Origin of the sequence: Eubacterium barkeri (genome assembly GCF_900107125.1) — a bacterium.
GTDB lineage: Bacteria > Bacillota > Clostridia > Eubacteriales > Eubacteriaceae > Eubacterium_O > Eubacterium_O barkeri.
In genome coordinates this window covers 230,687-280,339 of sequence record NZ_FNOU01000001.1, presented here as the reverse complement: position 1 = coordinate 280,339, position 49,653 = coordinate 230,687, and the positions used below count along the sequence as shown (strand labels likewise).

Below are 49,653 nucleotides of genomic sequence, written 5' to 3'. Positions count from 1 at the left end.
GCCTTTTTCTTGGCTTCTGCTGCTGCCTTCGCTTTGGCTTCCTCATCGGCCTTTTTCTTAGCGTCTGCGTCTGCCTTCGCCTTAGTTTCTGCTTCCGCTTTTTTCCGTGTGTCTTCCGCAGCTTCTTTCAGAATGGCTGCATTGTCTTGTTCCTTCGGTGTCACTGCTTCTTTTACCTTTTTCTTTAAATCATCCACCAAACCCACAGTTTCTTCCCCCATCTTCTTGGTTTCTTCTTCAGCAATGACCTTCGATGCAATTTCATTTTTTTCTTTAATGGTGCTGTTGTGATTCTTTAGTTCTGATTTAAGTTTACTTTTCCGTGCCATTAAAATCCCCCTTTTGCTTCAATCTCTTTGAATAATCGTTGATAATCCTCAGCTCCCCTTGCTCTGGGCTTATATTCAAAAATAGATTGTTTGAATATGGGCGATTCCACCAGAGAAATATTCTTTCGAATGGTGCTATCCATAAACCGCTCCCCAAAGGCGACTTTCAAATTATCGTACTGCAAATTATTTATATTATTCCGTGTGTCATGGAGGGTTGCAAAGAGTAAGGAAATGCTTTTGCTGACTCCAAGGGATTTACTGACATATTCCAGCGTTTCCTCCAAAAGATGGACTCCATCCACGGCATAATATTCCGTTTGAACCGGAATGAAAATATCATCCGTGATGATCAGCGCATTGGTGGTTACAATACTAAACGATGGTGAACAATCGATAATACAGTAGGCATAATCATCCTGGATTTCTTCAAGCTTTCGTTTCAAGACGAACTCCCGACCATACATGCTCGCCAGACGCGGTTCAATGGTGGCCATTAAAAGACTCGACGGTATGATATCGATGTTATCCCGTACCGGATAAATAACCTCATGCACATCATTTTCGTCCGTGAAGAGATGATAGATACACGGGCGATCTAAATCATACTCCATTAGAGAGTTCGTCAGATTACTCTGCATATCACAATCAATATATAACAGTTTCTTTCCCTGTGCTTTGAGCTTTTCCCCTAGAAGGAAGCCCAGATTCACCGCAGAGGTCGTTTTACCGCAGCCTCCCTTTAGATTAAAAAAACTGATCGTCTTCACGTGGTCCACCTTTCTTGATGGTTTTGTTTTTTATAAGGGCTCTTTTACGAAAGCCTTTGTAAAAAACAAGTCCGAATCGATTTAGGCAGGGCCGAAGCCCCGCCTAAACACATTTGTGTTCTAGAAGATAACCTGCTTGATATCCTTATGAGGTGAAGGAATAACGGAATAACTTGTAATAACACCGTATTCTTCCATTTCAACCTGAGCAGCCTTAACAGCTGTTTTAACAGATGATACTTCCCCAGTCAGTAATACGTATCCTTTACCACCTAAGCCACGGGCGATTCTGATCTCAATTAAGTCAACATTTGAAGACTTCACTGCTGCATCAGCCACCACAATTGAGGATATCGCATTAATTGTTTCAATAATACCAAGTGATTTGACCTCTTCGACTTCCCCCGCACCCAATAAAGCGGGCAGCACATCCTTATGGATGTTCGGAATAACGTGGGATTCGAGAACATAGATTCCACCGACATGTTCTCCGTTCTTGATTGAAGATCTTACGGCCCCGACATCGCCGGAAATAAGGGTAACATATTTCCCTGGGCAAAGCGGTGTAGCCGAAATTAAATCAACATTACCGGATTTCAACATCTGATCAGTGGCTTCGATACCGATAGGAATACTTTTAAATTCAATAAAACCTATTGCTTTTTTCAAAATACCACTTCTTTCTTTACTGTGAATAGTTAATCCTAGAGATTAAAGGCTTTGTCTTAATGATTATGCAGCAAACACGCCAGCTGCTGGGAACATCATTGCCAGCAGGCAGAAGTTAACTAACTGCCATACCCAGATGGTGCAGGCAGGAGGGTCAATGTGAGAATCTGCATAGCTATTGAAGGTCATGCCCATTACTTCACCCCATACGGAAGTGATGACACCCATCACAGCACCGCCGATAACGGCGACGAAGGGATTAAGGGTAGCCATGAACAGGAGCATTGCGGTTGTACCGGCAGGCAGGATAACATGGTGGTATCCTTCGAGAGGAAGACCCATGCACAGGAATGCCAAGGACACAGCAGCGATACCGAAACCGATAACGCCAATGTTGCTGAAGAGAGCCAATGCAGCAGCATCGCCATCAGCAGCTAAAAGACCTAAGCTGGCAGCAGCACCACCAATGGCAACACCGATACCTAAACCAACGACGATTAAGAAGGAAAGACGTTGCCCAGATGGGAAGAATTTCCGCGGTTCTGCACCGTCATATTTGCCGATAACACCGGATTTTGTGAAGATAAGGCGAACGAGGATGCCGGAGATAACAACTGTTAAAGCAACAGTATCTGTCCAGCCAACCAGGCCAAAGACCATTCCGCCAAGAACTGCACTAAGCAGCCACTGAATAACAAAACCAATAATACCAAAGACACCACCCATTACTAAAACCATAGGATCCTGGGTCTGGAATAACGGAGTTACGATATCTTGACCATTGTCCAGAACGCCTTTTTGTTTAGCGTAGGCAGCAGCAGCGACAGCACCACCAAAGGCCACGTGAGGCCCAAAGAAGGAACCGAAGCTGATAAAGGATACGATGGGTGCACCAGCTTCACCACCGAAAACGGCAGCTAAAACGGTTAACCCTGTAAATACGAATGACGGAACCCCGCCGATTGCAGCAGCCAGAAGGCCGCCGCCAAATGCGGTAATTAACATTGTGAAGTCCATAATTATCCCCCTTGTTTAAATATTTAGGACTCGATGGTAATAACACCATCTTTGATGGCCGTTACCCTGCCATCAATACTTGCGAACAAGCGTGCGCTGAGTTTGCCTTCTGGAATCTCTCCAATCAGCTGCCCCCGCTTCACTTCATCGCCAACACTTACGACCGGTTCTGCTGGTGCACCAATATGCTGGCTCAACTGTAAATTGACCGCAGTGAAGGTCTTTTTACACTCTACCATTGGAGCCGGTTTATCATAAGCATCTAACCCCAGACGCGTAATCAGACGATGGACATCGTACTTCTTGTCGTCTTTAAAGGGATCTGCTTTGTCAGGATGGTTGTGGTGCGGGTTTTTAATGCCCTTTGCACCCAGTTCGCGTTTGAGTACCTGGTTGAACTTCCAAGGTTGGAGGTCCATAACACAGGCATATTGACATAAGCCACATTCACAGCATAAGAAAGCGTTGGTGGCTTGGGTGGTCATATCGCAGGTCGAACCATAGGCTGCAATTCGCATCAATTTATGCGGTTCCAGATTATGGCCGAGTGCATGGCGCGGACACAGCTCCGTACACAATGAGCATTGCATACAAGCCATTGCCGCTAATTTGATTGTATCCTGGACACTTTTGGTCTTAGATATAATCAAAGAGTGGTCTTTCGGTAAAACGATCAACCCCTTCGTCCCCTTCGTAATAAAGGAGTCAATATCAACAATTTTCCCCATCATGGGTCCGCCATTGATAATAACGAAATCAGAAATAGTGGGTCCCCCCGCCAATTCCAAGGCTTCACGCACCGTAATCCCCAGAGGTACCTGGGTGGTAATTTCCTTTTGGACGCATCCCGTCACAGTTATATATTTGTCAATGACCGGCTTTTCGTCTACCATCATATCATAAATATTTAAAAGTGTCTCTACATTAATGACTAAAGTTCCAACATTTAATGGAATACCACCTTCAGGGACGATTCTACCCGTCGCATCATACACGAGGGTTTGTTCGTCTCCTGCCGGATAGAAATTGTTCATGATATGGAGCTTAATGCCAGGAAATTGTGGAAGTTCCTTATTCAGAGCCCCAATGGCCGGCGTGTATTTCTTTTTTAAACCGACGATTCCTTGCTTTGCGCCGGTTTGATCCATTACGGCTTTGAGAGCCACCAGCATGTGGTGGGCTCTCAAATCCATAAGTTGTTGATCAACCCTTAACAAAGGCTCACACTCAGCACCATTCACGATCACAATTTCAACTTCAGCATCAATTTTCACATGGGTCGGGAAAGTCGCCCCACCAGCACCGACGATGCCGGCACTTTTGACAATTTCAACTAAATTTGAGCTCATGAATAACACTCCTGTTATTTAATATCAAATCCTCCGACCAAGACACATCTTCTTCTTCTGGCAAAGGATTTTGCAGATGTCAGACCTTCACCGGTCGGTCCAGCGATCGTGAATGTGGTATAACCTTCTCCACCTACCCCAATACCGGCATAGGACGGACCATTCTTTACAAAGATAGTCGTCTGGATACGCTTGGACATTTCCGTCAGCTTATCCACATTTTTGGAGTGCATAATTGCAGTATGGCGATTACCATGTTCCAGTTCACAGGCCAAATCGATTCCTTCGTCAACATTTGCGACACGGACGATGGGCAGGATCGGCATCATTAATTCTTCAACGACCAGGAGATGATCAGCCGGTGCTTCCATAATCAGCACACGCGTATCTTCCGGCACATCAATGCCCGCAGCTGCCGCAATATGTTTTGCACTCTTACCAACGAAATCACGATTCAGTTTTCCACCAGGGCAAACTAAATCTGCCAAAGCATCGATAACCTTACGGTCCGTAATTTCGAAAGCACCGTGTTTCTTCATATTGAAAATCAGATAATCGGCGACTTGATCGACAACGACAACTTCTTTTTCTGCAATACAAGGCAGGTTATTGTCGAAGCAGCAGCCATCGACAATATCTTTTCCGGCCTTTTCGATATCAGCGGTTTCATCCACTAATGCTGGTGGGTTACCAGCGCCAGCGCCAATGGCTTTCTTACCACTGGACAGAACGGATTTAACAACCCCTGGACCACCGGTAGCACAAAGCATTCTGATCTTTGGATGTGCCATCATAACCTGAGAACTTTCAAGTGTCGGTTCTGCAGTTGAAACAATCAAATTAGCGGGACCACCCACTGACTTAATCGCTTCGTTGATGAGCTTCACACAATAGTTACTGGTTTTAACCGCTCTCGGATGGGGAGCAAAGACAACCGCATTCCCCGCAGCCAACATCCCGATGGAGTTATTAATAATGGTTTCACTGGGGTTGGTCGTCGGTGCGATTGAACCGATAACGCCGAAGGGAGAGAGCTCTAATAAGGTTAGACCATCATCTCCAGTCCAGGCTTCTGCCATTAAATCTTCCATACCCGGTGTTTTGTCAGCGGCTAAGTACTGTTTTAAGAGCTTATCTTCAAAATTACCCATGCCCGTTTCTTCCACTGCCATCTGGCAAATCGTTTCTGCATGGTCTTTTTTCTTCATGGTTTCCCGAATGGCTGCGATCATTTTGGAACGCATTGCCAAGGGGAGTTTCATGTATTCTCTTTGAGCTGCAAAAGCAGCATCAATAGCATTGTTCATGTCCTGGAAAATACCACATTCGCCATCAACAACAGGGACGTTGTTTTCTTCTGCGAAGTCAATGCTTTCCATTACTTTTTTGACAATCTGTTCAATGCCAGTTGTATCAATATTCATACTGTCAGTCCTCCTTATAAGTTGTTACTTTGACTCTAAAATCGCCAGACCCGCTTCTGCAATGGCCATATCTTCATCAACGGTCCCACCGCTAACGCCGATTGCACCAATCTGTTTTCCATCCACCATAAGGGGATAACCGCCACCAAAGGTCACGATACGCCCATTGTTTGTGAATTGAATCCCGAAAAGTGGGCTGTCTTCTTTTGCAAGATCATGAGCTACGCTCGTCGGGCATTTTAAAGCGTTCGCTGTAAAAGCCTTATTTTGCGAAATATCGATACTTGCTAAAAGGGAATCTTCCATTCGTTCATAATAAGCAAGGTTTCCACCAGTGTCCACACAGGAGAAAACAATGGGAACCCCCATAGCTTCAGCCTTTACTCGAGAGGCGGCAGCTATACGCTTTGCAATGGTGAGCAATTTCTTTGGATCTTCCTGGGGTACACCTGATGTTTCAGTACCTCCGCCTAAATCGATTTTGTCTCCCATTCCCTTTACAACTTCCCTTATCGTTTCTTCAAACTCTTCTGTCCGAGCCAAAACGAAGAGCAAGTCGGATAGACGATTAGCAAACTTGACCATTTCCGGACGAACATCCGGCTCCTGGCTGCGATAAGTCACAATCCGTCGTTCCCCACGCCTAACCACTGTACGTGCATAGTGCAATGCAGCAGAGGCTGGGTTTTTACCTGGAATGATAAAGGCTTTTTGCTGTCCAATGATGGCCAGATAGTGCTCCATGGTACTTTCCATGAAATCAATATCAGACTGCTCAATGCGGTCTGTTAATAGTGCACGCCCCTTTTCATCACTAGCGAGTTCAGCGCCTAGAACAAAAATTCTTTCCTGTACATGGTGGAGGATTTCTCGGATATCATCGTCTTTCGACAATGCGTAAGCCATACCGATGGCTGAATTAGCTTCATCCATGGTCCCATAAGCTTCTACGCGAATGTCGTCTTTGGGTGTGCGGTTACCACCGAATAAGCCGGTTTCACCTTTATCGCCACCACGTGTATAGACGTTCGGCATTCACTATCCCCCCTTAGTTTACTTTTTTATCGAAATCAGCCGTTTGAATTTCATCAACGATCCCGACAATGGTCATATCCAAAGGCGTGTGTTTATCGCCATAAACATAGCGGGCAGTACTCCCTGTCGTCACGATGACGGTCTCCCCAATCCCTGCGCCAACGGTATCAACCGCAATGGCTGTGGACTGGCTTGAATACTTTTCAAATTCGCTGGTTTCATTAATCTTCTTGATAATCATCAGTTTACAACCCACCAGATGTGGATCCTTTTGGGTTGAAACGATGGTTCCTACGACCTTTGCTAAATGCATGTTGTCACCTAAACCCTTTCAATACAGATGCCAAGTTCTTTCGCTGCATCCTTGGCGTACTCTGTAATAATGGCATTGGCGGACACCTTTACGGCTTGTTTACCACGATTTTTAATAATATCAACGCGGCTAATGATGCGTTTAGTGGTCAAAGGATCCTCAGCGAAAGGATCCGGGTTCATCACTGGTGCTGGTGCTTCCAGCGCCTTTTCCGGTACAGCACAGGCTGTCGGCTTTGGCGCTTCTTTTTTTGTCACCTTCCCAGCCGGTGTTCCCACACAGGCATCATATAAATCCTCGGCTGCTACCAGCCGCATTCCGTAATTTTTAAGAGCACGCAAATTGTTTTTGAGCAATTCACGATATCCATCAGAGGCGTTACCCATCCCAAGCTGGGCACGGGTTGCATTATCCGGACAGGCCCCATCAACTGCACAAATAAAGGGGGTTCCTGCCATTAACCCATGGTTGATGAGGGTCAGCATTTCATTATCACATACACCTGTGGCAATTTTTGCCGCGGTGTTGACGGTTGTCGATGCAATGATAATTTGATCCACATCTGCATAAAGTTCTCTCTGTGGCGTTTTGGTCTGGCTCGTATGGATTTTATCCACACCTAGTGTTTTTCGGATATAGTCCTCTGTTAATACACAGAGTGCCGCATCTGAAAGGAACACTTTCAACTGCCAGCCATCATTCTTTAGCTTTACCAGAGAATCCATCGCCTGTTTAAAACCGATGGCAGCACCGGAAAAGCATACCAGCGCCGTCTTTGGCCTGTTTTTTATTCTTCTGATGACTTCATCAACAACCTTTTGGATAAAAAGGTCCATAAAGGCTTCGCTGTTAATCAGTTCATTCATGTCCAACTTAATCACCACATTTCTACCCTTGACAATTAAAGGCTATTCCTAATGGCGTTACCAACAAAGGTTCAACCGGTTTGACCGTTTTGATTCCAATTTCCTTTTCGAAGACCTCTTCGAATTTATCAAAGACGCAGGCACCGCCTACGACATAAATGGTATCAACGTCATAACCCTGAATAAAACGATGGACGATGGATGCCATTTTTTCAACCACCGGCTTAATAACCGGGAAAACCTGCCGCTGATCATCATGTTTTTTCATCTCTTCAGCCTCTTCAAAGCTGATGTGGTAAGTACCGGCCAGAACCAGACTCATATGAGTCCCGCCAGTAGCCTCATCTGCCGTAAAGATGACCTCCCCATCCTTTAAGATGGAAATCCCTGTTGTGCCGCCCCCAACATCAACCACTGCCCCATTCTGGATTCCCAGAACAGTGGCTGCAGCCGTCGGTTCGTCAACTACATTCGTAACGACGAAATCGGATGAATCCACAACATTTGCAATGATTTTTGTATTACCTGACATGATTCCTGGTGGAATAGCTGTTGCCGCATTGGCATAGCTCAGGTCGATCCCCAAAATTTCTTCAACCTGGGCTTTCAGTTTTTTGACGATGGTGACCGCACCGATATAATCGACAACAATACCATCCTTCACCACTGAAGCTCCCTGGGTTGCGCCTGCAATGGGGCGGTTGTTTTCATCCACGACGGCAACAACGATATTTGCAGTTCCGAGGTCGACGCCCACCTTCAAATTACCTTGATATGGGTTAGATTTCTTTGATCTGATTAGTTCATTGAACTCCAATATAGTGTCGTTACCGCTCTTCCAGTCCATTATTTCTCCTGTTTCTTCAGTACTTTCAGCAGGTCTCCATTGCTTAAGCCTGCGGCATTCGCTTCATCCGTATCAAGATGCATTTCATAGGCAAAATCCGGAGATACCCGCACTAATACATCTCTAAACAGAAGCGGACGCAGGCCGGATGTTTCAACACCGACACAGTCCTTGTCCTTTAGACCAAGGGCATCTGCGATTTCCGGTGTCATATGGATATGACGCAGGGCAATCATTACCCCATTTTCAAGCGCCACCTCACCACAAGGACCAACAAGCTTTACACCCGGAGTTCCGTCAAGCTGACCGGATTCCCGGATGGGTGCTTTAATCCCTAAGCTTCTTGCATCGGTCAGAGACATTTCGATCTGAGTCTTTGGACGTGCTGGCCCTAGGACACGAACCTTTGGAAATTCTCCTTTAGGTCCAACAATCTTTACAGTCTCTTCACAGGCAAATTGACCTGGCTGTTTGACATCCTTTAAGTTGGTAAGCTGATGACCTTTGCCAAAGAGTGTTTCCACATCTTCTTGAGTTAAATGGAGATGCTTATTAGAAATCCCTAAAGGGACTCGATTAGGAGCATCCTTTTCTGCCATCAACCGTTTAACGGTGTTAATGACAATCTGCTCAATAATTTGTCTTTCCATTTCGTTCATTGCTTACACCTTTTCTATTACGCTATTCGCTAACAGATTATTCTTCGTTTTCTTCCTCTGTCGCTTCTTCCCTGATTTCTTCTGCGCACGTCACCTTCACAGGTTCTTTGGTGGCCCGTGTTGGTTTTAATTGGTCATACTTACTGAATGCCCAATAATAATCCGTATCACAGGTGTCCTCCGGGTTAAAGCCAAGGGTTTGATTGTTATAAATCATCGGAGCCAGTCCATCGGCCGGTCTGGGGATCACTTTTACAGAAAACACTCCCCGTCCGCGGTCACAGGCGGCACTTGCCGCTTCGCAGGCTGCCTTAACGGCTCCCACATCACCGAGTACCTTAATGGTCTGCATCCCGTCACCTTTGCATGCTTCCATGCCCAGGAGTTCAACATTCGCTGACTTAACCGCAGCATCTGCCGCTTCAATGGCTGTCGCTAAACCGATGGCCTCAATTAAGCCCAGTGCTTGTTTCATGTCTTTCCTCCTTACTGTTCCGGGTTCCCGACATCTTTAAAAGGCATCCTTTTGACGAGTCGTGCCGCATTTGCACCAATATTTCGTAATGTAGTCTCGTCGCTTCCAGTAGAAACAATGAACAAAGGTTCATCTTCCTTTAACTTAATGTACTGTAAAACGATTTGATCGCTGATGCCAATGCCAACTCCCAAATGGGATGCCTCTGCGGCCTTATAGGCCAATTCCACAGCGGCCTTTTTATCCTTTTCTTCTAAAGAAAAAGGAAGGCCTTCCTCTTCAATTCCCAAAAGAACTTCAACAAGGATGTCTTTAGGAACGGTATTCTTTACATAGTATACTTTAATCTCAGGTTTTGGAGCCTCAAAATTAACGTTCATTTCATTCACCTTCGCCGTAAGATAAGACAAGTCCCGTGGCGACGGCATTTCTTGGCCCTTCACAGGCACGGATATTTGCACGCCCAGCTACAATTGAGTAACGTGACAGCGCATCTGTAACCATTTGTGGGACCTCGAAATCGAGTGCTGAACCACCAACCAAGGTGACGAATTCCATGTCTCTTACGTTGCCCGTCGGGCTGACCCTCTCCAGTGATCGGATCGCGTTGACGACAAAGACTTTTTCCTTAGCATCCCGGCGCACCTGCTTGATGCGTTCCAGGGAGTGGTTTCCAGGAACCGGAACCATACCATTAGGCGTTAAGATAACTACCCGGGCAAATGTCCTCGGGTCCAATGGTGTGTCAAAAAACTGAACGGTTCCGTCTTCATGACGAATATGGAAAAGACTTTCAACCTTTGCAAGCGGATACTTCTTGATGTCCTCCGGTAGACCCATATCATCAAAACCCAGCTCAGAGCCAATCAACATGGTTACCATGTTGCCGGCACCAGCCAAGTGGATGGATTTGATCTCACCAGCCCTGTTAATAATTGCCGCATCCGTTGATCCTGCCCCCATATCGATAATCGCCATCGGCTTGTTAGAACCCGGAGTCGTCAGCGCACCGCGGATAGCCATATCAGCTTCCACACCACCAACTTCAACTTTAACTCCCAGCTCTTTTTCAAGCTCTTCAGCGATCATGCTCATTTGCAGGCGATCTGCTTTAACCATGGCCGCGATACCAACAGCGTTTTCCATGGAAAACTCTTCAGCAACGCCCCCCCGTACACTTTGAGGTACAAAGGTGTCCACAGCCAGCAAATCCTGAATCTTGATGTTTACGGGTGATTGTCCAGTAAGGTTTGACATAACCTGCCGCACCTTTTCCAACATTCCCCCGGCATTTGTTCCGGGTTCTCCCTTAATGTCTTCGACGGGAGCCACACTTCTAATGGCCTCCATGATGACTTCTGCGCCTTCATCCACATTCACAGTTGCCTTTTTATTGGCACCCTGAATAATGATTTGACCAGCGGGGATTTTACGTTCCTTAACATCCCCTGCTGGTGTCTTGATGACAACAGCGGAGCGATTACCGATCAGCGCCCGGGATACAGGCACGACCTGCTTGGTTTCTTCCGGAGATAAATCAAACACTGTAGCAATCCCATAGGGATTGGAAAGCTGTTCGACAACGGCGCCAGGTGAAGCTACTTCAACGGCAGCCCGCATGCCTAGCGGCACCTTCTCGATTAGAGCCACTTCATCAACAATGGGGATTGGCTTTTTCAAACGGTTATTAATTAAAACGCCATCATCTCTTTGGACAATGGCACCATTTACGTAAATGCCGTTTGCGACGGCCTCATTAATCATACGGGATGAGTTTTCAAAGTCGATTTCACGCGGTATAATCGCGATAACCGAATCCCCCTTCTTCGCATTCTTAATGTCCCTTATGTTTACAGTCACCCCAACACCGGTTCCCAGGCCACCAGGAGTGGATGGGTTATGCCCGATCATTGTGGATTCTGTGATTATTGTTTCAGTAATGGTTTCCATTGCCACATCCCCAATAACAGGAGCGGCTTCGTTAAGGCGAATCAAATCAACGTCTTCTACAGCTAAGTTGACTTTATCGAGGGCTTGTTTTAAAGAGGAGAAGACACCATGGATATTCTGTCTCGTTCCCTTGATTCCTGTTGTCGGTACGATACCGCTGGAAAGGAATTCAGGTGAACCGGAGGTAATTCTTGCCAAGGCAGTTTCTGTACTGGCATTACCAATGTCTATCCCTGCTACTATCATATATCTTCCTCCAAACAGTCTCTTTATGATGAGACCTACAGACAGGGAAAGTCCTGCCTGTAGGTTTTAAGCGAATAATCCGCTTATTTAAATTCTTTCGTTCTCTTACGAGCGTATCCAACTTCAGCAGCTTCAGCAACTAATGCAGCAGAAATCGGAGCATTGTACTGTCCCTTTAATTCTTCTGCGATAGCTAAAAGTTCTTCTTTAGTGGACTTGTAAGGTCTCAGTGCGTTGTAGATTTCCAGTAAGCGAGCATCAGGAACTGCGATAAGTTCAGCTGCTCTTCTTAAGTTACCAGCGAAAGCGTCACGTTTAACGGATTCAGCAACCTGAGCCTGGAGTTCCAGGGTTTCAGGACGGATTCTTAAGTCTTCAGGGCTTAACTGGCCAGCTAACAATTTGTCAATGGTCAGGTCTTTATATGCCTTGCCGGTTGCGGAAACGATGAGTTCAGGTCTCTTGTCCCCGATTGGGTAATCAGCAGCGGATACAGCGCCTGCTGCTGCAGCGGCAGGTGCAGCGGCTGACATAGAAGACATAACTTGTTTAACGATTTGTTCTAACATTTGTTCTTGAGTCATTCTCTCCACCTCCTATTTGAATGTTACTTGCATTTCAACGGCTTTTTTACCGTTGACAACATGTTCAACTTCCTTCAGATAAAGGAGAGCTGCACGTGCCTGGTATGCCGGACGAGCCATCTGGTCATTCCGTACAGGAACAGGATTCGGGCTTTCGCCTTTGGCATACTTAGCAGCATTCTTACCGATTGCACGGTAGGTGTCTAAGTCGATCAGAGGACACTGGGAGAACAGTTCCAGGTTAGACAGCTGGGGTAAATCTTTCTGGTGGATGAGGCAGGTACCACGAGATTGAATCCCGATAGCAACGCCAGAACCGGAAAGTTCAGCACAGTCATGTCCAACAACAGCAACGTCGCCAGAACGATAAACCTTAACCACGCGGTATTTCATACCTTCTTCTTCGATACCAGCGATCATTTCCTTTAAGATCTTAGCGTGTGGTACGCCAATGATGTTAACGGTCTGAGCGTCTGCAAAAGCAGCGGAGATACCGATGACGACTTCGTCAGCAGCGGTTCCTACGGAAGCTTCGCCAACAGCGGTGAGTTCGACACCTTCTGCGGCAGCAGCCACAGGAGCAGCAGCCGGAGCTGCAGCGGGGGCGCCACTCATTTCTTTTAATACATCTTCGATGATACTTTTAAGCATTTGTTCGTTAATAGCCATTCTATACACCCCTTTCCACTAAATTGTTGCCGGGTCATCTGCCCATGGAATATTCTGGATTTCCTGCCATCTTTCATCACTGATCTGGTAGCCAGTTGCAACACCATGGTAGGTGTTCGGGTAGTTGACAGCGGAAATAACTTCGAAGTCAGATGATAACTTGGAAGCGGTGTGTAAGTAGTCGCCAGCGCACTTCTGTAACTGAATGTTAAAGATAGATTCAGCAACATCACGCATGCCGCCGCGATCCAGAGCTTTAATGAAGTCAACAGCAGTTGCTCCACGGCCCAGAAGATCATCAACAGCTTTAAGGTCAGCAACGACATCACGGTCAGGCATATCCTGAGAACCATTAGCATAGGTTGCAGCTTCGACTTCAGCATCGGTGATTTCGGTCAGGCCTAATTCTTTAAAGATAACCTGCATTGCACGAGCAGCTTTAGCACGAGCAGCAACAACGGTATCTTCATCAGCAGGCTGTAAACCGGCATCGATCTTAAGGTCACGCTGGATAACGTTCCAGTCATCATAGTCTTCTGCATCCCAGTTGGAACCAGCGAACATATTGTCGTAGTTTGGAGTTGCGGAGTAACCAGAACAGATATAGTCAGTACCAGGTACCATCTGCATCAGGGAACGGGCACATCTTCTCAGATCAGAGTGTGTAAATGTCTGGTCATTGGAAGAAGCACATTCGAGGTCTAAGCAGGCTGCCAAGAGGTTTTCTGCCAGGACTTCGCGGATACCACCGGGGACACCAGCGGGAACACCGATACAGGAAACGGAACCATTCTGAGTCCCCTGGACGCCAGCACCCTTGGTAACATACAGGCAGCGGGCTTCAAGGTACAGCATAGATTTACCTTCGGCATAACCCATCTGAACTTCAGAACCGGAACCGGAGGTAAAGCGCATCTTCAGACCACGGGAAGCGTAGCAGGATGCTAAGAATGCTTTCGAGTAAGGCGTATCATCACCATCCATGAAAACAGGTTCTGTACCATAGACAGAAATGGTTTCAGCGTAAGCGGTGTAGCCTCTCATCCCTAAGTCAAGTTCAGTTGCTTCTTCAACAGCACACTGGGTTAAGATACCAGGGCGGCCAACATTGGCGCCAATCATGATAGCCAGGGCGTTGAATGGTGCGTAACGAGCGATACCAACAGTTGTTTCCATTTCGTCGAAACCACGGATAGCGGCTTCAGCAGCATCAGCTGCGATCTGGATCATGTTATCTTTAACGTTAGTAACGTGGCACTGGTTGGAAGGCATGATACGGGCACGCATTTTGTTCTGTGCCATCATCATTTCCAAAACAGTCATTTTGTTGAGTACATCAACGATTTTAGCAGGAGTGATGGAAGTCGTAATATCGACAACTTCAGCTCTGGGTACGTGGATGTCAACTAATTTGTTGGCGATTTCCAGGGAATCCATTGCCATATATTCTTCTGCTTTGTCCAGACGGATACCATAGTTTGCGATGAAGGTATCCAGCATATCGAATTCAGCTCTGCATTTGCCGTCCATTTCGACGATGATGCCGTTTTCGACCTTAATGCTCGGAGTAGGATCCCCAGCACTGTTCATCGCGATCAGACCAACTTCAGGCCATTCTTTAACGAAACCGTCCTTTTTAACTGGACGTGCATCTAAAGCTTCAAATCTTTTTGATCTCATTGTCATTCCTCCTTGATTTATCTTCAACTAATCCAATTTCAACTTAGATGTAAGGAGTAGTCGTAGACGGGCAAGGTCCACCTAAGGCTTCGAGGGCTTGTTTACCAATTTCACGTGCAGCATAAACAGCCTGACGCACAGCACCAGCATCCCCACATACGAAGATAATTGCTTCGTTGGAGTATTTGGTACCACCATTGTCAGGTGATGCAAAACCAATGAGTTCAACGTTAGCAGCTTTCAGGGCACCATCGCTCATGAGAACGCCGATACCAGCAGGAGCACCAACGATAATAGCGAAAGCTTTACCGATAGGAGCGCCGAATACCATATTACATGCGAAGGAAGCACGAGCGGTGTACTGGAATTCCAGATGGCCAGCGTCATTGCCATAGACATCGCCGAAGGTTCTGTTTAAGTCATTTAAAGCGACTTCGACAGCACGTTTTGCATCGGAAACATCTTCTGCACCGAAGATACACAGGGAACCATGACCAGCGCCACCCTTGGTGTCACGGGCAAATTCACAGATAACCAGTTCGGTGTTTGTTGCTTTAACAGCTTCATCAGCTGCGAAAACCTGAGGACCAGCACCAGTACGAGCGGAGAGGATACCGATAGAACGATACTTAGGATCGATCTTCATTGCTTCATGCAGGTTAGAGTCTACATTAGCGATAACGAAACCGATTGTGTCGCCAATAGCGGTTCCAACGAATTCAGTTAAACCACAAACACCAGTAGCAGCTGCACAGGTACCTGTTTCTTCAACTTCGTCCATTTTCTTCATGACTTCTTCCATCAATTTGTTCATTAAATCATCTTTCATTAATTCACACCTCCATTAATTTTTTAGAAACTGGGCAACATTTTTTCCACATCTTGATGTGGTCTTGGAATCACATGTACTGAAACGACCTGACCGACCTTGTCTGCAGCTGCAGCACCTGCGTCAACGGCTGCCTTAACCGCTCCCACATCGCCACGTACCATTACGGTTACGAGACCGGATCCGATTTTTTCGTATCCTGTGAGCTCGACATTAGCAGATTTGACCATGGCATCTGCGGCTTCAATACAGCCGACGAGACCTTTGGTTTCAATCATGCCTAAAGCTTCATTAGTCATAAGCTTCGTCCTCCTTGGTTTGAATATTATTGTTACTGTCATTATTTTAAACCATAACCCCGGGTAATTACTTGCACTATTATTATAAAAAATCCTTGAACACCCCATTTTCAGGGCATTTACACGTATTTACATAAACTTGCAAAACATTCTTTTTTTCACTCTTTACAAAATCATGATGTCTTCATAAAACCTCAAAAAGAGAAGGCGTTTTTTTGTGTTCATCTTATACAATTTTGTCCTTTTAAAAAAGGGATGCCTTCCTGACGGATGGCATCCCAGTTCTTTTATTCTTCCGCAGCAGCAGCTGCCGCTAATTTTTTCTTTTCCCGCCGGAATTCCGTAGGGGTAAGCCCCGTACTTTTTTTAAACACCTTACTGAAATAATTGGGCTCGTGGTAAGATAAATCCAAGGCGATATTGATAATCGGCACATCCGTATTAATGAGCATATCCTTGGCAATTTCAATCTTACGTTCCGTTAAGTAGGTCACAAAATTGACCCCGGTTTCTTTTTTAAAAATCTTACTTAGATAATAGGAGCTCATATTCGCATATTCCCCAACCTGATCCAGGGAAATATCTTTATGGCAGTTTCGATCGATATAATTTAAGATATCCTCAATGCTATTCTTCCGGTTATCCCGGATATCCATGAGCTTATCAAAAATCTTATCAATAGATTTCATAATTTCAACCTTCAGGTCGTAGCGATTTTGATAGCTGTTGACAAAATGCTGATGGTTATTGCGGTTGCGGAGGGTGCTCTTAATATCATAATTGCAGGTATCTACGCTGACCACATTCAGCTCTTCCATGAAATGCTGGATTTCATGCTGGATGGATATCAGATCGTAGCCGTAATAATCGTACAAAATATCCAAATATTCCGTTAACGCCACCCGGGAATCATTGTACTTCTTCTGTACCACTGCAAAAATAACCTCATTCATCTTCTCATCGAATTTATTTTTAGCATTCACCTTAAGAGAGGTGATGGCTTGGTTCACGGCTTCGATAAGCTGGGCAGGCCGAATGGGTTTTAATAGAAAATCATCCACCTTGGCTTTAATGGCCTGATGGGCAAAATCAAATTCATTAAAGGCCGTAATCAGGATGACCTTGGTATTCGGATCATCCTTTTTAATCTGTCTGAGCACCTCAATGCCGTTCATCTCCGGAATATTAATATCCATGATGACGATATCCGGGGTCGTCTTCCGTATGTTTTCCAGGGCAACGGTTCCCGAGGCTGCGGTCCCCACCACATCCACATCATCAGCCTGTTGGGTCAATATCAGTTCAAGGGCTTCGATTTCCAGATGCTCATCCTCTACGATAAAAACTTTATACATTGAGTCCCCTTCCTGGCACGACTTTAAACGGCAGATGAATGACCACTTCCGTGCCGATCTCTACCGTTTCATTGAAACGCACCCCATAATCCTCTCCAAAATAATATTTTAAACGCCTATTGGTGTTGTCAATTCCAATGCCGGTTCCGGTTCCTCCTTCCCCGGCTTCATAAGTCCCTTCCATCAATTGGGCTTCCAGGGCCTCATTGATGCCAGGTCCATTATCGATGACACGGATAGACACATAATCCTCCTTCATATGAGCTGAAATCGTAATTTTTCCTCCAGTCACACTGGGTTCAATGGCATGATTAATGGCATTTTCCACAAAGGGCTGGATGGTCATGAAGGGACAAAGCACATCACTGCAGTCCTCATCCAGATCGATGGTATAATCCAAACGGTTGCCCAACCGCATTTTCTGGATGGAGAGGTAATTTCCCACATGTTCCATCTCTTCACCCAAGGTTACAAAATCATTATTTTCCTTTTTAAGGGTATAGCGCATCATATCTGAGAAGGAGTAAATCATTTCCTGGGTCTTGTCCGCATTCTCCAACAGGGCTAACCGCCCGATGGTATTGAGCACATTAAAAAGGAAATGGGGATTGATCTGTGCCTGAAGCGCCTTTAAATCCGCCTCTTTCAGCGCTGCCTCAATCTCACTGCGATGCTTGACCTCCTCCATCAGCTCCAGGTTTTTGCTGTGGAGCTCCTCCTGCATGATGTGGATCATTTGCTTTTCCACCAAATAGTTGGCAATGGTGTATAATAAATCGGCTGAGGCCCGCACCTGGTTCAGCGTCGTCACCAGGGTCTCATCGTGAAGCTTCTGCACCTCAGGATGATCTGAAAAATCTGTTAGCTCCATGGAAGAGCCCATGGGGAGCTTATCCATTTCTTCCTTGGGTATCCGTACCTGTCCCGATAAAATGGCCCCCAGATAATTCCCCTTCACCATGATGGGGACTGCCAGATCCACTAATCCACCATGGCAGATATAAATGGACGGCTTTCCAGAACGTGCCGACTCAATCCCACCATGGGCATCAGAGCGATAGCAGCATTCCAGACAATGGGCATCTTCACGGACTTTCAGGCAATACTTCGAAAAATTGCTGTATTTGGTGATGGGGTTCCCCTTGTAATCTACCGTAATGGTGGCAAATCCCGTTGCCTCCGAAAAGGAGTCCTGGATTCGCTGGAGAACATCCACGTCAAACACATCAGTTATTTTTAGCAAGACTCTCATACACACCCCACCAATTTCTGTTCCTTGTTTAAATAGATACTTTTCCGATTTTTACTCTATTATAGCACAGGACTCGAATTTTTATCAGTCTCTTTTCATTTTTCAAGATTTTTTTGTCATCCTCCAGCACTTAATTGACTAAAACCTTAAGTTTCCTTAGTTTTTTATCCCTTACCACGTGTTGACGCTCCCTCACCATTCTTATATAATGGAGGAAATCATGGAGGAATTATGCAATCATACCAAGAAGTACTAAAGCTTTTACAAGAAAATCAGGGGAATTATCTATCTGGCGAGGAAATGGGCGCACGCCTCGGGATCAGCCGTGGTGCCATTTGGAAAGCCATCGAAACCCTTCGCCGGCAGGGCATCCGCATTGATTCGAAAAATCGGTGCGGATACGCCATCCTTGAGGCCGATGGCCGCTTAACCCCATCTGCCATCGCCCTGGAGCTGGGAGACGCCCAGGCTGCCGAGCACATCGCCGTGTACGATTCGCTGCCATCCACCAACACCTTCCTTCGGGAGGAGGCTCTGGCAGGGGCCCCGGCTGGTCGAACCATCATCGCCGACACCCAAACCGGAGGCCGGGGACGGATGGGCCGCCACTTCTTCTCTCCCCCAGGCTCTGGTATTTATCTCAGTGTCCTTTATCGCCCTACCCCCGACAGTACCTTGCCCCAAACCATCACCATGGCGGCCAGTGTGGTCATTGCCCAGGCGATTGAAGCCGTCACCGGGCAGTCCCCAGGCATCAAATGGGTGAACGACCTCTACCTGGATGGGCTAAAGATTGCCGGCATTCTCACCGAGGCCTCCGTCAATATTGAAGCTGGCGGCGTGGACCACATGGTCCTGGGCGTTGGCATTAATCTTTACGCCCCAGAAGGTGGCTTTCCAGAGGATATAAAAGCCATTGCCGGTTCCCTCTATCCCAGTGAAAAGCCCACCGATCCCACCCTCCGTCTACGCCTTACCGCCGCACTCATTAAAGGGCTGTGGCAGCTGGGCCATTCCCGGGGCATTGGGGATTATATTGAGGATTACCGGGCCCGCTCCATCCTCATCGGTGAAGAGGTCATCATCACGGCAGGGAACCATCAACACCGTGGCCAGGTCATCGGCTTTGACGATTCCGGTCACCTCCTCCTAAGCGATAATGACGGTCCCATCAAAAATATCAGCTCCGGGGAAATTACCCTGCGCATCGCCGCCACTAGAAAGGACACACCATGCATTTAAGACCCAAACCCTGGGCGAGGCCAGAACTTCTCGCCTGCGGTTTTTTCATTGAAGAACCCTGGACCTTAAAGGGCCACTGGGCAGAGGCCTTTCCCAAGTCCCAGCCCCTGCACCTAGAGCTGGGCTGCGGCAAGGGCCAGTTCATCGCAGAGTTGGCCCAGCGCAACCCAGACATCAACTACCTTGCCATCGACATGATTGACACCGTGCTGGGTCTGGCCCAGCGTAACGTCCGGGCCGCCTACGACGGTGCCCCGGTGGACAACCTGCGCCTGACCGCCTGGGATATCGCCCGGATCGATACCATCCTTGACGCCAGCGATACCACCGAACGCATCTATATCAACTTCTGCAACCCCTGGCCCCGGCGCCGACACCATAAAAAAAGGCTGACGCATCCGCGTCAGCTCGAAAAATACCAGGCTTTTTTAATCCCCGGTGGAGAAATCCATTTTAAAACCGATGATGACGCCCTTTACGATGCCTCCCTGGGCTATTTTGAAGAAGCCGGATTCACCCTCACCCAGGAAATCCGGGACCTCCACGCCGCCCAGGACCCCCTCAATATTGAAACCGAGCACGAAGCCCTGTTCTTAAAGCAGGGGATTTTAATTAAAAAGGCCGTGGCCCGGTTAGAATAGCACACTGGACAACAAACCAATCCGCTGAAATCACACGACAACCCGCGGACAGCCGTCACTTCTCTACACACTCTCCAATCCGGTCCATTTCATCCATCCACAGCCGCACCTTAGCATCCGAGGGCATCCGCCAATCCCCTCTGGGGGACAGAGCCACCGAGCCCACCTTGGGGCCGTCGGGCAGACAGGAGCGCTTAAACTGCTGGCTGAAGAACCGCCAGTAGAAATTTCGCAGCCACTTGTAAATCACCGTCTCCCCATAGACCCCATCAAAGGCCTGGCAGGCCATAAAGAAAATCTTCTCCGGAGCAAAGCCATTGCGCATCACATGATATAAAAAGAAATCATGAAGGGCATAGGGCCCCACCAAATCCTCTGTCTTCTGGGCAATTTTCCCCGTCTCATCCGGGGGCAGCAGCTCCGGAGACACCGGAGTATCCAGGACATCGTACAAGATCTCTTGGATCGCCCCATCCCCATTCATATCCGCCACATAGCTCACCAAATAGCGCACCAGGGTCTTGGGAATGCCGGCATTCACCCCATACATGGACATATGGTCTCCATTATAGGTTGCCCAGCCCAGGGCCAGCTCCGATAAATCTCCGGTTCCTACGACAATCCCACCCAGGTCATTGGCCACATCCATTAAAATTTGGGTCCGTTCCCGGGCCTGGGCATTCTCATAGGTGACATCATGAACCCTCAAATCATGGCCAATGGCCTCCAGATGTTTAACACAAGCATCCTTAATACTGATTTCGTGAAAAGTGGCCCCCAGCCCTTTAATGAGAGACACAGCATTGTCATAGGTGCGATCCGTGGTCCCGAAGCCCGGCATCGTAATGGCATGGATGCGGTCCCGGGAAATCCCCATGCGATCACAGGCATTCACACACACTAAAAGGGCCAGGGTTGAGTCTAATCCCCCGGAAATTCCCAGAACCATGGGAGGCTCACCGATATGCTTTAAGCGACTCACCAGACCCATAGACTGGATGTTGAAAATTTCTCCACAGCGTACCCGCCGGCGCTCAGCGTCCGCAGGCACAAAGGGAGATGGGTTAAAGGACCGCTCCACCTTGTAGCCATGGCGAATGGTAAAAAACACATCCCGCAGGGGGGCATCCCCATAAAAAGCCACCCCATCCATAAAGGAGGACTGGGTTCTCCGGTCATGGAGGAGAGCCTCCACATCCACATCCGCCACAACGAGCTGGTCCTCAAAAGCGAATCGGGTGCTCTTAGCCAGTAAGGTACCCTTCTCATACACCAGGGCATCCCCACCAAAAACCAAATCCGTGGTGGATTCTCCGGTTCCGCTGGAGCAGTACAGATAGCCCGCATTACAGCGAGCGGATTGCTGTTTCACCAGCTCCTGGCGGTACTCCCCCTTACCAATGAGCTCATTGCTGGCCGAAGGATTGGCAATGAGCACCGCCCCGGCCACCGACAGCTTTCCACTGGGTGGAATGGGCGCCCACAAATCCTCGCATACCTCGATTCCCAGAGCCAGCTCCGGCCAATCCTCACTGCGAAACAGTAAATCCGTCCCCACTGGAAAATCAAATCCCGCAAAGCTGGCCCATTCGCGCTTTAGAGACGCCCCCGAGGAAAACCACCGCTTCTCATAAAATTCATGGGAATTAGGAACATAAACCTTGGGTACCATCCCCAGCAGCTCCCCCTGGTTAAAGGCCACCGCCCCATTGTACACTGCCCCATCCACAGGAATGGGTGCGCCCAGGATAATCAGTATGTCCTTATTCTGGGACCAGGCACCAATACGCCCAAGGCCCTCGGCCACCCCATCCATTAGGAGGGACTGGGCAAATAAATCACCGCAGGTGTAGCCCGTCAAACACAGCTCCGGGAAAATAACAATTCCTACACCCCCATTCCAAGCCTGCTGGCACAGCTCCAGAATTTTATCCGTATTGGCTACCGTATCCGCCACCACCACCTGGGGAACGGCACAGGCCGTCTTAACAAATCCAAATCGTTTCATCGCAACCTCTTTTTCCATCAAAATGGTCATTTTTCATGTAAATTCTTTGAAATCCCCATATCTAGTATGGGATATTTTCAATTATAACCGCAAAATAATCTGCCTGCAAGGGTGTCCTTTTTAATCCCCATTATCCACAGGATTGTGGATAACTTTTTCCATTAATAATACACAGCCGCCCCTTAATTATTTTGGCTTAATACCGACATTTTCGACACTTTCCACTGAGTTATCCACATTATCCACTGTTATATTCCACATTTTCCACAAAACTGTGGATAACTTACCCCAAATCCTGTAAATAATTTCAATTTATCCACACAAAAATCCTCCAACCTATATTTTGTGTCAAGGATTTTTTGAGAAAAAATAAGGCCGCAGATCTGTGGTTATCCACAGCTCTGCGGCGGGTCATTTTACTTCTGATGTTTTCTGGATTCCTGGAACTTAAGCCCCGCTTTTACCAAGTAGGCAAATAAGGGGTGGGCTTTATTGGGCCGGGATTTAAACTCAGGATGGGCCTGGGTGGCAATAAAGCAGGGATGGTTTTTAAGCTCTACCATCTCTACCAGCACCCCGTCTGGCGACATTCCTGAGAACACCAATCCCTTTTCCATCAGCTGAGGAATAAAAGCATCATTCACCTCATAGCGGTGACGATGGCGCTCTTCAATCTCATCCGTCCGATAAATCTTATGGGCCAAGGTCCCCTCGGTCAGCTTACAGGGGTAAGCCCCCAAACGCATGGTTCCTCCCATATTCTGAATCTTCTTCTGTTCTTCCATCAGGCTGATAACCGGGTAAGGGGTTTCCTCATCCAGCTCAATGCTATTGGCCCCGGCCATCCCCGCCACATTGCGGGCGTATTCGATGACCGTCAGCTGAAGGCCCAGGCACAGGCCCAGGAAAGGCACCTTATGCTCCCTGGCGTAGCGGATAGCTTCAATCTTACCCTCGATCCCCCGGTTTCCGAAGCCCCCAGGCACGATAATCGCATCCACATCTCCTAAGTAACGATCCACATTTTGCTCATTGAGATCCTCAGAGTGAATCCACTTGATATCCACCACGGTATTATTGGCAATCCCACCATGGCGCAGGGCCTCTGCCACCGACAGATAGGCATCGTGGAGCTCCACATACTTACCCACCAGCGCCACACTCATTTTATTCTCTAAGCTCTTCGCCTTGGAGACCAGCTCCTTCCATTCCTTCAGATCCGGCTTACACTCCGGCAGGTGCAGCTTTTCGCACACCAGGTTGGCCAGACCTTCCTTTTCCAGCAGCAAGGGCACCTCGTATAATTCAGAGGCATCCAGATTGCTCACCACAGCCTCCTTATCCACATTACAGAAGAGGCTAATTTTATCCTTCATGCCCTCTTCCACGTCCTTTTCTGAGCGCATGACAATAATATCCGGCTGAATCCCGATGCTGCGCAGCTCCTTAACGGAATGCTGGGTGGGCTTGGTCTTCAGCTCCCCGGCCATCCCCAGGTAGGGCAAGAGGGTCACATGGATGTAAATCACATTATCCGCCCCCAGGTCCCCCTTGCATTGGCGAATGGCTTCCAGGAAGGGCAGGCTTTCGATATCCCCTACGGTTCCCCCAATTTCCGTAATGACCACATCTGGATTGGCCGGACTATCCGCCACCCGCTGGATGCTCTCCTTAATCTCGTTGGTAATGTGGGGAATGACCTGTACCGTCCCCCCGAGGTAATCCCCCCGGCGTTCCTTGGAAATCACGTTCCAATACACCTTCCCGGTGGTCACGTTACTGTACTTGCCCAGGCTTTCATCGGTAAACCGTTCGTAATGGCCCAAATCCAAATCCGTCTCAGCCCCATCATCCGTCACAAAGACCTCACCGTGCTGGTAAGGGCTCATGGTGCCCGGATCATAATTCAAATAAGGGTCAAATTTTTGGATGGAAACCTTCATCCCCCGGGCCTTCAGCAGCCGCCCCAGGGATGCGCTGGTAATCCCCTTGCCCAGCGAGGATACCACGCCGCCCGTTACGAAAATATACTTTGTCTTCATCTTGCCTCCCGATTAAAATAAAAAAATCACTGCAAAAGTGGTTTTTTTTTTGCAGTGATGCGTGCAACAATATTCTATTCTTATTGTACCGGATTTTTTGAAAAAGGCAAGGGGTAAATTATTTAAATTTGGTGCTTGATGATTTCGGTTTTGTCACACTACTGCCAGGCAGTCCCAATCTTTTTCTGGACGACGGTTTCTGATGCCCCGCCTTTTTGATCATTCACCTTGATATTAATGCGATACTTTCCGGTTTGGTCTACATAGCTCACAAGACGCACCTTAACCTGTTCCCCAATCTGGGTTTCCCCCGCCCCACCGATTAAAACCAGACAACACCCCTTTTTCTGAGGAAGATAGGTTTCATCCGTAAAGGGATACTTAAAATTTCCATTATCCAAACTGACATCTAACACATTGCTATTCGCATTGCCTTTTAAGCTCCCGAAGGAAAAGGGTATATCACCTTTGACATATGCCTTAATTTTAGCGCCTAAGTCTTTTCGGAGCTGTGTGTAAGCACCATCGTTCGTATTGTCATTGACCGGCACCTTATCCAATGTCCCAATGAGCTCTGTCGCCGCCCCCTGTGCCGCCACATACACCTCCCGGGCTTCTGCAATGGCCGCCTTCCCCCGGGCATCCTCCACGAAGCCCAGCATAGCCGGTATGGTGAAGGCGGCGATGACGGCCAGGATCACCAGGACGACGATGATTTCAACGAGGGTGAAGCCCCGAGTTTTCATTAATTTTTTCATCCCCTACGCCTCTTCTCCGACTTTTAAAGTTTTAACGTCAGCACAATCCAAATACATTCATCACATCGATTGTCTGTATTAACGGCCTTGACCATGCACGTATACTCGTACCCGCTCTGTAAAAGAACGCTGACCCCCTCACAATAATAGCGTGGCAAATATCCAATACGGTTTCCATCACTATCTAGAATTTGAATTGCATTGTGGTCTTTGGGATTTTTCGGCTCGCTTTTCAGATAAAGGGAATCTCCGGGGGCTAAATGCAGGGCCTTCTCGCAATTCTCTCCATCACAGCCTAAATAGTACCTAGGTCCAGCAACATAGAAACATCGCTGAATCTCCCCATCCTTTTCCTGTTCTGCAAAGATAGGATCAATGAATTGAAATTGATCGATTGGCAGTTTTGCTCCACTTCGCTTCAAAAGCTCATACTCATCATAGCTGTCTAATTTATACTTCTTTAAAATCCCTTCAATTCCAACCCGTTTCCGGTCAGGTAATCGACTGGAAAAAGCAGGAAACAGAAAAGCACTGTGATACGTCTTTTTAACATCATCAAAGGGGAGCATCAGATCAAATCCTGCTTCTATAGCCGCTTCCACCTCCAGACCATAATTAAAGGTATATCCCCCATTATGGATAAGCTGACCAACCACGAACTGCCGACGGGTTACATCATCCTTCCATACCAGATAAAGAAAATCTTTATTCTGAATCTTTGTCATTCTGTATCCTCCTTCCCAAACACTTTTTTAAATATACCACTTTTGTATTTAAAAATCGACATAATAATTCTTTTCGTTTTTCACTAACCTCTGATTTTTCAAAGGTTGAAACAATCTTATTAATCTTCTGGGGAGAAAGAACCATGACACTTTCCTCAACCCATTGCATCAACCAATCCGAAACATAGTGCTGTCGGATATGTTCCAACATCTCCAAATGGGTTGGTTCCTTCTTTTTGTTAGAATCAATCCGTATCCGACTCCTTGACTTAGAATCGACCAGAGAAATAAAACGCACCCGATCATTTCCCAAATACGAATCGATTTGTTCTTCCGTGACATAAGCACATAATGATGAACCATTATCATAAATCGGGCAAAAGCGGCGTGCCTTTTCACGGTTAATCAATAACGCCCAGTTACTTTGATGCCGATCACTATTTCCAATCAGAAAATCAAAGATCACCATTCTCAAAGCCTCCCTTTGGAGGAACTTATCTTCAAGCACCTCCAAAATCATCCCTAACGAATAATAGCTTTGAGTATCCTTATCAAATAACTGATCCGCTCTAAAAGAGGGATATTTTTGGCCAATCAGACGGATTCCTTCGATAAGCTCTTCATCCCCTTTATTAATGAGGTAGCTCATGCAGCCTTCGCGCCCATCGCGTCTTCCCAAATCGATATCTGCACAAGGCAGCTTAACGGCTGTAGCTAATTCCTGAGCTAGTTTTTCTGAGACATGTTCCTTTGTCAATTCTGACTTTCTAAACTTAAACAGCCCGATTCTTCCACTCTCTGTTTGGGTGAGCCAGATTTTTTCACTCCGACCGCTCCCTTCATTGGCCCCTTCATATTCTCCCCAATTGTCAAAACACTTCATTTTCTTAATCCTTTTCACTCTGCATCCGTTAAAGTAAGCGTTGCTGTATTCAGATAGGTGAAATTCGAGCTTTTCGCTGCGGTAATCTGACCGGTTCTATACCCCGCCTGTTTGGTATCATAAACCATCACTTTGTAGCTTTTGCCGGATTGGATGGCCTTGCTTCCGGTCAGACCATTGGTTTCACACCAGATAATGGTGTAGCCATAGTCATCTGCGTTGGATGTCGTGCCATTGGGCTCATATCCCCCATCCCTAGAATTGGGGACCACAGCCCAGACGTATTGACTATTGATATCCGAAATGTCCGCGGCACTTGCCAATATTGAGTTGGTGTTGCCATAAACGCATTTATCAGAGAACCAACCACTGGACGATCCTTGTTTCGAATTGATTACCGCACCAGTATTACGATTGTTGCCGTGAAATAATCCATTATAAAATGTACAAGCATTCCAATATACAGGACCATAGTTTTCACCATACAGCATATTCGCAAGCTTTTGAATACACTTCTTTGCACTATCATCCTCTGGCGGTGCCTCCTGGACGATAATCGAATAGGTCGTCGTGACGCCCTTATAGGTAACCACCACCGTCTGCGCCCCTGCCTTGGATAAATCATACCCCGAGCAGCTGGCTGCGCTGAGGTCAATATCATATGTTTTACCATCACTATAGGTCGCCGTCAGCTTTCCTTCGTCGGTGGAGAAATCCTCCCCAGTTTTATACACGGTTTTGGGGTAAAGATATTTACTACCATCACTTTTAAACGCAATGGACTTAATACTATTGGCCCATTTGATATTCGTCCCTTCTGCAACACCGTACAACCCTTCGGTATCAGCCGTAAAGCATCCCTCAGGAACGGTCGTACTCGTTGTCTTCAGTGTCCCAAATTGCTGGCCATTACTCATTCGGTCCTCCGCTGTGACACCGATTTTTGCGCTGGTACCAAGATCAGCGGTGACGTTCAGATATTTTGTGCCCTTTAGAAATACATTACTGGCATTTTTTGAACCCTCTGCACCACTGGTGTTTTTAGTAATTTGGACGTTGTCCGTTACATTAAGGGTTGATTTTTCATTGACATAAATGCCGCCAGCACCTTGGGTTACTTGATTTCCTTTGATTTCCACATTGCCCGAAACCGTAATAATCTGCGGCGTGGTTCCCCCACCAACGATACCGGTGGTCTCACTGCCAGCAATGATGTTGTTTTGGATTTTAACATTGTCTCCAATATTGATTGTGGCGTTTTCTTTTGCTTTTTCCTGGCCAGAATGAGTAAGGATGGCCCATGTTTGGTCATTATTATTCCCGCTAATGGTCAGATTATCCTGTAGGGTCAGGGTCCCGCTGTCGCAGTCTAATACACCATACTGACCATGGCACCCTGTAATATTGGCTTTCTCTGCATCCGACCCACCGATTGTAATCGTGGAACCGCGACCACTGATGGCACCACCGTAGAGCGCGAAACAATTCGAAATTTTTGAGTTCTCGATTTTGGCCTGAGTCACCGTCGCAATTCGTATTGCACCACCGCCTGTGTAATTACCACTGCTGGATGTCGTAGCCGTACAGGCACAATTGTCAATGATGCTTTCTGTTATCGTCAGTGGAGTTTGAAAAGTTGTGATGCCCCCACCGAATTGGACCGCACTACAACCAGATATGGTCGAATCGCTAATGGTGAGCGAACCTACAGCATCCTTAGAATATACAGCCCCGCCGGAGCCACCGCTTCCAGAAGCCGTGCATCCCTCAATCCTTGATTCCCTAAGGGTTGCCTTGGTCTTTTCCAGATAAATGGCACCGCCTGCCGCTTTGTCCGAATTATCCTCACAATTTTTAATCGCGCTTTTTTCAATCGTTAGTGTACTGTTTTTCGAATAGATGGCACCGCCTTTATTAACGTTACTTTGATTCCCAAATCCATCCATGATTACATTCTCGAAAATAACTGTACCACTCGTTTGAAAGAGTGCCCGGCTGTCTTTGTTTTGGGGATTTCCCTTAAGGGTGAGGTCCTTAATCGTAATTGTCTTACCTGTGGTATATACTTTGAAAAGGGCTTCTGTTCCTGTTATACCATTCGTTAATGTCACTGAATCTAATGATTCAACCTTCGTCAAGGTGATATTTTTTGTAAAAGATACCTGGGCTTTCACTGTATATTCTGGTACCAGCATTTCAATACGATCACCGTCCACTGCCTGTGTGAGGGCATCCTGTATGGCCGTATCACCATCAAAGGGGATAACATCTTCTCCATGACGCAGCTGGCAAACGGCAACATAAGCCGCATTACGCCAGACAATACGCTTATTATTAACCTCAAAACCATAGTATTGATCTTTCGCCTCTTTTTGTACATTCGTGTCGGCATAAAGCGTATTAACATTTTGGGCCTTTTCTTCCGCAGCCGTGGCAAATTGTTGACCATTGGCCTCTCGGGTCTTATTCTCCATGGTCACTCCGATACTGGCCGTCTCTGTCAGACCGCCTTCTGCAATGGTCAGGTTCTTATTCCCTGGCAGGTAGAGGTTGCAGGGACTGGGGTCCTCGCCCTCTACCGGTTGACTGTTTTCTGTAATCTGCACAGTACCGCCAAGGGTCGTACTTGCGCCTCCGGCATAGACGGCACCAGTGGGGGAGGAACAGCTGGTGATGGATGTACCCGTTATGTTTAGGGAACTATTACTAATCAAGTTGATGGCACCACCTTGATTGACAGCGGTACAGTTTTCAATCTTAGCCCCATCTAAGGTAACAGGCGTTGTCGATGATTTATTGGTTTCTGTGACAACCGATAAGGCTCCGCCATATTGGGCGCTGCACCCTCTAATAACCGTTCCTTCACCCAGTGTCACCAAGGCGGTGCCACCTGCTGCAATGGCACCACCATTGCTTATTATTTCCCCCGTTCCACCAGCGGAATTAATGGTGCAGTTCTCTATGGTGCTTCCCTTGATACTCAATTCCCCTTCCGTTTTTAAAGCAAAAGCGCCGCCATAAAAAAGGTTTGTTTTAGAAAGCGTAAAGTTTTTTATTGTTGCCCCTGTCACAACCACCTTTCCCTTAGACACATAAGCCACGCGACAGGTCGCCCCTGACGAATTTTCGCCAGTATTTCCACCATCAAGCACAATATTATCCAAGGTCAATGTCGCATTAGAATCTTTAACCTGGAACAGATTACTGGCAGTCTGGCTATTCGTATAAATTCGGGACGGACCCCCGACGATATCCTGGGCGGTCGTAATCGTCACATTCTTACTGATGCTAATCCCTTCATCGCCACCCCCTGCCGGATTAACTTGAACATCGGGATTCAGCCGATAATCCGCTACCACAATCTGGATAGTCTGATTATCCTTAACGTCCTTCACCGCTTGCTTAAGGGCTGTGCTGTCCCCCGATACAGTATCCGTATATTCTTTGACCATACCACCATTGGCATCAACGATGCGAACCTGAACCAGCTTAACCGTAATTGACTGCCATGTCGCCGTTTTGGTTATATTCCCTTCGGTATAGCTGACGCCAATATCTTTTGTTCCTGTACTCTGCATTGCGTTTTTATCTGGTGTCGTGATGGTATAATCCGTCACAGGTTTTTGGCTTCCATCGGAGTAGGTCGCCGTCACCACCATTCCTGCCGGATTGAAACTTTCTCCAACATAATAGGTGGTTTTCGTTGGTGGTGTTATAATGCTGAGTGCAGTCAGTTGAATATTTTCTTTGACATCGATGGTAAAACTGGCCGTTTTCCCGCCATAGCTCACCGTTACACTCTGGTTATCCCCCACCTGCTGCATATCTGGCTTTGAGCACATGGCATTGGTCATCGTGATGGTTTTGGTGGTCTGCTTGCCATCCTTATCCTTGAAGGTCACCTCGATTTCTCCACCAGCCGCAGTAAATTCTTCACCTTTATTATAAATTGTTTTTGTGGGTGTCTTCGTGATTCGGATACTAACCACACTTAATGCGTCTGCACCCTGACACACATCAACAACACCATGCTTACTGCACTCCAAATAAAAAACGACCTGGCCCCCAGCCGCAGCTGGCTTTGTCTTGATGGCGTAAACACCGCCATCAGGACAAAGGCCTGTATATTGTCCATAGGTGATGACCCCGGCATCATCCGACTGGGTGTCCAAAGCTGCGGTTTCAATGCCATCCCCCCCTACTGCGCCTTTGGCTTGGAGGACGGTTTCCATATTCGTGATGTCAATGGTACTGCCCGGGTTAGCCACCCCATCATCCACCAGCTGGGTGGTGTAGGCCTTGGCTAAATCTGTCCGCTTCGCCTGACAGTCCCGGGCGTGGGCATCCTCAATAAAGCCCCCCAGGGCTGGCACGGTAAAGGCCGCCACAATGGCCAGAATGACAAGGGTGACGATGATTTCGACCAGGGTGAATCCAGCGTTATTGTCTCTATTTTTTTTATTCATACCGCTCCCCTTTTCCCTTATTCAAAAATCTTCCAGCCCGTACCTTTAAGTTCTTCCAAAGTTTTAACCCATTCCTGATTCACCACAAAAGCATTGCCTGCGATTTTTCCACTCGAAACTTTTGTTGATGCATACATGGTACCGCTTTGACAATCAATGATAAAATATATATCGGCCCACCCTGTCGCCGCATTATTTGGACTTACAAAAACAAAGGTGTTTTTCCCCGCTAATGCTGCATCCGTTGTACTCATCACACCACAATATGGCCGCATATATAATGATTTTGTTACTGTTGGATAGTAAAAATTCTTTATTTCTGGATATTTTTCAAGCTTATTATCCTGTGGTTGTGGGAATTTTGGCCATTCGCTGTGATATTTATACTGAAATAAATATTTCAAAATATTATCATTGTTCGGATTTGTCTTAAAATAAACCGATAAGTCTTTTGTCAGTTCTTTCCATCCCGGATATTTTGCTTCAATTTGGTCCACTGTGGAACTTTCAACAATGCAGGTGTACAAATTAATATATTCCGTCCTCAGCTGGTTGGCGATGGCCATGGCGGGATCGATTTCCTGTTGTGCCGTATCATTATAGACAATCAAGGGGTTCGTATGGGCCATCCCACGCTCTCCTTCTACAGTCAGATTGCAATTCAGGTTTTTAATCCGCCCCTCAGTTTGATACACTTCCTGGCCTTGCTGGTCGTAGACCATGACGGTCAGGTCCAGGAGATTTTCCACCGCTGTATTCTCATCTCCCTCTTTGGTGGCCTTTGGCAGGGTCACCTGATACTTTATGGTATAGCTGCCATAGAATTTTTCGCCCAGGACGTTTTCCTGGGTACCCTGATCATAATCCCCAAAATAGAGATACCCGGTACCCGAATCCTCCACCCGGGTATTGTCCTTGATATTTGCCATATACTTTTGATAGCTTTTATCGTCGGTGCGGTTAGGGCGGACTTCCAGCTTGGTGGCATAGGTGATTTTTTGCTGCATGTATTTATAGACATTATCCCCGACGTACTTCTCGGTATTCTTAACCTCAGTCTGGGTGTACATCCGCACACCGTAAAGGTAGGTCGTTCCCGCAACGGTGAGAACCAGGGATAAAATCACCAGGGTGACGATGATTTCCACCAGGGTAAAGCCGTCCTGAGATTTATGGGTCTGCTTGTAGGGTTTCCTCATGGCGTATCACTCCCATTGGTATAGGACTGCACCGTCCATTGGCTGGCTTTTAATCCTGTTTCATTTCCAGTCGCCAGCACACCGGCATAGGCGTACCCACTGATGGGCAGCCGGGCAGGTACCTGATCCTTTTCCTTATTAAAGTCCACAGTGTTGCTACCCGCATTGTGGATGCCATAGACCAGGGTCTTACTGCTCCCCTCTGGTCCGGTGACCCCTGCGGTGGTTGCCCCCGAGCCTGAAACATACAGCGGATAGGGGATATCCTTACCGGTGGTACTCAGATTTTTACTGAAAGCAAGGGTCGCATTTTGGGTTTCGGTTCCCTGTAAGAAGATAAAGATATCCGGACCGTAGTAGGTGTTCCAATCGCTAGTGTCTCCACCATCAAACCAGGCCTCCACCGAGTTATACGACTTTGATGCCACACCCACCGGATTGCTCACGGTGATATTATTTATGGTCAGGGTTACCCCGGGCTGGACGTAGATAAAAATGGCTTTTTTTTCAGTTTTAACGTCCTTGGTGATCTCCAGAGTTCCCGTTTGATTGGTGGTCACCTTATAAATGGCCACATCCTTCACCACGTTATCTTCGTCCTTAAAATTGGGGTCATCCCCACCGACGGTGAATTTATCATTACTAACCGGCAGCTCCACCGCCCAGCGGGCATTGGGCCAGTATAAGTTTTTATCATCCACTTTGCGATAGGCGGTGAGACTGACCTTCCCTTCGCTGGCGGTGCCAGTCACTGCATTCAGGGTGATGATTCCCTTGCTGTAGTTCCCATCTACTGTACATTTTCCCATATTCTTAATCTGAGGTTTCGTCGCCCCCGCCGTTCCAAAGAAATCGGTAATGACGATTTTTTTATTGCCGTTCACCAGATTCGCATTCAAGTATGCGTTAAAAGAGTTATTGTAGCTTTGATCCTCCGCCAATCCATTCAGCTCATTCATACAGGTATCCAGCGCCGACCGGGAGGTGAAATAATCCTGCCGGAGCACATAATTGGTCACGCTGCGCTTGTTCATGGAGAGGGCCACCCAGGCGATGGCAGTGCCCAGAATGGCGAAGATGATACAGAGGACGAGAACCCAGATGAGGGCGGAACCCGCAGTACTGTTTAGCTTTTGTTTCATCGTACGTCCCCCTCCTATTGTAAATCACTGGGGTTAATCCAGGCATTGCTGTCATTGGCGTTTTCAAGCTTGATATCACGATTGATTAACTCTGTTTTTAATTGAGCTAAACATTCAGAATCTTGCAAATCATAGTAATATCCACCTTCTGTAACCTTTTTTGAGAAATTCGGTTTTACCGTCTCATCTGATAAAATACTGAAAAGATTAAAGCCGTCTTTTTCTGGTGCAGGAAGGAGATAATATCCTTGTTTTATGCTTCCTGATAATTCGCCCTTATTATTTGTTGAAGTAAGTTTGATGGTTATGTCTTTGCTAAAATAAACTAAAGCCTTTTCTTGATTATTCGTGCCTTTCGACGAAATTATAAAAGTTGTTGAGTTATCCGAATTTCCTGCGTTCGTTCCGTATAAATCCCCTGAAATATATAAAAAATTCGCACTGATATCTACTTTTTTGTTTTGAGCCAAATTAATGGCTGGAGATCCTGTCAAAAATAGCTGCGGCACACTGCCATTAATATTTCCAGTGACCGAATCGGTAATAACAATCCGATCATAAGCTGTTGATGTTAATTTATCGCCTAAATGATTATAGGTATCTGTGTTACTCTTCAAACTCTCTGCATTTTCTGGTTTTGGCACATAGGGCGGCCACCCATTCCCCGGTGCCGCCGGGTTAGGCATAACCGATGGCAATGGCGGTGTACTCCGCGGTGTCCCTGGCTGAAACAGAGTTAAGGACAAATCCGTCTGATCATTGGATTTCTTCGTCGTGGCCACCTTAAAAGTCCCTGCAATGGCCTTTCCATCAATGGTCAGTTTATCCCCAAGATTGGTCAAGGTTGCCCCTTCAGCTTCCAGAGAGGACCCTAAGCTCTCCAGCTTGCTCACATTACTCTGGGTGGCATTATTAATGGCCTGGGCATTCCCCATCACCTTCAGCGCCGAGTTAATCCCATAAAGCAAAATCAAAAACACCATTGAAAACAAAAGAAGCGCGACAATGACCTCCACCAGCGTCATCCCATTATTTCTAGCCATGAGTTTTCGTAAGTGTGTTCCCATTGTCGCGCTCCTTTCACATTATTCTAAAGTTGTCCTTAATCCAACATTTTCCATTTTCCGGATTAGAGCCTTCCTTATTCAAGTGAAACCGTTTGTTGCTTGAATAAGAAATTTCTTAATCAAGGAAATGGCGTTTTCCTTGATTAAGGCTTTCTCATTTTACGTTTATCCAAAGATCATCAAATAATCCTTTAAAACAAAAATACGATTCCGTTTATTTCCGGTAACTTCTTGAAGGATTCCATCATCGCGGAGTGTTTTTACTGTTGTATTAATGGTTTGAGCACTTAACTGGGTCCAGGTACATAAATCACTAACGGATGCTACTGGATTTTTGTAGAGAGCTTCTAATATTTTACGCTGGGATTCCACGGATGTACGCTTCGATAGCAAGTAGTTTTGATAGATATTCACCTGATCAACTGCGTTTTTAAACTTAAGCCGTGCAGTTTGCGCTGTTTCGATAGCTCCTTTTAAAAAGAATTTAATCCACCCGACCATATCGTTTTGTTGGCGTACGTTTTGTAATCGATCGTAATATTCGATTCGATTCCTCTCAAAATAATCGCTAATGTAAAAGCAAGGTGTTTGCAGCTCTTTTTTAGATAACAGATAAAGTGGGATTGTTAAACGGCCAATACGTCCATTACCATCCAGAAAGGGATGAATGGATTCAAATTGATAATGAATCATGGCAATTTTGATAAGCTCCGGTATTCCTTCTATTTGATTCATAAATTTATCAAGGTCACCCATTAATTCCGGCATGTCCACCATAGATGGTGGCACATAGATTGCATTGGATGGCATGGAACCCCCAATAAAATTCTGAGAGCGTCTAAATTCACCGGGTGTTTTGTGCTCTCCCCTGACACCTTGTAACAAGATTTCGTGCATTTCACAAAGTAACCGACTGGTAAAAGGAAAGTCGTCTTGGATAATTCGTGTTACACCATGATTCATAGCGTTGATGTAATTATTGACTTCCTGGACATCATCACGTTTTTCAGGCGACACTTCCTCTATACCCATCATATCTTCCTGGATACTGGTTCTTGTGCCTTCAATCCGATTGGATTTATTGGCTTCTACCCGGATATGCATTCGCACATATATGTCAATATCCGGAATGAGTTCAGAATAGGTATTTAATCCACCTAATTCTTTATTGGCCTGAGCGAGCAGATAATTTAATTCGATATCAGACCATGTCCATTTTTTATTGATACCGGAAGGAATAAATGATTTAAAATCGCCTTGATTCCGGTATTTTCCTGACTGATAATTTTCTAGACGCTGCATCGAATCCTTCCTTTGCATTAAATCCTTATTCCAACATTTTCCCATTTCCCGGATTAGAGCCTTCCTTATTCAAGTGAAACCGTTTGTTGCTTGAATAAGGAATTTCTTAATCAAGGAAATGGCGTTTTCCTTGATTATAAATTATTTAATCCCAATTTTCCCTTTACTTGGCTTCCGTTTGCTTCACCGCCTGAAGCCGCCCGCTTTCATAGCTCATGTAGACGTTCAGGGTGACGCTGCCGGTTTGCTGGGCGACGGTGTAGTCGCTGGCCATGACCTGGATATCCGTCCGGGCATTGGCGTTGCTGAGCAGGCTCATCAGACCATCCGCGCCGCCTTTAAAACTGACGGTAACCGTACCAATGACCACCCCGCTGGCGCTGGTCTGGGCCACGCTGGTGGTGGTGCTGTCCCCGGTGGTGCTGGTGGTGGTACTGCCGCTTTCAATATCCCCGGAGGTGGTGGTGTTTTCTCCGGTACTGCCGGGGGAATAGGTGGCCAGGGGTGAAGCACTCAGACTGTCAATGGACAGGCTCTGAGGGGTCAGGCCATTATTCACCACAAAACTGGTGACAAAGCTATCCAGCTGGGCGTTGTTCATCTGCTGGGCAAAACTCTCCTTTTTAGTGGAAAGGGCCACCCGGGTGTTATCCAAAGCGGTTTGGTTGGCCGCCAGGGTACTGATGGAAAGTGTCATTTTCTCCTTGGTCTGCCGGCGTTCATCCTTCTGAGCGGATAAATCCTGGTATCGGTTAAGCCCGGGCATCAGCACTAAGAAGAAGATCCCCATGACCATGAGGAACATCCCTAAGATATACAGCAGGGTTTTTTCCCGCTTGGTGAATTCATAGTTCAGACTGGGAAATTTCTCATTGATTATCTCTTTTAAGGGCTTCTTCGGTGGCTTTTCCGCCTTTTTCTGGGCGGCCAGGGCCTGCTTTTTAGCCTGAGCCTGGCGTTTAGCAGCAGCTTTTTTAGCCTGCTCCTGCTTTTTCCGGATGGCTTGTTCGGCCTTCACATCCGTTTTTGTCTTTTTTTCTGGAGGAATGGCTGTCATTATTGACCCACACCTCCTTTCATAATCGCTGTGTAGGTAAAGCTATAGGATGGGGCAGCAGCCGCCTGGGCGGTGCTGCTGGTGGTCCCGGTGGATACGGTGGACCCCGCACTGTAGCTATATCCCAGATAATCCACACTGGCAAAGAGGCCAGAGTTAATAATATTATTCACATAATTCGCAGCCTGGTACTCATTACCGGCGCTGCCACTATAGGATAATACCCCGGTCTTCGCATCGAGACTCACAGTGGTGGTGGTAATACCGTCCCCAGAGTACAATACCTGATAAAGCTTATCCCCATCAAAGGCGGGATAGCTGCCTTCGGCGGCCTGGGTGTCATCATAGGCTTTAGCCTCGGCCTGGACAGTCCCAAGCTCAGTATCCACACTCTGGGCCTTGGCATACATGGAAACATTGGACTCATCGTTGATATACTGATCCAAATCTTTAATTTGCTTCTGCATGACCATCCCCATGATAAAAAAGCCGATAAAGCCCACCACAAAAATTCCCAATAGCACCAGCGGTGGAATAACGGCCTTATTATGAATATCAATCCCCTTATGAGGATTCATTGCTTTTTTATAGGCCCGCAGGAGATTGATGGCGTCCTTCTTCTCAAAACTGCCTACCGTAGGGAGGAAGCCATCGTCTAAAAAGAAATGGTCATCCAAAGCATGCTTCCCAACGATATTATCGGTGGTGGGGAGCAGCTCACACAGCACCTCCATATCCTGGGTGTAGGCCTTCAGGCTTTTGATCTCCCCAGGGGTAACCCCCGTAAAATAGGCCCGTTCCAAAGGATACTGGGATTTTTGGCTTTTATTAAACTGTACCAGGGAGCTGATTTTGCCCGCCATCTCCGCAGTAAAGGCCTCGGTTCCCCGGTCAGCCATCATCCGGGCCTGACTGGAAAAGGTATAGCGCCCATTTTCAAACAGAGCGTACAGCAGGTTATTGCCATCCATCACATAGATGGCGAAGGTCTGGCTCTGAAAATCCAGGGTCTGCCCAAAATAATCCACCAGAGCGGACAGAGCAGTATCGATCCGGGTAAGCTTGATGCCGGCGGTTTCAAAAAGGTGCATATAGCTTTCCAGCACGCCCTTTTCCAAGGCCACGGCAAACATATTCGTCGCTTCGCCCTTTCCCAACATGCCCTTATAATCCATAATCAGATCCTCATAACCGGGGGCATCCTCAAACTCATGATGGCACAGCTCAACCAACTCCCCGGGCTTTAACTTGGGGACTGGAATATTTTTATAAATGGCCAAGCTGGTGTTAATGATTAACTGCACATTTTTAAACTCAACATCGTACTCTTCCCGGGCACGATCCAGGGCATCCAGGAGAATCCCTTCGTTGGTAATAACCCCATTGATCAGACCACCGGAGGCCATGGGAATTTTAAGGAATTTATCGACAATAAGAGTATTCCCCTTCCCTGCTCCCTGGAGGATTTGTAAGCTGTCTGCTGCGAAATATAATGATGTTTGCATGGTTCCTCCTTATCCGATGTTTTGATATAAGCTCATAATCGGCATCATCACCGAGAGCATGACACTGCCAATGATGACCGCCATAATAATAATCATAATGGGCTCAATAAAGGCTACAATCCGCTGGATCGCCATTTCTGATTCGTAATCGTAGGAATCGGCCACCGATTCAAGCAATCCGTCCAGGTTCCCTGTTTCTTCCCCGATAAACACCGTAGAAATCAGCTTATTATCAAAGCCTCGGATGGTGTCCAGGCCCGACGCCAGGGTTCCCCCGGTACGGACCATATCAATGGCTTTGGGGAACTGACTGGTGATATAGGCATTCCCCACAATTCTGGCCCCAATCTCCATGGCTCCGATCATGGATAAACCGCTGGAGTACAGAGAGCTTAAGGTCCTGGCAAAGCGGGCGGTGTACACAATGGCCACCAGCTTCCCAATTTTAGGAACAGACAATTTAAACTGATCCCAGGACAAACGCACCGGAGGGGTTTCCAGCAAGGTGCGCCCCAGAAAAAACAGCCCCACGATGGCCATGACCACCCATATCCAATAATCGACCATGAATCCTGAGATATTGATCATCACCTGGGTAATCGCTGGCAGGGCTACCCCTTCAAAAAGGCTGAAAAACTGGGGTAAAATCAAAGTAAAAATAAGGATAACCACCGCGATCGTTACTACCGCTAAAATAATAGGATACACCATGGCGTTGCGAATTTTAGTATGGAGGCGATGCTCCTTTTCATAATAATCCGCCATTTTCAGGGCGGTTTCTGCCATCTGACCGCTGGATTCTCCAGCCTGATACATATTGATGATGAGCATGGGGAAGGATCCGCCAGTGGCCTCCATGGCCTGGGACAAGGTAATTCCCTTTTGGACTTCGGTGTAGAGAATCTCGTAGACCTCCTTCACCTTGGGCTTAATGTCCCGCTCCTTCATAATGGCGAGCCCCCGGACAACGGTAATCCCGGCATCAAGCATACTGTTCATTTGCCTGGAAAAATCCGCCAGCTCCATATTTTTTAATTTATAGGGTGTTTTCTTAACATCTAACTCTTTACTGCTTAACAGGAACTCGTCCTGCTCCCGCAAACGCCGGCGCAGCGCTGTTGCATCCGGGGCTTCCATCGTTCCAGTAACGACCTGGGATGCCAAGTTTTTTGCTTTATATTTAAATTTTGCCAAAACCGCAACCTCTCTGGAATTTCATTGCCATTAACCCAGCCCGAAGGCCGATAAATATAATCCGATAATATCACTGCTGTAGAGCATGGCGATAAAAATCCCCATGCACAGATAGGGGCCAAAGGCCATTTCCTTTTCCCCGGTTTTACGAAGGAGTTTTACCACCCCTACGCCCCCACCAAAGAGGATCCCCAGGAAAAGGGCCAGCAGCGTTCCCTGCCATCCCAAAAGGAAGCCTGCCACAGCCATTAACTTAACATCCCCCATGCCAAAGGCCCCCATGGCAAGCGTCAACGTTAAGAGGGGCAGAGCCCCAAGGGCAATCCCCACGAGCCGGGAAACCAAATCCGGCGTGGGATAGAGGAAAAAGCCAATCATAACGGGAATGGCCAATGCAATGACCAGTCCATTGGGAATAATCATCTCATCCCAGTCAATGACTGCAATGGTGATGAGGATGGCGGTAATGGCAAAGCCTGTCAGACTCAGCCAACCCAGCCGATAATGGACGGCAACCCATACCGCAGCGATCCCCCCGGCAAGCTCCACCAGAAAGTACCGGATGGGAATGGCACCGCCGCAATGACGACATTTCCCCCGAAGCCACAGCCAGCTGATTAAGGGAATATTATCCTTAGCGGCAATGGGTGCCTTACACCGGGGGCAAAAGGAACGGCCCCTGGCAATGGAAATCTCTGCCGGTACCCGATAGATGACCACATTGAGAAAGCTTCCAATACAGCAGCCTACAATAAAGATGAAACCATAAATCACAAAATATGCCAGCTCAACGCTCATGCTGTCCTCCTATTGATTGAGATACCCCTCTACAGTCGTCAGTGGCTGGTCTTTGCCATTGATACGCACCGTATCCCCGGCATCCAGCCGAATGGTATTGCCATCCTTTTTAAAGGAAATGGCATCAATGGTCCCATCCCGTCCTGCATCGTAAATGGTCAGGGTGGTGATTCCAGCATAAAGCCCATCGCTTTCCAGATATTTTTCCAGATCCTTGGCCGTTGGGATTTCGTAGGGTGCTTCCGGTGTAGCTGCCGCCATGTTCTGGGTGGCCTGGGCCTGGGCCGCAATATAAATCGACCGGGCCGTGGTGACATCGGCCTGCTTTCTCGCCTCGTCAATCATGCCCACCATCCCTGGAATAATCAAAGCGGCCACCAGGGCCACCACGACAATGACAGCAATGAGTTCCACCATATTATACCCCCGCTGATCCCGGAGGATTCTTTTGACATCCTTTAAATCATCCACGTCAGCACCTCGTCTTTAGCCTTAACCGATCCGATACACATATTATAGCACAGCAAAATACTTTTCTTCAGTTTTTCTTAATGATTTCTTCAAAAAAAGAGACTCCAATGAGCCTCTTTACATCCCAGGGTTTTAAGCCCCCAAATCTTCTACCACCAACACCCGTACACCATCTTCTTTCGCCGTGGCTTCCACCGGTTTTGGTTTCGCACCCGGCGTGATTCCGGCCGCCTTGGCAGCCCGGCGCTCAAAGAACTTGGGTGCCACCTGGGGGAACAATGCACAGCTTAGCACATCCTCCTCGCTCCCGGCGATTCCCTTTGTTTCCTCCCGGAGCTTATCCATTTCCGGGGGAATATCATCTGCAGGCCGTCCAGTGATGACCGGGGCATCCCCAATGGCCATTTTTCGGACTTCCTCATTCACCGTCCCCGGAACCCGGCCGTACTCTCCAGCCAGCAGTCCCTTGGATTCCTTGGTGAACAGTTTATACCGCCCAGCCAGTACATTCATTACCGCCTGGCTCCCCACAATCTGGCTGGTGGGGGTGACCAGGGGCGGATAGCCAAAGTCCTTCCGCACCACCGGAATTTCCTCCAGAACATCGTAATATTTATCCTCAGCCCCGGCTTCCTTGAGCTGGGAGATCAAGTTGGACAGCATTCCCCCCGGAACCTGGTACAGCAGAGTATTGGTATCCACATGGAGGACCTTGGGGTTAATATCCCCCTCTGCCGTCAGCCGGGCAGCCACCTTTCGGAAATGCTCCGCCGCCTTGGAGAGCAACTCTAAATCCAGGCCCGTGTCCAGGGGCGTTCCCTTCAGGGTGGCCACCAGGGATTCCGTAGCCGGCTGAGCGGTCCCATTGCCCATAGGGCTCAGGGCGCAATCCACAATATCCACCCCGGCCTGGGCAGCCATCAGATAGGTCATATCCCCGGTTCCCGTGGTATTGTGGGTGTGGAGATGGATGGGTACCCGCACCTGGCGTTTCAGACGCTTCACCAGGCTGGCAGCCTCATAGGGCAGCAGCAGGTTGGCCATGTCCTTAATACAAATGGAATCTGCCCCCATCTGTTCCAGCTCCCGGGCCACCTTCACAAAGTAATCCTCACTGTGCACCGGGCTCAGCGTATAGCTAAGGGCCGGCTCACACCAACCGCCGTATTTCTTAGTGGCCATAATGGCCGTTTCCATGTTCCGGGTATCGTTAAGGGCGTCGAAGATCCGGATCACATCGATGCCGTTTTCGATGGACTTCGCCACAAAGGCCTCCACCACATCGTCAGCATAATGGCGATAGCCCAGCACATTCTGCCCACGAAGGAGCATTTGCAGCTTGGTTTTAGGCAGATGAGCCCTGAGGGTGCGCAGTCGCTCCCAGGGATCTTCGTCTAAAAAGCGCATACAGGCATCAAAGGTCGCCCCACCCCAGCATTCCAAAGACCAATAGCCAATTTCATCCAGTATTTCACAGGCCGGCAGCATATCCTCAATGCGCATACGGGTAGCCGCCTGGCTTTGATGTGCATCCCGAAGGATGGTATCTGTTATTTTTAAACCCATCATATCTCCTTACTCTTAAACCCTATGAGAGCACTGCCATCAGTACCCCCGCGGCAATGGCCGAGCCAATGACACCGGCCACATTGGGGCCCATGGCGTGCATCAGCAGGAAGTTCCCCGGGTCGGCCTTCTGGCCCTCAGCCTGGGAAACCCGGGCCGCCATAGGCACCGCTGACACCCCGGCAGAACCGATTAAGGGGTTAATCTTCTTCTTGAGGAAAAGATTCATAAACTTAGCCAGCAGCACCCCGCCAGCCGTCCCCAGGCCAAAGGCCAGCACACCCATGGCCACAATGGCCAGGGTCTGGGGCTTTAAGAAGGTTTCTGCCGTAGCCGTCGCCCCCACAGAAATTCCCAGAAAAATAACCACAATATTCATCAGCTCGTTCTGGACCGTTTTGGCTAAACGGTCCACCACCCCACTGACCTGGAGCAGATTTCCCAACATCAGACAGCCGATCAGAGGCGCCGCTGAAGGAACCAGCAGCGCTACAAAAATGGTTACTACGAAGGGAAAAACAATCTTCTCGGTTTTACTCACCGGCCGCAGCTCCTCCATCCGAATCTTTCGTTCCTTCTCCGTCGTCAGGGCCCGCATAATGGGAGGCTGGATCACCGGAACCAGAGCCATATAGCAGTAAGCCGCAATGGCAATGGGCCCCAAAAGCTCCGGGGCCAACCGGGTGGCTACAAAGATTGCCGTGGGTCCGTCCGCCCCGCCAATAATCCCAATGGCACCAGCCTGGGCCTGGTTAAACATCCCGGAAAGGGCACACCCTAAGTAGGTGATGAAAATGCCGATTTGGGCGGCAGCCCCCAGGAGCAGGCTCTTGGGGTTGGCAATGAGGGGGCCAAAATCCGTCATGGCCCCCACCCCCACGAAGATCAGGCACGGGTAAATCCCCAGCTTCACCCCCAGGTATAAAATATCAATGAGTCCCACACTGACCGATTCCCCAGTAGTCTGGGAAACCGCTCCCCCAAAGGCCGCCCAATCAATATGTCCCCCGGCAAAAAGCTCTTCGTGGAACAGATTACCTCCGGGAAGATTGGACAGCAGTACCCCAAAGGCAATGGGGAGCAGCAGAAGGGGCTCGTACTTTTTCACGATGGCCAGCCAGGCCAGCAGGCAGGCCACCCCCAACATAATCAGGTTCTTCCAATCCGCCACCAAAAGAGCAAAGCCCGTCTGGTTTATAAAATTCACAATGGCATCCATCGGTTTACCCTCTGACGCCCATTACGCAATCACACAAAGCTTTGCGCCAGACTCCACAGCAGCCCCCTCGACGACACTCAGGCCATTCACCACACCCGCCACCGGAGCGACAATTTCGTTTTCCATCTTCATGGCCTCTAACACCATCAGCACCTGGCCCTTGGTCACGGCCGTTCCATCGGCCACCTTCACTGAAAGGATGGTCCCGGGCATGGGGCTTTTTACCACTTCCCCATCACCAGAAGCTGCCGCCGGCACTGCCGGAGCCGGAGCAGAAGCCTCAGGCTTCACGGGAGCTGGAGCCGCTACCTCGTCTTCCCCCAGTAATTCCACACCCACTTCATACTCTGTTCCATTGACCACTACGCGATACTTTTTCATATTATTACGCTCCTTCTTCTTATTCTACTACGATACTTTTTCAAGGGATGTAATCCGAAGTCCGGAAACATCCGTTCCTATTTCCTCTGCCAGAGCAGCAGAAATAGCCGCCACCAGCTCTCCCCGGGGCGGATCCCCACCCGGTGACAGACGCTTTAACGAAACAATGCGAAAGCCTGGGATATCCATCCCCAGCTCCTCGGCCAGGGCGGCAGAGATGGCCGCCACCAGCTCCCCCCGTTTTGGAATCGGAGCCACTGGGCCCGGTGCAGCCACAGCCCCTGCTGGTGCCCCAGTCTTCCGGCCTTTTCCTTCAAGGGCCCGGATCACCGCACTCATGGCCGTACATAAAAACACGATGCAGATCAGACCAACAAAAACGGTGCCAATTCCCATTAATACCACAAAGGTATTCGACACAACAAATTCCCCCTTCTCAACAAAATAATATCTGTCGCTTTAAAAACGAAGATCGTTACTATTTTAACACGTTTTCAATTTAATCACAATGTAATTTCTTGTCCTTTCCTAAACTGTTTCTTAAAGAAAATTGCTGTCTCCATCCATTTAAAAAAGCGCACTGAGTCCGTCAGTACGCTTTGGCCATTGGATTAATCCTTAAAAATTCGACCATCGAGATCATGGAGCTTTTCTTTGGCCGCTTCCTCTTTCTGCTTCGCCGCTTCCAGAGCCTGGCGTAAATCGGCTACAGCCGTTGACGCCCTTCCCTGGCCTTCTTTAATGGCACGTTCATAAGGTTTCGCCACCTGATGGACCTGCTTCACCGCAAAGCTATAAGCCTTCTTGGCTTCCTTCCGGGCTGCCATTAAATCCTTTGGACGAGCCTGGGCATTGGGATAAGCGGCCTCAATCCGCCGAAGGAGAAGCTGCTTGTCCTTAAGCATGGCGTGGACCTGGCGGCTGATTTCCTCAGTATCATCCGCATCCTGGCTGTCGATTTCCCGCTTCACCAGATTCATTAAGAAGTGTGAGTAAGCGTAATCCCCTAACATCACCACAACAATGATTATAGCCAACAGCTGAATCACAAAGGGTGACACCCCTGCCATCAAGCCAAAGTAAAGGGGATCGATCAACCAGATAATCCCCACACTGGCCACCCCGAAGAGCACCAGATTGCCAATCCATATCCGGCCATTTAAATTCATGGGCTTTTTACTATAGTCCCACCACCGGGCATGGAACACCTTTTCCATGTACCAGCTGGTAAAGTACTCCAGTATCCCGCAAATCACAAACCCGGCAAGGAAGGTCTCCCCAATGGTCCCGTGCCGGCCAATCATTCCACCGACTAACAGGGTCACTGCCACCACCCCAGCCCCATAAATCGGGCAATAGGGCCCGATGAGGAACCCCCGGTTAATAAAGCGATGATACTGGAAGTATTTTAAAATGACCTCCATGCACCACCCAATCACAGCAAAGATGAAAAACTCGATGATTAACATGCTGAGATTCAAAAAAAACTGCTCCATAAATCTCCTCCTCCTAATATTCGTTACGATTATGATAGCATGAAAAGAGGTAATAGGCCAGGAAAATACTGTTGGGAATGTTCGAGAGTGGGCTTTAAGCCGTTTAAAACAGGCTCTTCCGGATGTCTTGGATAAACTGGCTAACCTTGTAACAACTCATCTGAGCGTCATCAGAAAAGCCTCTGGGTCCGGATCCTCCTCCACAGTACGGGTGACGGAAACCAGCATGCCGCAGAAGGTCCAGAGGATGGGGGCCACGTTGACCACGGAGATATTCCACAGAGCGGCAATCATATAAGCCCCAATACCGAAGAGCAATGGAGCCTGGGGGCCCCAGAGGGCAAAGCGCCGAATCCCCCGGATTACCGTGGATAGTTGGGTCCCCACAAAAGCCACTGCCGCCGGAATGCCACTGCAAAAGGCCACCTGGAGAATTTCACAATGGGCCTTGTCAATGATGGCGTAATACCCAAAATAATCGATGACCTGCTGCTGAAAATGGTCAAAAATAGCGAAGTCTAAGGTTTCAATGCCCCAACCCGTACCAGGGCGCATGAAAATGAGCTGGGCGGTAACCCAATAAATAAACCCCCGGGAGTTCACAGATCCAAAGCTTTTAAAGCGGTCCGTGGCTCCGGTACTGGTGGTAAAATACACCAGGGTAATGGCCACAAAAATTCCACAGATTATCAGGATGCGTCGGCGGCACCCGGGCTGACGCCAATAGCACAGCACCATCATTCCAAAAACCACACAGGCCCCAATCCAGCTCCCCCTTGTATTGCTGGACAACAAACCGAAATAAATCATCCCCGCCGCCGGGTAAGCCAATCCCCCGGATCTAAAGGCTGCCCAGAGGGCCACGGGAAGGGCCAGGGCCATATAAGAGCCTAAAAAATTTTGGTTTCCACAGCCTGTAAACTGAAGAACCAATAAATCCGTGGCCCTAGGGTCAATGCCAAAGAGGAGGGTTTCGTAGCGAATCAACAGGGCGTGGAGGGCCATCACCACCGCCCCGCAGAGGTATAATTTCAAATGCCAGGGCCGGGGACGATAAAAGAAAGCCGCCAGAAGAAACATCAGGATGTAAAACACCAACACGAGGTACCCCTCCATGCGGGTAGTCACCCCGTAGAGAGAGCGGTAGATATTTTGGGAGAATTGCAGGGTTAGGGTGATCAGAAGTAAATACAACAGCGCCCATTTCACCGGCACCGGTGCCTGAGGCTTTCTCTCGAAAAAGGTGATGATGCCCGGTGAAAAGATGATGATACTGGCCGTAACGCAGAAGAAGATTGCATAGATTTTGGGTTGGACGATGGGGTCTGGGAGTTGTTGGATGGTGATTAGGGGGAGGATGGAAAGTACTATAGCCACACTTTCCGAAAACAAAACACTACTTCTCTTTGCCATTTCATTCTCCATGAAAAAAGAGCAACAAACGTTACTCTTTTAGCTACTTCTAATTATACAAAAGAATTAATTTTTACTAATCCTATAGAATCCTACTCCAGAACATCTGTTCCCTCTTCACCTTTAAGATATAAAACTTTAGAATTTGTTCCAGCAGACTTAAATGTAAGACCTAGAACTTTGCTTGTATTTCCATCAATATATAAGACAGCCTCATTAGGATTAGTCGGTTTTGTCACTGAATCATTAGCCGGTAATGTCGTTGCATCAATAACATTTGTATCTTTAATCGTAAACCCTGCCAAATCACTAGATACTTGTGCTGTTGTCTTTTTTATAATTGATGCTTTATGATCATCCGTAAGTTTCGTTTCGCCCTTTCCGGCTAAAACTTCACTCGTAGCTGCCTGTGCCGCAACATAAACCTCTCTAGCCTGTGCAATTGCAGCCTTCGCTCTCGCATCATTCACGAACCCCAACATCGCAGGAATCGTAAAAGCCGCCAAAATCGCCAGAATAACCAGCACCACAATGATTTCTACCAGGGTGAACCCTTTACGGTTCTTCTTCATTTTCTTCCATAGTTGCATAACCGTTTCTCCTTTATTTATATAATTTTTAATGAAAGCCAATTTTTTCTGGAATCAAAAACAGCGTCCTGCTTTCCAGAGGCTTAAGGTCCAGAAATAGTCCGCATTTCCGGTAACTGGCTGCCATATCCTGCTGGACGTAGGCCCTTAAGCTTTGCGTCACAGCCTTTCGGCTGTTTTGCCTTTATCATAGGTCAAGCTTACACCCATTCCAGGGTATTGTCAAGGATTATCTGTAAGATTGACTGTATTTTTTGCTATCGGCACCGACGAATATGTCTTTCACACCCTTTTACAGCTTGCTATCCCATTCAAAAGCCCCCGGTGTGTGCCGGGGGCTTGGCGTTACTTTTCATTTTCGACATGGATAAAGCCTTGGTCATAATAGGTGATGACGGTCAGTCCCAGGGTGCTGGCCACCTGGGCAACGGTGTGGATGTCGATCTGGGGGCTGTAGAGATCGGCGGCGTGGCCCCTTAGATGACGGGAGTATTCAATCCCTCCCACCTCGGCGTTGTACCGGGTACAGCGCACCCCACTGGTGATGATGACCGGGGCACCCAGGCTTTCCCGGAGGATTTCAATGGTGGCCAGGAGGTCAGGGTCCATGGGGCTGGGCCAACCATCGCAATAGCCCGGGCAGGTGCAGGCGTATTCCGCCATTTTAAAGTGGGCACTGGCCATGGGGATGGTGACAGCACCCTCTGGCAGGGTGTCCGCCTCTGGGGTGTCGGGGATGGTGGCATCGACCAGGGGCTTGGTGTCCGGGGCTGGGGGTGCGACTTCGGTGGTGGGGGTGGGTCCAGCCTGTCCCGGCGGCTCCGGCTGGGCCGCCCCCGGACTCAGGGTCAGGGCGGCGGCGGTCAGCAGGAGGAGGGTCAGGGCCAGGAGGCCAAGCTTAGTCGGCCAGGCTGACATCAGTGGTGGTCTTGTCGACCCGTTTGGCAGAGACCAGGGCTGTCAGATCCATGCCCCCAGGGGCGAAAATGTCCTGGGTCAGGATGGCCTGGGCACCGGTTTTTACTTCGGCATCGGTAATGCCATCCTTATAATCCGCGACGGTCAGGCTGTAGTTGCTGTCATCCTCTTTTTTGTAGGTGAGGACGAGGTCCTTTTGGTTGATAATACTCATTTTCTTCTCCTTAATCAGTGTGAATTTCTAATCCTTATTTTATCCGGTGATGGGTTTTTTAAGCTACACCGTTTCCACAAGTTCTTCTGTGGTGACAACATAGCAGTTCTCTGCAGCGGGCTGCTGCAGGCCGTCCAGGGCCTTGTAGGTGGCCATGATGGCGGCATCTGTGGCGGCGGCTTTGACATTTTTGTAGGTTTTGCTTTTGCGCAGAACCTCCCCGTCCACGGTGCCGTAGTTGTTCACCATCTTCATCCCAATGCTGTTGACATTACGTTCAATTGCCATTTTCATTTCTCCTTTATGCTTTTTTCTAAGCCTCCGCGGTGCTTATACTTATATAATGCTTTTTGGAAGGGTTTTCCCCCAGGGTTCATGAAATTTTTTTTAAACACACCGCCTTAAATTTTTAATTGCCCGGCTGTGGAGGTTTTCCACGGTTTTTCGGGCAAGGCCCAGCCGGCTGGCAATTTCCCCGGGGGAAAGGCCCCGGAAGTAGCGGTCCGTGATGATTTGTCGCTGACGCTTGGGCAGGGTTTCCAGGCGGCGGTGGAGCTCAGCATATTCCTCCGCCTCAATGAGGGTGGACAGGGCCGGGGGTGTATCATCCTCCAGGGTATCGGCCAGGGTCCCGCCTTCCTCGGGATCCCCCATGGGCGTATCCAGGGAGAGGGCCGGTTCCTTTTCCCGGCGGACCCGGGCCATCAGGTGGTAAAACACCTGACTCTTAAGATATACG

The 49,653-nt window shown here is 48.0% G+C and carries 49 protein-coding genes and 1 riboswitch (1 of these 50 running past the window's edge); of the genes, 2 read left to right on the top strand and 47 right to left on the bottom strand.

Annotated elements, in window-relative coordinates; all coding sequences use genetic code 11:
• The 21 genes from BLU30_RS01160 to BLU30_RS01060 all read right to left on the bottom strand — a co-directional run.
• Positions 1-329, bottom strand: a 329-nt coding sequence (locus BLU30_RS01160) for a hypothetical protein (RefSeq protein WP_176770782.1), incomplete at its 3' end; no start/stop codon positions are given.
• On the bottom strand, positions 329-1,099 hold the full coding sequence (locus tag BLU30_RS01155) for a ParA family protein (protein WP_090242614.1): 771 nt from the start codon (positions 1,097-1,099) through the stop codon (positions 329-331). The genes BLU30_RS01160 and BLU30_RS01155, both read right to left, overlap by 1 nt.
• Before the next feature lie 120 nt (positions 1,100-1,219).
• Positions 1,220-1,768 carry a BMC domain-containing protein gene (locus BLU30_RS01150; RefSeq protein WP_090242612.1) on the bottom strand — a complete coding sequence of 183 codons (549 nt, stop codon included), beginning with the start codon at positions 1,766-1,768 and terminating at the stop codon, positions 1,220-1,222.
• 63 nt (positions 1,769-1,831) lie between these two features.
• Positions 1,832-2,785, bottom strand: coding sequence for a DUF7973 family transport facilitator (locus BLU30_RS01145; protein WP_090242610.1), 954 nt, complete (start codon positions 2,783-2,785; stop codon positions 1,832-1,834).
• Positions 2,786-2,808: 23 nt separating this feature from the next.
• Positions 2,809-4,134: a 4Fe-4S dicluster domain-containing protein gene (locus BLU30_RS01140; protein ID WP_090242609.1), complete on the bottom strand. Its 1,326-nt coding sequence runs from the start codon at positions 4,132-4,134 to the stop codon at positions 2,809-2,811.
• Between the two features lie 14 nt (positions 4,135-4,148).
• A complete protein-coding gene (locus BLU30_RS01135; protein WP_176770781.1) occupies positions 4,149-5,558 on the bottom strand; it encodes an aldehyde dehydrogenase family protein in 1,410 nt (469 codons plus the stop codon).
• A 24-nt stretch (positions 5,559-5,582) separates the two neighbouring features.
• Complete coding sequence (locus tag BLU30_RS01130; RefSeq protein WP_090242608.1) at positions 5,583-6,593, bottom strand: cob(I)yrinic acid a,c-diamide adenosyltransferase; 1,011 nt, start codon at positions 6,591-6,593, stop codon at positions 5,583-5,585.
• Positions 6,594-6,606: 13 nt separating this feature from the next.
• Positions 6,607-6,906 carry a EutN/CcmL family microcompartment protein gene (locus tag BLU30_RS01125; protein WP_090242606.1) on the bottom strand — a complete coding sequence of 100 codons (300 nt, stop codon included), beginning with the start codon at positions 6,904-6,906 and terminating at the stop codon, positions 6,607-6,609.
• A gap of 8 nt (positions 6,907-6,914) precedes the next feature.
• On the bottom strand, positions 6,915-7,772 hold the full coding sequence (locus BLU30_RS01120) for a flavoprotein (RefSeq protein ID WP_242873465.1): 858 nt from the start codon (positions 7,770-7,772) through the stop codon (positions 6,915-6,917).
• Positions 7,773-7,794: 22 nt separating this feature from the next.
• Positions 7,795-8,619: an ethanolamine utilization protein EutJ gene (gene eutJ / locus BLU30_RS01115; protein WP_090242604.1), complete on the bottom strand. Its 825-nt coding sequence runs from the start codon at positions 8,617-8,619 to the stop codon at positions 7,795-7,797.
• Positions 8,619-9,278, bottom strand: coding sequence for a phosphate propanoyltransferase (gene pduL, locus BLU30_RS01110; RefSeq protein WP_090242603.1), 660 nt, complete (start codon positions 9,276-9,278; stop codon positions 8,619-8,621). Before pduL ends, eutJ begins: the two co-directional genes overlap by 1 nt.
• A gap of 37 nt (positions 9,279-9,315) precedes the next feature.
• Positions 9,316-9,753, bottom strand: coding sequence for a BMC domain-containing protein (locus tag BLU30_RS14615; RefSeq protein WP_090242602.1), 438 nt, complete (start codon positions 9,751-9,753; stop codon positions 9,316-9,318).
• 11 nt (positions 9,754-9,764) lie between these two features.
• A complete protein-coding gene (locus tag BLU30_RS01100; RefSeq protein ID WP_090242600.1) occupies positions 9,765-10,133 on the bottom strand; it encodes a glycerol dehydratase reactivase beta/small subunit family protein in 369 nt (122 codons plus the stop codon).
• A 1-nt stretch (position 10,134) separates the two neighbouring features.
• Positions 10,135-11,949, bottom strand: a complete 1,815-nt coding sequence (locus BLU30_RS01095) for a diol dehydratase reactivase subunit alpha (RefSeq protein WP_090242598.1) — start codon at positions 11,947-11,949, stop codon at positions 10,135-10,137.
• A gap of 83 nt (positions 11,950-12,032) precedes the next feature.
• Positions 12,033-12,533, bottom strand: a complete 501-nt coding sequence (locus tag BLU30_RS01090; protein WP_090242596.1) for a diol dehydratase small subunit — start codon at positions 12,531-12,533, stop codon at positions 12,033-12,035.
• Between the two features lie 12 nt (positions 12,534-12,545).
• Positions 12,546-13,202, bottom strand: coding sequence for a propanediol/glycerol family dehydratase medium subunit (locus tag BLU30_RS01085; RefSeq protein WP_090242593.1), 657 nt, complete (start codon positions 13,200-13,202; stop codon positions 12,546-12,548).
• 18 nt (positions 13,203-13,220) lie between these two features.
• Positions 13,221-14,882, bottom strand: a complete 1,662-nt coding sequence (locus BLU30_RS01080) for a propanediol/glycerol family dehydratase large subunit (protein WP_090242591.1) — start codon at positions 14,880-14,882, stop codon at positions 13,221-13,223.
• A 43-nt stretch (positions 14,883-14,925) separates the two neighbouring features.
• Positions 14,926-15,711: a propanediol utilization microcompartment protein PduB gene (gene pduB, locus BLU30_RS01075; RefSeq protein WP_090242589.1), complete on the bottom strand. Its 786-nt coding sequence runs from the start codon at positions 15,709-15,711 to the stop codon at positions 14,926-14,928.
• A 23-nt stretch (positions 15,712-15,734) separates the two neighbouring features.
• Positions 15,735-16,010: a propanediol utilization microcompartment protein PduA gene (pduA, locus tag BLU30_RS01070; protein ID WP_090242587.1), complete on the bottom strand. Its 276-nt coding sequence runs from the start codon at positions 16,008-16,010 to the stop codon at positions 15,735-15,737.
• Positions 16,011-16,297: 287 nt separating this feature from the next.
• The gene (locus tag BLU30_RS01065; RefSeq protein WP_090242585.1) at positions 16,298-17,365 is read right to left on the bottom strand and encodes a response regulator transcription factor; all 1,068 of its coding nucleotides are present in this window, start codon (positions 17,363-17,365) and stop codon (positions 16,298-16,300) included.
• Positions 17,358-18,617 (bottom strand): sensor histidine kinase, encoded by a 1,260-nt coding sequence (locus tag BLU30_RS01060; RefSeq protein ID WP_090242583.1) that lies wholly within the window; start codon positions 18,615-18,617, stop codon positions 17,358-17,360. Before BLU30_RS01060 ends, BLU30_RS01065 begins: the two co-directional genes overlap by 8 nt.
• A gap of 231 nt (positions 18,618-18,848) precedes the next feature.
• Here BLU30_RS01060 and BLU30_RS01055 point away from each other — a divergent pair, with 231 nt between their 5' ends.
• Both BLU30_RS01055 and trmB read left to right on the top strand, forming a co-directional pair.
• A complete protein-coding gene (locus BLU30_RS01055; protein WP_090242581.1) occupies positions 18,849-19,859 on the top strand; it encodes a biotin--[acetyl-CoA-carboxylase] ligase in 1,011 nt (336 codons plus the stop codon).
• Positions 19,850-20,500, top strand: coding sequence for a tRNA (guanosine(46)-N7)-methyltransferase TrmB (gene trmB, locus BLU30_RS01050; protein WP_090242580.1), 651 nt, complete (start codon positions 19,850-19,852; stop codon positions 20,498-20,500). Before BLU30_RS01055 ends, trmB begins: the two co-directional genes overlap by 10 nt.
• Positions 20,501-20,555: 55 nt before the next feature.
• Here the strand turns inward: trmB and BLU30_RS01045 are convergent, their stop codons facing one another.
• From BLU30_RS01045 to BLU30_RS00920, 26 genes are all read right to left on the bottom strand, one after another.
• Complete coding sequence (locus tag BLU30_RS01045; RefSeq protein WP_090242577.1) at positions 20,556-22,508, bottom strand: NAD(+) synthase; 1,953 nt, start codon at positions 22,506-22,508, stop codon at positions 20,556-20,558.
• Positions 22,509-22,924: 416 nt separating this feature from the next.
• Entirely contained in the window at positions 22,925-24,550 is a 1,626-nt protein-coding gene (locus tag BLU30_RS01040; RefSeq protein WP_090242575.1) for a CTP synthase, read from the bottom strand.
• Positions 24,551-24,708: 158 nt separating this feature from the next.
• Positions 24,709-25,308 carry a type II secretion system protein gene (locus tag BLU30_RS01035; protein ID WP_090242573.1) on the bottom strand — a complete coding sequence of 200 codons (600 nt, stop codon included), beginning with the start codon at positions 25,306-25,308 and terminating at the stop codon, positions 24,709-24,711.
• 23 nt (positions 25,309-25,331) lie between these two features.
• Positions 25,332-26,033 carry an HIRAN domain-containing protein gene (locus tag BLU30_RS01030; RefSeq protein WP_090242571.1) on the bottom strand — a complete coding sequence of 234 codons (702 nt, stop codon included), beginning with the start codon at positions 26,031-26,033 and terminating at the stop codon, positions 25,332-25,334.
• The gene (locus tag BLU30_RS01025) at positions 26,014-26,916 is read right to left on the bottom strand and encodes a HipA domain-containing protein (RefSeq protein WP_090242570.1); all 903 of its coding nucleotides are present in this window, start codon (positions 26,914-26,916) and stop codon (positions 26,014-26,016) included. The genes BLU30_RS01030 and BLU30_RS01025 overlap by 20 nt, the downstream gene beginning before the upstream one ends.
• A gap of 14 nt (positions 26,917-26,930) precedes the next feature.
• Positions 26,931-31,382, bottom strand: coding sequence for a bacterial Ig-like domain-containing protein (locus BLU30_RS01020; protein WP_090242568.1), 4,452 nt, complete (start codon positions 31,380-31,382; stop codon positions 26,931-26,933).
• A 17-nt stretch (positions 31,383-31,399) separates the two neighbouring features.
• Positions 31,400-32,581: a prepilin-type N-terminal cleavage/methylation domain-containing protein gene (locus BLU30_RS01015; RefSeq protein WP_090242566.1), complete on the bottom strand. Its 1,182-nt coding sequence runs from the start codon at positions 32,579-32,581 to the stop codon at positions 31,400-31,402.
• Positions 32,578-33,723 carry a pilus assembly PilX N-terminal domain-containing protein gene (locus BLU30_RS01010; RefSeq protein ID WP_090242564.1) on the bottom strand — a complete coding sequence of 382 codons (1,146 nt, stop codon included), beginning with the start codon at positions 33,721-33,723 and terminating at the stop codon, positions 32,578-32,580. The genes BLU30_RS01015 and BLU30_RS01010 overlap by 4 nt, the downstream gene beginning before the upstream one ends.
• A 14-nt stretch (positions 33,724-33,737) precedes the next feature.
• Positions 33,738-34,790 (bottom strand): type II secretion system protein, encoded by a 1,053-nt coding sequence (locus BLU30_RS01005; RefSeq protein ID WP_090242563.1) that lies wholly within the window; start codon positions 34,788-34,790, stop codon positions 33,738-33,740.
• 165 nt (positions 34,791-34,955) lie between these two features.
• Positions 34,956-36,092 (bottom strand): Fic family protein, encoded by a 1,137-nt coding sequence (locus BLU30_RS01000; protein WP_090242561.1) that lies wholly within the window; start codon positions 36,090-36,092, stop codon positions 34,956-34,958.
• A 163-nt stretch (positions 36,093-36,255) separates the two neighbouring features.
• The gene (locus BLU30_RS00995; RefSeq protein ID WP_090242559.1) at positions 36,256-37,149 is read right to left on the bottom strand and encodes a hypothetical protein; all 894 of its coding nucleotides are present in this window, start codon (positions 37,147-37,149) and stop codon (positions 36,256-36,258) included.
• Entirely contained in the window at positions 37,149-38,654 is a 1,506-nt protein-coding gene (pilM, locus tag BLU30_RS00990) for a type IV pilus biogenesis protein PilM (RefSeq protein ID WP_090242557.1), read from the bottom strand. The genes BLU30_RS00995 and pilM overlap by 1 nt, the downstream gene beginning before the upstream one ends.
• A gap of 9 nt (positions 38,655-38,663) precedes the next feature.
• The gene (locus BLU30_RS00985; protein ID WP_090242555.1) at positions 38,664-39,848 is read right to left on the bottom strand and encodes a type II secretion system F family protein; all 1,185 of its coding nucleotides are present in this window, start codon (positions 39,846-39,848) and stop codon (positions 38,664-38,666) included.
• Between the two features lie 30 nt (positions 39,849-39,878).
• The gene (locus BLU30_RS00980; protein ID WP_090242554.1) at positions 39,879-40,646 is read right to left on the bottom strand and encodes a prepilin peptidase; all 768 of its coding nucleotides are present in this window, start codon (positions 40,644-40,646) and stop codon (positions 39,879-39,881) included.
• Positions 40,647-40,655: 9 nt separating this feature from the next.
• Entirely contained in the window at positions 40,656-41,117 is a 462-nt protein-coding gene (locus tag BLU30_RS00975) for a prepilin-type N-terminal cleavage/methylation domain-containing protein (RefSeq protein ID WP_090242549.1), read from the bottom strand.
• Positions 41,118-41,249: 132 nt separating this feature from the next.
• Positions 41,250-42,686 (bottom strand): pyruvate carboxylase subunit B, encoded by a 1,437-nt coding sequence (locus tag BLU30_RS00970; RefSeq protein WP_090242547.1) that lies wholly within the window; start codon positions 42,684-42,686, stop codon positions 41,250-41,252.
• 19 nt (positions 42,687-42,705) lie between these two features.
• A complete protein-coding gene (locus BLU30_RS00965; RefSeq protein WP_090242545.1) occupies positions 42,706-43,902 on the bottom strand; it encodes a sodium ion-translocating decarboxylase subunit beta in 1,197 nt (398 codons plus the stop codon).
• Between the two features lie 21 nt (positions 43,903-43,923).
• Positions 43,924-44,283, bottom strand: a complete 360-nt coding sequence (locus tag BLU30_RS00960; RefSeq protein ID WP_090242543.1) for a biotin/lipoyl-containing protein — start codon at positions 44,281-44,283, stop codon at positions 43,924-43,926.
• 27 nt (positions 44,284-44,310) lie between these two features.
• Entirely contained in the window at positions 44,311-44,703 is a 393-nt protein-coding gene (locus BLU30_RS00955; protein ID WP_090242541.1) for an OadG family protein, read from the bottom strand.
• 191 nt (positions 44,704-44,894) lie between these two features.
• Positions 44,895-45,779 (bottom strand): putative ABC transporter permease, encoded by an 885-nt coding sequence (locus BLU30_RS00950; protein ID WP_090242529.1) that lies wholly within the window; start codon positions 45,777-45,779, stop codon positions 44,895-44,897.
• Positions 45,780-45,935: 156 nt separating this feature from the next.
• The gene (locus BLU30_RS00945) at positions 45,936-47,192 is read right to left on the bottom strand and encodes an O-antigen ligase family protein (RefSeq protein ID WP_176770780.1); all 1,257 of its coding nucleotides are present in this window, start codon (positions 47,190-47,192) and stop codon (positions 45,936-45,938) included.
• A 92-nt stretch (positions 47,193-47,284) separates the two neighbouring features.
• Positions 47,285-47,782 (bottom strand): type II secretion system protein, encoded by a 498-nt coding sequence (locus BLU30_RS00940; RefSeq protein ID WP_090242527.1) that lies wholly within the window; start codon positions 47,780-47,782, stop codon positions 47,285-47,287.
• 108 nt (positions 47,783-47,890) lie between these two features.
• A riboswitch (cyclic di-GMP riboswitch) is annotated at positions 47,891-47,975 on the bottom strand.
• Positions 47,976-48,127: 152 nt separating this feature from the next.
• On the bottom strand, positions 48,128-48,700 hold the full coding sequence (locus BLU30_RS14325; RefSeq protein ID WP_090242525.1) for a YcbK family protein: 573 nt from the start codon (positions 48,698-48,700) through the stop codon (positions 48,128-48,130).
• Positions 48,681-48,914, bottom strand: coding sequence for a DUF2922 domain-containing protein (locus BLU30_RS00930; protein ID WP_090242522.1), 234 nt, complete (start codon positions 48,912-48,914; stop codon positions 48,681-48,683). The genes BLU30_RS14325 and BLU30_RS00930 overlap by 20 nt, the downstream gene beginning before the upstream one ends.
• Positions 48,915-48,977: 63 nt before the next feature.
• The gene (locus tag BLU30_RS00925) at positions 48,978-49,202 is read right to left on the bottom strand and encodes a DUF1659 domain-containing protein (protein WP_090242520.1); all 225 of its coding nucleotides are present in this window, start codon (positions 49,200-49,202) and stop codon (positions 48,978-48,980) included.
• A gap of 99 nt (positions 49,203-49,301) precedes the next feature.
• Positions 49,302-49,653 carry the 3' portion of a sigma-70 family RNA polymerase sigma factor gene (locus BLU30_RS00920; RefSeq protein ID WP_176770779.1) on the bottom strand. The gene runs 236 nt beyond the window's last position, so the window shows 352 of its 588 coding nt (coding positions 237-588); its start codon lies beyond the right edge, outside the window; its stop codon occupies positions 49,302-49,304.

Bases quoted from the DNA above. Each gene is read 5' to 3' on its own strand.
- BLU30_RS01035 (WP_090242573.1), bottom strand. From the start codon at position 25,308: ATGAAAAAATTAATGAAAACTCGGGGCTTCACCCTCGTTGAAATCATC.
- BLU30_RS01090 (WP_090242596.1), bottom strand. From the start codon at position 12,533: ATGACTCAAGAACAAATGTTAGAACAAATCGTTAAACAAGTTATGTCT.
- BLU30_RS01040 (WP_090242575.1), bottom strand. From the start codon at position 24,550: ATGAAGACAAAGTATATTTTCGTAACGGGCGGCGTGGTATCCTCGCTG.
- BLU30_RS00925 (WP_090242520.1), bottom strand. From the start codon at position 49,202: ATGGCAATTGAACGTAATGTCAACAGCATTGGGATGAAGATGGTGAAC.
- BLU30_RS01140 (WP_090242609.1), bottom strand. From the start codon at position 4,134: ATGAGCTCAAATTTAGTTGAAATTGTCAAAAGTGCCGGCATCGTCGGT.
- BLU30_RS01045 (WP_090242577.1), bottom strand. From the start codon at position 22,508: ATGAAACGATTTGGATTTGTTAAGACGGCCTGTGCCGTTCCCCAGGTG.
- BLU30_RS01080 (WP_090242591.1), bottom strand. From the start codon at position 14,882: ATGAGATCAAAAAGATTTGAAGCTTTAGATGCACGTCCAGTTAAAAAG.
- BLU30_RS01005 (WP_090242563.1), bottom strand. From the start codon at position 34,790: ATGGGAACACACTTACGAAAACTCATGGCTAGAAATAATGGGATGACG.
- BLU30_RS00980 (WP_090242554.1), bottom strand. From the start codon at position 40,646: ATGAGCGTTGAGCTGGCATATTTTGTGATTTATGGTTTCATCTTTATT.
- BLU30_RS01055 (WP_090242581.1), top strand. From the start codon at position 18,849: ATGCAATCATACCAAGAAGTACTAAAGCTTTTACAAGAAAATCAGGGG.
- trmB (WP_090242580.1), top strand. From the start codon at position 19,850: ATGCATTTAAGACCCAAACCCTGGGCGAGGCCAGAACTTCTCGCCTGC.
- BLU30_RS01000 (WP_090242561.1), bottom strand. From the start codon at position 36,092: ATGCAGCGTCTAGAAAATTATCAGTCAGGAAAATACCGGAATCAAGGC.
- BLU30_RS01020 (WP_090242568.1), bottom strand. From the start codon at position 31,382: ATGAATAAAAAAAATAGAGACAATAACGCTGGATTCACCCTGGTCGAA.
- BLU30_RS00945 (WP_176770780.1), bottom strand. From the start codon at position 47,192: ATGGCAAAGAGAAGTAGTGTTTTGTTTTCGGAAAGTGTGGCTATAGTA.
- BLU30_RS01010 (WP_090242564.1), bottom strand. From the start codon at position 33,723: ATGAAACAAAAGCTAAACAGTACTGCGGGTTCCGCCCTCATCTGGGTT.
- BLU30_RS01030 (WP_090242571.1), bottom strand. From the start codon at position 26,033: ATGACAAAGATTCAGAATAAAGATTTTCTTTATCTGGTATGGAAGGAT.
- BLU30_RS14325 (WP_090242525.1), bottom strand. From the start codon at position 48,700: ATGTCAGCCTGGCCGACTAAGCTTGGCCTCCTGGCCCTGACCCTCCTC.
- BLU30_RS01015 (WP_090242566.1), bottom strand. From the start codon at position 32,581: ATGAGGAAACCCTACAAGCAGACCCATAAATCTCAGGACGGCTTTACC.
- BLU30_RS00940 (WP_090242527.1), bottom strand. From the start codon at position 47,782: ATGCAACTATGGAAGAAAATGAAGAAGAACCGTAAAGGGTTCACCCTG.
- BLU30_RS00930 (WP_090242522.1), bottom strand. From the start codon at position 48,914: ATGAGTATTATCAACCAAAAGGACCTCGTCCTCACCTACAAAAAAGAG.
- BLU30_RS01025 (WP_090242570.1), bottom strand. From the start codon at position 26,916: ATGAAGTGTTTTGACAATTGGGGAGAATATGAAGGGGCCAATGAAGGG.
- BLU30_RS01095 (WP_090242598.1), bottom strand. From the start codon at position 11,949: ATGATAGTAGCAGGGATAGACATTGGTAATGCCAGTACAGAAACTGCC.
- BLU30_RS00960 (WP_090242543.1), bottom strand. From the start codon at position 44,283: ATGAAAAAGTATCGCGTAGTGGTCAATGGAACAGAGTATGAAGTGGGT.
- BLU30_RS00965 (WP_090242545.1), bottom strand. From the start codon at position 43,902: ATGGATGCCATTGTGAATTTTATAAACCAGACGGGCTTTGCTCTTTTG.
- BLU30_RS01065 (WP_090242585.1), bottom strand. From the start codon at position 17,365: ATGTATAAAGTTTTTATCGTAGAGGATGAGCATCTGGAAATCGAAGCC.
- pduB (WP_090242589.1), bottom strand. From the start codon at position 15,711: ATGAAAGATGATTTAATGAACAAATTGATGGAAGAAGTCATGAAGAAA.
- BLU30_RS01100 (WP_090242600.1), bottom strand. From the start codon at position 10,133: ATGAACGTTAATTTTGAGGCTCCAAAACCTGAGATTAAAGTATACTAT.
- BLU30_RS01085 (WP_090242593.1), bottom strand. From the start codon at position 13,202: ATGGCTATTAACGAACAAATGCTTAAAAGTATCATCGAAGATGTATTA.
- BLU30_RS00995 (WP_090242559.1), bottom strand. From the start codon at position 37,149: ATGACAGCCATTCCTCCAGAAAAAAAGACAAAAACGGATGTGAAGGCC.
- pduA (WP_090242587.1), bottom strand. From the start codon at position 16,010: ATGACTAATGAAGCTTTAGGCATGATTGAAACCAAAGGTCTCGTCGGC.
- BLU30_RS01145 (WP_090242610.1), bottom strand. From the start codon at position 2,785: ATGGACTTCACAATGTTAATTACCGCATTTGGCGGCGGCCTTCTGGCT.
- BLU30_RS01060 (WP_090242583.1), bottom strand. From the start codon at position 18,617: ATGAGAGTCTTGCTAAAAATAACTGATGTGTTTGACGTGGATGTTCTC.
- BLU30_RS01125 (WP_090242606.1), bottom strand. From the start codon at position 6,906: ATGCATTTAGCAAAGGTCGTAGGAACCATCGTTTCAACCCAAAAGGAT.
- BLU30_RS00950 (WP_090242529.1), bottom strand. From the start codon at position 45,779: ATGGAGCAGTTTTTTTTGAATCTCAGCATGTTAATCATCGAGTTTTTC.
- pduL (WP_090242603.1), bottom strand. From the start codon at position 9,278: ATGAACGAAATGGAAAGACAAATTATTGAGCAGATTGTCATTAACACC.
- eutJ (WP_090242604.1), bottom strand. From the start codon at position 8,619: ATGGACTGGAAGAGCGGTAACGACACTATATTGGAGTTCAATGAACTA.
- BLU30_RS01130 (WP_090242608.1), bottom strand. From the start codon at position 6,593: ATGCCGAACGTCTATACACGTGGTGGCGATAAAGGTGAAACCGGCTTA.
- BLU30_RS01120 (WP_242873465.1), bottom strand. From the start codon at position 7,772: ATGAATGAACTGATTAACAGCGAAGCCTTTATGGACCTTTTTATCCAA.
- BLU30_RS14615 (WP_090242602.1), bottom strand. From the start codon at position 9,753: ATGAAACAAGCACTGGGCTTAATTGAGGCCATCGGTTTAGCGACAGCC.
- BLU30_RS01135 (WP_176770781.1), bottom strand. From the start codon at position 5,558: ATGAATATTGATACAACTGGCATTGAACAGATTGTCAAAAAAGTAATG.
- BLU30_RS00970 (WP_090242547.1), bottom strand. From the start codon at position 42,686: ATGATGGGTTTAAAAATAACAGATACCATCCTTCGGGATGCACATCAA.
- pilM (WP_090242557.1), bottom strand. From the start codon at position 38,654: ATGCAAACATCATTATATTTCGCAGCAGACAGCTTACAAATCCTCCAG.